The 57,671-nt window shown below is 49.8% G+C and carries 36 protein-coding genes (2 of these 36 cut by a window edge); 4 read left to right on the top strand and 32 right to left on the bottom strand.

All coding sequences use genetic code 11. The annotated features are described in order from the left end of the window. The 8 genes from Q0499_RS22710 to Q0499_RS22675 form a co-directional block, all read right to left on the bottom strand. Positions 1-743, bottom strand: the 5' portion of a protein-coding gene (locus Q0499_RS22710) for a protein phosphatase 2C domain-containing protein (protein WP_299205027.1). 7 nt of this gene lie to the left of the window's left edge; 743 of the gene's 750 nt are visible here — the first part of the coding sequence; its start codon is at positions 741-743; its stop codon lies off the left edge, out of view. A gap of 25 nt (positions 744-768) precedes the next feature. Further along, positions 769-1,425, bottom strand: coding sequence for a type VI secretion system-associated protein TagF (gene tagF, locus Q0499_RS22705; protein ID WP_299205024.1), 657 nt, complete (start codon positions 1,423-1,425; stop codon positions 769-771). 1 nt (position 1,426) lies between these two features. Then, positions 1,427-5,002, bottom strand: coding sequence for a type VI secretion system membrane subunit TssM (tssM, locus tag Q0499_RS22700; protein WP_299205021.1), 3,576 nt, complete (start codon positions 5,000-5,002; stop codon positions 1,427-1,429). 50 nt (positions 5,003-5,052) lie between these two features. Next, complete coding sequence (gene icmH, locus Q0499_RS22695) at positions 5,053-6,474, bottom strand: type IVB secretion system protein IcmH/DotU (RefSeq protein ID WP_299205019.1); 1,422 nt, start codon at positions 6,472-6,474, stop codon at positions 5,053-5,055. 13 nt (positions 6,475-6,487) lie between these two features. Continuing rightward, the gene (gene tssK / locus Q0499_RS22690) at positions 6,488-7,840 is read right to left on the bottom strand and encodes a type VI secretion system baseplate subunit TssK (RefSeq protein WP_299205016.1); all 1,353 of its coding nucleotides are present in this window, start codon (positions 7,838-7,840) and stop codon (positions 6,488-6,490) included. 61 nt (positions 7,841-7,901) lie between these two features. Then, on the bottom strand, positions 7,902-8,369 hold the full coding sequence (gene tssJ / locus Q0499_RS22685; protein WP_299204988.1) for a type VI secretion system lipoprotein TssJ: 468 nt from the start codon (positions 8,367-8,369) through the stop codon (positions 7,902-7,904). Positions 8,370-8,536: 167 nt separating this feature from the next. Beyond that, positions 8,537-9,052: an Hcp family type VI secretion system effector gene (locus tag Q0499_RS22680; protein WP_299204985.1), complete on the bottom strand. Its 516-nt coding sequence runs from the start codon at positions 9,050-9,052 to the stop codon at positions 8,537-8,539. 174 nt (positions 9,053-9,226) lie between these two features. Further along, a complete protein-coding gene (locus tag Q0499_RS22675) occupies positions 9,227-9,994 on the bottom strand; it encodes a hypothetical protein (RefSeq protein WP_299204982.1) in 768 nt (255 codons plus the stop codon). Between the two features lie 231 nt (positions 9,995-10,225). Between Q0499_RS22675 and Q0499_RS22670 the strand changes: the two genes are divergently transcribed. Beyond that, positions 10,226-11,125 carry a hypothetical protein gene (locus tag Q0499_RS22670; RefSeq protein WP_299204979.1) on the top strand — a complete coding sequence of 300 codons (900 nt, stop codon included), beginning with the start codon at positions 10,226-10,228 and terminating at the stop codon, positions 11,123-11,125. A 58-nt stretch (positions 11,126-11,183) separates the two neighbouring features. Here Q0499_RS22670 and Q0499_RS22665 read toward each other — a convergent pair whose 3' ends face one another. The 19 genes from Q0499_RS22665 to trpE all read right to left on the bottom strand — a co-directional run bounded on the left by Q0499_RS22665 (position 11,184) and on the right by trpE (position 49,056). Then, entirely contained in the window at positions 11,184-11,471 is a 288-nt protein-coding gene (locus Q0499_RS22665) for a type VI secretion system PAAR protein (RefSeq protein ID WP_299204976.1), read from the bottom strand. A 220-nt stretch (positions 11,472-11,691) separates the two neighbouring features. Beyond that, entirely contained in the window at positions 11,692-12,270 is a 579-nt protein-coding gene (locus Q0499_RS22660; RefSeq protein WP_299204973.1) for a hypothetical protein, read from the bottom strand. 80 nt (positions 12,271-12,350) lie between these two features. Next, a complete protein-coding gene (locus Q0499_RS22655; RefSeq protein ID WP_299204970.1) occupies positions 12,351-13,370 on the bottom strand; it encodes a hypothetical protein in 1,020 nt (339 codons plus the stop codon). 23 nt (positions 13,371-13,393) lie between these two features. Then, complete coding sequence (locus Q0499_RS22650) at positions 13,394-16,975, bottom strand: hypothetical protein (RefSeq protein ID WP_299204967.1); 3,582 nt, start codon at positions 16,973-16,975, stop codon at positions 13,394-13,396. Positions 16,976-17,001: 26 nt separating this feature from the next. Beyond that, a complete protein-coding gene (locus Q0499_RS22645; protein ID WP_299204964.1) occupies positions 17,002-17,850 on the bottom strand; it encodes a DUF4123 domain-containing protein in 849 nt (282 codons plus the stop codon). 8 nt (positions 17,851-17,858) lie between these two features. Further along, positions 17,859-19,985 carry a type VI secretion system tip protein VgrG gene (locus tag Q0499_RS22640; protein WP_299204961.1) on the bottom strand — a complete coding sequence of 709 codons (2,127 nt, stop codon included), beginning with the start codon at positions 19,983-19,985 and terminating at the stop codon, positions 17,859-17,861. Positions 19,986-20,072: 87 nt separating this feature from the next. Then, a complete protein-coding gene (locus tag Q0499_RS22635) occupies positions 20,073-21,719 on the bottom strand; it encodes a sigma 54-interacting transcriptional regulator (protein WP_299204958.1) in 1,647 nt (548 codons plus the stop codon). Further along, positions 21,712-24,489 (bottom strand): type VI secretion system ATPase TssH, encoded by a 2,778-nt coding sequence (gene tssH, locus Q0499_RS22630; RefSeq protein ID WP_299204955.1) that lies wholly within the window; start codon positions 24,487-24,489, stop codon positions 21,712-21,714. Before tssH ends, Q0499_RS22635 begins: the two co-directional genes overlap by 8 nt. A 45-nt stretch (positions 24,490-24,534) precedes the next feature. Then, positions 24,535-25,806 (bottom strand): type VI secretion system baseplate subunit TssG, encoded by a 1,272-nt coding sequence (gene tssG / locus Q0499_RS22625; protein WP_299204952.1) that lies wholly within the window; start codon positions 25,804-25,806, stop codon positions 24,535-24,537. Further along, a complete protein-coding gene (gene tssF, locus Q0499_RS22620) occupies positions 25,770-27,557 on the bottom strand; it encodes a type VI secretion system baseplate subunit TssF (protein WP_299204949.1) in 1,788 nt (595 codons plus the stop codon). Before tssF ends, tssG begins: the two co-directional genes overlap by 37 nt. 1 nt (position 27,558) lies before the next feature. Beyond that, complete coding sequence (tssE, locus tag Q0499_RS22615) at positions 27,559-27,978, bottom strand: type VI secretion system baseplate subunit TssE (RefSeq protein WP_299204946.1); 420 nt, start codon at positions 27,976-27,978, stop codon at positions 27,559-27,561. A gap of 57 nt (positions 27,979-28,035) precedes the next feature. Beyond that, the gene (gene tssC, locus Q0499_RS22610; RefSeq protein ID WP_299204943.1) at positions 28,036-29,520 is read right to left on the bottom strand and encodes a type VI secretion system contractile sheath large subunit; all 1,485 of its coding nucleotides are present in this window, start codon (positions 29,518-29,520) and stop codon (positions 28,036-28,038) included. Positions 29,521-29,570: 50 nt separating this feature from the next. Beyond that, the gene (gene tssB / locus Q0499_RS22605) at positions 29,571-30,056 is read right to left on the bottom strand and encodes a type VI secretion system contractile sheath small subunit (RefSeq protein WP_299204940.1); all 486 of its coding nucleotides are present in this window, start codon (positions 30,054-30,056) and stop codon (positions 29,571-29,573) included. Between the two features lie 22 nt (positions 30,057-30,078). Then, positions 30,079-31,743, bottom strand: coding sequence for a type VI secretion system protein TssA (tssA, locus tag Q0499_RS22600; protein WP_299204937.1), 1,665 nt, complete (start codon positions 31,741-31,743; stop codon positions 30,079-30,081). 7 nt (positions 31,744-31,750) lie between these two features. Beyond that, positions 31,751-32,473, bottom strand: coding sequence for a SapC family protein (locus tag Q0499_RS22595; RefSeq protein WP_299204934.1), 723 nt, complete (start codon positions 32,471-32,473; stop codon positions 31,751-31,753). A gap of 43 nt (positions 32,474-32,516) precedes the next feature. After that, positions 32,517-44,030: a filamentous hemagglutinin N-terminal domain-containing protein gene (locus Q0499_RS22590; RefSeq protein WP_299204931.1), complete on the bottom strand. Its 11,514-nt coding sequence runs from the start codon at positions 44,028-44,030 to the stop codon at positions 32,517-32,519. Positions 44,031-44,118: 88 nt separating this feature from the next. Beyond that, a complete protein-coding gene (locus tag Q0499_RS22585) occupies positions 44,119-45,915 on the bottom strand; it encodes a ShlB/FhaC/HecB family hemolysin secretion/activation protein (protein ID WP_299204928.1) in 1,797 nt (598 codons plus the stop codon). 72 nt (positions 45,916-45,987) lie between these two features. Beyond that, positions 45,988-47,379, bottom strand: coding sequence for a type VI secretion system-associated FHA domain protein TagH (gene tagH, locus Q0499_RS22580; protein ID WP_299204925.1), 1,392 nt, complete (start codon positions 47,377-47,379; stop codon positions 45,988-45,990). A 192-nt stretch (positions 47,380-47,571) separates the two neighbouring features. Then, positions 47,572-49,056, bottom strand: a complete 1,485-nt coding sequence (trpE, locus tag Q0499_RS22575) for an anthranilate synthase component I (RefSeq protein WP_299204922.1) — start codon at positions 49,054-49,056, stop codon at positions 47,572-47,574. A gap of 696 nt (positions 49,057-49,752) precedes the next feature. Between trpE and nhaR the strand changes: the two genes are divergently transcribed. Beyond that, positions 49,753-50,658: a transcriptional activator NhaR gene (gene nhaR / locus Q0499_RS22570; RefSeq protein WP_299204919.1), complete on the top strand. Its 906-nt coding sequence runs from the start codon at positions 49,753-49,755 to the stop codon at positions 50,656-50,658. 41 nt (positions 50,659-50,699) lie between these two features. On the opposite strand, the gene Q0499_RS22565 is transcribed toward nhaR, so the two are convergent. Both Q0499_RS22565 and rpe read right to left on the bottom strand, forming a co-directional pair. Further along, entirely contained in the window at positions 50,700-51,389 is a 690-nt protein-coding gene (locus Q0499_RS22565) for a phosphoglycolate phosphatase (RefSeq protein ID WP_299204916.1), read from the bottom strand. 67 nt (positions 51,390-51,456) lie between these two features. Next, entirely contained in the window at positions 51,457-52,128 is a 672-nt protein-coding gene (gene rpe / locus Q0499_RS22560; protein ID WP_299204913.1) for a ribulose-phosphate 3-epimerase, read from the bottom strand. A 115-nt stretch (positions 52,129-52,243) separates the two neighbouring features. Between rpe and Q0499_RS22555 the strand changes: the two genes are divergently transcribed. Further along, positions 52,244-53,329 (top strand): DUF3530 family protein, encoded by a 1,086-nt coding sequence (locus tag Q0499_RS22555; RefSeq protein WP_299204908.1) that lies wholly within the window; start codon positions 52,244-52,246, stop codon positions 53,327-53,329. A gap of 18 nt (positions 53,330-53,347) precedes the next feature. Here the strand turns inward: Q0499_RS22555 and djlA are convergent, their stop codons facing one another. The 3 genes from djlA to Q0499_RS22540 are packed head-to-tail and all read right to left on the bottom strand — an operon-like array spanning position 53,348 to position 55,927. Then, positions 53,348-54,193: a co-chaperone DjlA gene (gene djlA / locus Q0499_RS22550; protein WP_299204905.1), complete on the bottom strand. Its 846-nt coding sequence runs from the start codon at positions 54,191-54,193 to the stop codon at positions 53,348-53,350. Then, complete coding sequence (murU, locus tag Q0499_RS22545; RefSeq protein WP_299204902.1) at positions 54,180-54,875, bottom strand: N-acetylmuramate alpha-1-phosphate uridylyltransferase MurU; 696 nt, start codon at positions 54,873-54,875, stop codon at positions 54,180-54,182. The genes djlA and murU overlap by 14 nt, the downstream gene beginning before the upstream one ends. Further along, positions 54,875-55,927 carry a phosphotransferase gene (locus Q0499_RS22540; RefSeq protein ID WP_299204899.1) on the bottom strand — a complete coding sequence of 351 codons (1,053 nt, stop codon included), beginning with the start codon at positions 55,925-55,927 and terminating at the stop codon, positions 54,875-54,877. The genes murU and Q0499_RS22540 overlap by 1 nt, the downstream gene beginning before the upstream one ends. 133 nt (positions 55,928-56,060) lie before the next feature. Here Q0499_RS22540 and Q0499_RS22535 point away from each other — a divergent pair, with 133 nt between their 5' ends. Next, positions 56,061-57,671 carry the 5' portion of an LPS-assembly protein LptD gene (locus tag Q0499_RS22535; protein ID WP_299204896.1) on the top strand. It continues 1,041 nt past the right edge of the window, so only the first 1,611 of its 2,652 coding nucleotides appear in the window; the start codon lies at positions 56,061-56,063; its stop codon lies beyond the right edge, outside the window.

Genomic DNA, 57,671 nt, shown 5'->3' with positions numbered 1-57,671 from the left:
GCTGCCGGATTTTCAATCAGTATCAATGTAATGTTATCCCGGCCTCCGCGTTCCAGACAGCAATCCATCATCTCTTGCGCCAGTTGCTCCAGCGGGATATGACGTTGGGCCAGAAATGCGGCGATATCGGCATCAGAAAGTTCTTTATCCAGCCCGTCACTGCAGATCAGAAAGCGATCCCCACTCTGCAGGTTGCGGATATCCATATCGATATACAGAGCATCGGCGGCGCCCACTGCCCGGGTAATCACATTTCGCTCCGGGTGTATCAGCGCCTCTTCCGGAGTCAGCCTGCCTTGTGCAACCAGCCCCTGTGTGTAAGTGTGATCTACGCTCTCCTGCATCAGCACCCCATTGCGATAAAGATAGATGCGGCTATCACCACACCAGTAGAGCAGGTAATAGTCAGCCAACAACACCAATCCCGCTACTGTTGAGCCAATTATCTTGTGATCGTCTCCGGCCAGCTCCAGCAGTTTGTGATTGGTTTGCAGCAGAATATCTTCCAGCAGGTCAACGCTGTCCGACACCTGTGGTTGTTGTTCAAACATCTGTAACGCGTCAACAATGGACTGACTCGCAAAATCCCCGGCAGAGTGCCCCCCCATACCATCAGCAACCACCCAGTGAGCCTGTTCCGGCTGGCTGAGAAAGGCATCCTCATTATGCTTGCGTACATTACCGACTGAGGTCAGCGCGCTGCTGATATACCGACTGGACGCTAGCAGGGTTTCAACCGACATAAACCGCTCCATGGTTATAAATCATCTATTTTCCCGTTAAAAAGAAGCGAAACTGGGACGCATCCGGTAAGCCATCACTAAACCAAAGCTGAGGCTCAATGGTGTCTGATCCTTCACTCCACCAGATCGTTGGATGACTATATTCAGACTTTAAATCCAGATTACGCAAACCGGCCCGCTGCGGCTCAAGGTTGTGCATAACGGCCACCGGTTTTATGGCCCGAAACAGATCCACTGAGGGGTATGCGGGCAGCAGCTTCAGATTACTGGTCTGGTGACAAAACAGAGGAAAGTCAAAGTTATCCTCAAGCGAGTCAAACAGCAGTGTCTCAATCTGCATCAGCAACTCTTCCTGATCTTCGAGTTGTTTCAGGCAAACAAACGGGGTTGAAACCGGCACGGCTATCAGACAGGGAAACTTACGTCCGACACTGTCGATACTGGGGATAAAGACGCCCAGCCAGCCATGGCTATCTAAAATGCCCGGCGAGATATAAAACTGCCACACCGGAGCGATCATATAATGTTCGCTCCAGCTGTCATTCATATATCCTTTGCTGCTGGTCATGCCCTGCTGTAGCCAACGATCCAGATTGCCAATGCAGTGACGGCTAAGGCCCCGACTGACAAAGTCCCCTTTGCAGGGCACCTTACCGTAAAAGCCACTCTGCACCGGACTCATATCAGAGTGATTCCTGACAGCGGAATCCCGCTAGCAGGTCATCAGCAAAAGGGTTAATGACACTTTTAGCACGCAGTTCAAAGGTGGCACTCAACCCATCTTCAGCAAAATTCACTTCATACACGGCCCGGTTATCCGTAATATTCAGCTGAGATTTATTCAACAGACGAAACCAGGCCCAGGGACCATCTTCAGTGCTGGACTTAACCTCACCATCAAGTCCTTCAAAGCGCAGGCGCACAGTGTCACTATCGAGCGAAGGCCAGGTGACGGCACTGGAACGGCGAGGCCCGTGACGATAGATTACTTCCTGTGAACCGATACTGAGAAAGAATTTTGATGCGTCTGTATCCAGCCTGACCGGTCGCATCACGAAAGGCACCGACAGTTCGCCATTGCGGAAAAACGTTTCTTTAATATCATTCGCTTTCTGTAGCTGAAGCAGGGTCTCTTTCGTCAGACCGATCTTCTGACCGTCGACTTCACGCTCAACCCAGGTTCGCCCTTTGGTATCAATAAAGTCTCTCAGGTAGGTATTTACAAAACTATCCAGGGTGCCATCCGGGCCAAAGAAACGACTGAAATCCTCCAGTGTGACTTCTGAGCTGGCATTGGCTTTAACCGGATAGCGTCCCTCAAGGAAGTTCTTGCACTCATAAGTAACCTGAGACTGCCAAAGTTGATTCAACTCTGTTTTGGTGTTGTCCAGCACCACCGACCAGTTCTGAGCACCCAGGGCCCCCAGCCACCCTTGCATCATCTCAGGCATATCTGCCTGATAGCTGTTCACTTTTGCCAGTGGATCGGTTTTATTGCGGGAGATCCGTCCCTGAACCGCATCAATCGCGCCGGTGCTGGAGAACGATGAATTAGCGGCATCATCCATATAGCTACTCAGTTCAGCCAGATCCTGACTCAGCCGATCCAGCAGGGATGAGCTGCCTCGTTTCTCCATTAATTTGTAGTACGGCGTATAATAACGCTCAACCTGTTGCCCAAGATCGCCTCCCAGATTATCGAGCAAGCCAGCTTTTTTGGCATCACGCATCAGGCGACTGACCTTCTGCTGCTTCACAGCCACCCCCTGATTAACACTGGAAAGAGTACGTGCCAACTGATCAGACCCTTCACCCTGCTCTGCCGAAAACGGTTTTGTCAGCGTCGTTTCCTCATTCAGGGTCTCCACTAAATGACGTAACGGGCTATCCAGACCTGCGGCAACAGAGATCTGTCGGATGCTCGCTTCCGCGTTGGCAGGACGTTGCATCGTCATGTCATTGATCATGCCATCCCAGTGCTGAATAAAGTCGTCATAATACAAACCGAGCACTTTACGCTGCAGGGTATCGCTGTCCATAAAATGACGTGACTGATAGCGGTCCCCCATCACCCAGTTATTGTCGATATACTCCTTTGAAAGCGTGGTACTGTTGGGCAGGAAAAGTGTGTAGAAGCCTTGTTTGGTAAATACGCCAGACATGACAAATGTCGTCAGATCGCCGCCATGCTTACTCTTAAAAAGATCAAACGCATAAGGGCCAAACACCTGATCCAGTGCCAGATCATATTTATGTTCCTGACTCAACTCTCTGAGAATCGCCTGATAGACCTGTTTCTCTAAAGGATCGGTCGACAAAATTCGCCGTGCATAGGAGACAATCTCCTCATTCAGGGTAACCGGCAGAAAGCCGTTCTCCATCAGCACCTGCATATGCCCGCTCAGATCATTCACTGCCTGTTCGTCAAGGGCATAGGTTTCCTGCCAGTCAAGCACCGCCCAGGTCGTTAGCAGTTCAGCATCGTAGGGTTTTACGCCGCCATACATCAGGTAGGTTTTCAGCAGTTCATAGAGGCTGGAGGTCTGTTTGGGATCACTGGCAATAATCAGCTCTTCAATCCGTGCGGTCAGCACCGGCAGCAAGGCACTTTGCAAAAGATTCAGATACGCCGAACGTGCACCCTGGGTGAGGGTGTAACCCTGATACAGCCCGAAGGTATGGTCAACACCCGCGTCATCGTAAAGTCTGGTTGCATCACGCAGGGTGTTCAACTCCGGCAATACAGCCAGAAAATCAGCTTCAAACATCGGCACCTGCACTGACTGTTCAGAAAAGCCGGTATTCAGCTGAGTCAGTTGCTGAATTTTTTGTTCATTATTCAAAAATGACCAGCTCAGCAGGCCGGTGCCAACCAGAAATACCGCCAGCGCGCCAGTAACAACCAAACGTTGCATCCAGCGACGCCGTCTGATCAGTTGCTGGTCAACCCCAGCGATTCCGGCTTCGACAAAGATCACCCGCTGCAACAGGTTTTTGAGAAAGAAGCTTTTACCACGACCACTGGCGCCCACCAGTGTCGAATTACTGAAACCAAAACTCTTTGCCAGCGACCCCAGCAAACGGTCAATAGGTGTCCCCGCCTGAGTCCCACTGGTAAAGTAAACACCGCGCAACAGTGCTCCCTCGCTATAGCGATTAGTACTGAAGATTTCCCCCAGGAAGATAGAGATAATATCGCGCAGCCCGGCAAACTGACGGGGAAAGCCCATAATCAGGGTACGCTTATCAGGATCCTGTTCCTGATACATCCGCTCGATTAATTGCTGTTCGAGGCGCAATGTCAGTGCGTCAAATTTGTCAGCATAATCATCAATATTAAACTGAGGCCGACCGGACTCAGGCAGCTGAAATGTTTCACCCCAGACCTGTGCCCGGGCGTCACGGTCGTAATGGCCGAAGAACTCACTGAAACCAGAGATCAAATCACACTTGGTGAAGGTAAAATAGACCGGCGCTGAGATCCCGAGATGTTCATTTAACTCCTCGATACGTCGTCGGATAGTCTGCGCATACAACGCTCTTTCGTCGTCGGATTGCTGCATCAGATCCGCAACACTCATGGTCACCAATACGCCATTGACCGGCTGTTGCGGGCGATTCTTTTTCAGCAGATCCATAAACTGCTGCCACGCCGCCCGGTCAACCGATTCATGGCTATCCTGAGTGGTAAAACGACCGGCAGTATCAATCATCACCGCCTCGTCGGTAAACCACCAGTCGCAATGGCGAGTACCACCAATCCCCTGAATCGCCTCGCTGCCCATCCGGTCAGCCAGCGGAAAATTTAGCCCTGAGTTAATCAGTGCGGTGGTCTTACCCGAACCCGGTGGGCCGATAATGATATACCAGGGCAGCTCATAGAGATTGGCGGCTTTACCGGAGCCGCCCTTACTGTTGCGCAAAATCTGTAATGCTTCATCAAACCGGCCACTGATGATCGCCTGTTCATCCTCTCGGGCACTCTCCGCCAGATAGGCCTGATCCAGCTGTTCACTCCCCAGATCATCCAGCAGTTGTTCATTTTTTTTCTTTTGCCGCCAGAAAAACAATGCCGTTATACCTGCCCAACAGAGCACAACGATTACAATCGCCAGAAGTCGGGCAAACTCGCTGGCAAGAAAATAATTTTCAGCAATGGCAAATAATGGCCCGATAAACCAGATCAGCAATGCGAGACAGATAATCCCGATACTCTGAATAAACCATCGATTGGTGATAATCCTGATTAACTTTTTCACGTGTCTTCCTGTCAATCCCTGAACAAAACATGCTCGCCATTAAGGCATTACTATTTTCGCAGCAGAATCTCTACCCTGCGGTTCAGTGCCCGGTTCAGATTGGAGTTATTCTCCACCAGAGGGGCGCTGGAGGCCTTACCCTCAACCCGCATTACCACACCCTCTTCCAACTGACTCAGCAACACTTCGGCAACGGACTTGGCCCGGGCCTGTGACAGCGCCCAGTTCGAGGGATAACGGGTAGAGAAAATAGGCACATTATCGGAGTGTCCTTCGATAATAATTGGTTTACCCACACCTTTAAGCTGTGTACCGATTCGCTCAACCAAGGGGACAAACTCGTGGGACAGACCCGCCTGCCCTGAGGGGAACAGTCTTGCATGACGTAATCGCAGCCTGACCTGATTTTCCTCATCGATCAGCTCGACCGTGCCGGCTGCAAGCTCTTCCACTAACTCCGGTTCCAGCAGCGCAAAATAATCAATCGTCTCAGGTGCCAAATCAGGCTCTGTCACTGCAAACAGCGGCGCAGCCAGACGGTCAATATTCACCGGGGTCACTTCAATAACCGGGGTACGGCTGATACCGGAAAATTGTTCCATCAACTGATCAGACTTCTGGGTTATCTTCCAGATAAACCCAAGAAACGCGGCCATCAGCAGGAACAGACAAAATGCCCAGATCACCCAGAAAGGTAGATATCGGGCGATGCCGATACGTCGATCAGACACACCTTCCCAGTGAGGGGAGAGCCCTTCAGACTCATAGTTGCGGTGCCGGTTAATAAGAATATAGAGCTCGCTGCGCAGACGATCCAGCTCCCGTCGACCATTGGCCATGCGCCGGTATTTGCCTTCAAAGCCCAGAGACAAACACGCAAAATAAAACTCCAGCAGCTCAAGATTACTAGCCGGACGTTTCATCAACTCATTCAGATAACTAAAGAAGCGCTCACCACCCCAGGCTTCCTGATGACGGGTAATCAGCAAACTTTCACTACCCCAGCGACTGTTACTGCCCCAGGGAGTATTCAGTACAATCTCATCGATCAGCGCGCACAGGGGATAACTGATGTATTCACTGTTTTCCCGCCCTCCGGACACGCCCCAGCCTTGAGACTCATACAGTTGAATCTGATCCAGCGCATATCGACGAAACTCTTCCAGATCAGGACACTCAACCGTATTCTGAATTTTGCCCAGGAATGACAGCAGCGGAGTAACCAGTTGCAACAGTGGATTTTCACCCTGAGAGATTGCTCCCTGTACGATTGCCCCCGAACCCGGCTGCTCATAATTGGGCTCCGGCGCAGATGCCCCCGCAGACTGATGTAAAGAGTGACCGTACTGAGCGTTGTCAGCCCTGGGGGCTGGCTGCCGCGGAACTGGTTCCGCTGGTCGCCGGTCAGGGGTTCCTGTATTGCGGGGTTTACGCCCCCCCGGCATCGGGCGAATTACGGTTTGATCATCCATGATTTACAACTATCTATCTGCGTTTAATGGCCCAGAACTGGCATTCAAGCCCTGGGAACTCGCCCCCCACATGGAAAGCTATACCACCGGATTTATCCAACTCTTTCCAGATCTCATGACTGGTATCAAGCTGAAAATAGGTAAACCCTGCGTGGTAAGGTATTTCCCGTGGGGCTACCGGTAACGGAGCAATAGGAATACCCGGCAATGCGCTGGTAATAAGCTCTCGTATACGTTCAACCGGACCGATCTTAATCTGTTGCGGAAACTGAGTACGTAGTTTTTCCTGAGCAACCTGAGCACTGACAGCAAAAATAAAGTCAGCACTTTTTAGCAATACACGGTCGCGGATTCTGGCAGCCCGGATACCATACTGTTCAGGTGAAAGGGGAATGCCTTCAGCTATCTGCTCAAGTACCGTGCCGAAGCAACCTTTCAACTCTTCCAGCAGCGGAAGAAACGTACCGATCAGATTATCCTGCTGATATTCAGCAAACTCGGGTGGACGCTTTTCCGGCTTCATAAAGGTGGCCAGTTCGCCCACCAGCTGCAGTAACCGCTCATACAGTTCCAGCGGCGACATCTCTGGCACCTGACGGTACAACGACAACACAGGGTCAAAACGATTCAGTAACTGAAGCAACATAAAGTCAGTCACTTCGGCAACGCCCCCCTTACCGCCGGAACTGCTCACCCGGGCCGCAAGTTCACGGGCACGGGTAGTCAGCATCGCTTGCAGCTCAGTGAGAAAGTTCTGTAACAGGTCTGAAGCCCCGATATCAAGCAAAGGCGGGATAAATTGCTGACGAAGACGGATCTGCCCGCCTTTTACCTCTTCAATTTGCGCCACCGCTAAACGGGTATAACCATCGGGCACCCGGTTTTCAGAGTTCTGCCGGGCATCTTCAATAAACAGACGTAAGCGCAGCTCGCCGACCTGAATACTGGTCTGTTCATTTTCAACTGAAGCCATATCAGCCACTTCAACGGATTTAGGCAGATAGCGCACCAGGCTATTACGGTTGTCGTTACTACCCACCTCCGTAATGCCTGATTGTTGCAATGGAATTGCCAGATAAATGATCGCATCGGAGATTGAGTCATTAACCAGCACAGGCAACGGCGGTGCATCACCGGTATGCATATCAAAGCTGGTACCATCGGCAAAACAACCGGCACAGTCATCCAGCGAAACTTCGCCAATTTTCAAATTGGCTGAGTTTACTTTCAAGCGGGAAAATCCCCAGTTAAAACAGCCGATCGCACGAATGCGGTTATTAATTTCCTTCAACAGATACTGGTCATGCTGTTGAAAGTGCTGCGGCCGAAGGAACATGCCTTCATGCCAGATAACTTTATTCGTCACTCCGTGACTCCACTTCAAAAATCCAAAATCAGGCTTAAATTCAAATCACAATAAACGGTGTTTAATTGAGCAGATCAAGTGTCAGTTGATTGTCCTTGAGTCGAACCTGAACCGACTGATCCTTTTCAGCATGCACAGCAACCACCTTTTTCATCACACCGTTGTCAGTATTCTGAAACGCAGCCAACACGCCGACGAATTCTGTATTCTTATCCAGCAGTGTTTTTTTAATCGCCGATCCCCCGGGATTAACGATCATCTCATCACGCAATAAAAGGTCGCCGGACAACAAAGCACTGTCATTGTCGTAGAGAGCAAAAAAGTCGCTCTCTTTAAACAGGGCATCATCTTCTAACTGATAGATACGCACAACAGTCGGGGAGGGTCGTCCATCGAGATCCTGATTAACAGAGGAATCCGCAATAACAGAAACAACAAGCTCTGGGGGTGGAGGCGGGGGCTCATCATCAGACAGCATATCTGAAACGGTAGAGCAGCCATTTAGCAGTGTGGTGGCGATAAGCAGCATAAAAAATTGCCGCCAGGATCGCTCCAAAAATCCCTGGAACATAGTGAACTCCCTTTCTAAGAAGGTGAATTAAACCCTAAATCCCCTGTTTATTGCAATGTTCTGGAGCAATAGATATAAAAAAACCGACCCGCAGGTCGGTTATTAGCAGACAAAAACCTGAGATATCAGGCTTTTGGCAGACGCCAGTCATCAGAACCGGAGGTTCCGGCAACTTCATGAGTCCAGCTGATCTTACGATAAGTGAAGGCAACATCTTCCATGTGAGTGAAGTGTTCCATTGCAGGATCCTGACAGTTAGGCATGTGAGCCTTGATATCAACAATCATTGCATCTTCCAGCACATGAGTGAAGTAATGCTCTTGCTGACCCGTCATAGAGGTGCGGAACCATTTCAGTTCGATACGTGGCAGACGCTCACCACTGGTCAGTGCTTCAAACAGTTTCGGTGAAGACTTGTCATAAATTTTAGAAATAACCAGCGCATCATGTACACGCTGACCACTCGGCTGACCACTTTGTGGGTCGCGAGGGATCATGATCTGATGGGAAAAGCCCTGAACAGTGATTTCGTTTTCATGACCTTCCTGATAACGATTCCCCATAGACTCCATGCTGTTAGCGCCTTCGGTGATATTACCCTGAGTTTCGCCTTGAATGGACATATAACCTGGTGTTGGCATTTTTTCTCTCCTTAGATAGTGATGTTAGCCTGCCAGGTTTAAAGCACGGTTTGAGCCAAAAAATAAAATATATATATATTTCAATAACTTAATAATAATTTAAAATAAATATCAGATAGCACTCAATAGCCGCGCTGAGCAATAAATCGCGCAATCAATCACCACTGCGCAAAGTCACTCAACGCTCAACAGAGACTGCAATTTAATTTGCAGCGGATTTTCAATAGCATCGATCTGGTCAACATCAATGATCTCTTCAAAACCTGAGCTCCCTGAGAACTGAGCAACCATTCTCACCAGATCATTCTGCGGACGAAACGCAGCCACCCGGGATGTCAGCACAACAAAAGGAAGCGTGCCCGCAATTTTCGGCTGTCTCTCAATTGACACCTCATAACCTAACCCTTCCAGCAAACGAACCAGTCCCGGGCTATTCTCAAGCAACAGCCAGATCACCAGCGCATTCAACACAAACGGAGTAATAGAATCGTAATGAGGTTGCTCATCTTTAAGCTTTTCTGCGATCAGCCTGGGCAGATCATAACTGCAGTCATAACTAAGCACCCAGCGAACCGGCGAACTAAAACTCAGAACCGTCCCATCCAGATCATCACTATAGACCCAGGGTTCAGCAACTAACTCATTCTGAATAGCAGGCACAGGAGAGGACAGCTTTGCGTTGTAACCAAACGCATCACGCAAAACAGATTTGTAGTTCTCTAATATGATGGAATAGTTTTTCTCAGCACCAACAACTTTATCGCGGGTGGCACTCTGCATATATTCCCCCAATACCTTTCTGGGAGAAAACAACGGGGTGATGGTTTTCAGATACGCCTGAAGTTCTTTATTAAGAATGACAGAAACAGCCTTAGACCGCTCCCGCAGCTGAGTCATCTGCTCCAGCTGAATCTCTTTGATAGGCGTCATAGCTCCCTGCATCTCTCTTACTCCCTTAACGTGACAATCCTTTTGATTGTCGGAGTTTACTGCAGCCAGCACGTAAAAAAAAGCGCCATGCAACAACCTGCTATAAGTGAGAACAAAACAGCGCAACTATTGATTGCGCACCTGAATTTGCCCGATATTCTATGGAATATCAGGCACCTGTGGAGTGGCTTGATTTTTGCTTATTATAAAAAGGCCGTAGAGAGAAAAATAAGGATTCCAGCCATGGATAAGGTTTACCCGATTGCGATATTAATCGCCGCCATGACGACAACTGTCTCAGGCAACGCATCGGAGCGTGTGCCCCGTTTACCCTCATCCACCTACAATGTGGAGATCAGGCCCGATAACTACTATTACCACGAACAGCAACTGGGTGCCTGGTTTATCCAGTGCTATCAGCGTAAGCAACCTTCAGAACGTTACTGGCATTGCAATGCCTCTGACAGCGAAACCATCCGCCGATTCAGAACGACGCTGAAAGACCCGGCACTGGCATTTACTGATCAAGAATCTCAACCGGTTACTCAGGCGAATACCGCACCCGCCAAACAATCGACACTCGCACAGCAACCCATTGTTCAGGCGGAAACCGTCCCCGGCGCGAAAAATCCGATCGTTCAGAAAATACCGCATAAAAAGCACGAGTCTGCCCAACAACTGGCTTATATGCAGACAAACGAACATCAGAAAAAAGAGTTAGCGGGCAAAACCCACGAGACAAAGAAAAGTCAGACGCCAATAGCCCAGGAAACAATAGCCCAGACAAGAATAGTTCAGACAACAGCCCCCCAGACAGTAAAAAATCCGCCAATACAGAGCCAGGAGACACAACATCACTGGGTAATACAGAACACTGACTTTAACAACCCAGCATTGGAGCCGGAAACATATTATCTGCTCCAGCTGGCGGCCTTCCAGAACAAACAGGACGCCAGCCAATGGCAACAACGCTATCCGGATATAAAAACCCAGGTGATCAAAAGCCAGGGGAAATTCACTCAGTGGTTCAACGTCGTCACAGCGCAACCGGTTGAATACATCGAAGCCATCGCACTCTCTGAAACAATTAAAGATCAGACCGGCGAAACCCCCTGGATACGCGAGAAGAAAGAGCTTTTATAATCGACAGACCTGGCGGCTTGTTTATCCACTCCAGGATGCCAAGCCACCCAGTCACTTATCAGCCGATTGAGACACTACCAGACCCAGCCGCCACCGAACCACCACAACTGATCGCATCACCTACCCGGGCAGCAGGCCGTCCATTGATCATTACAGAAGAGGAACCTGCCGCGACCGCCCGTCCATGCGGCGGACACTTGCTACAGCCGTGCGGAGCAAGAGGATCACCTACACGAGCCGCCGGGATGCCATCAATCAGCACATCGCCACTACCTGAAATAATAGGCGATGGCGGAAAACATCCATGACCCGACCCAATATCACCTAAACGTGCCGCTTTTGGCATTTTAAACACTCCTTGATAATTGATATGCGATCACTATAGAAAAAACGCACGGCGCTCAGAAAAACGAATGCGCAGTTACGTCCTTTTCCTCAATCCTATCAGATCCTTCTGACCTTCCCGATATAACTTACTCTTGCAATTATATTCCGAGCTATGGGTTTACTGCTTATGTCGCTTCCACAATCTCTCTTTATTTTACGGGGTTAGCTTTTCAAATATTTTAAAATCCATGATTGTCTAGCCACTTCTTATCCTTCTTAATACTCTCAATAGCTTCCTGCAACTCATCGACCGTCCACCCCGCTGCAACACCGCCAAATGCACCATTATAAATCAAGATAACACTCACACCTTTTTCTCTTATTAAACTACTAAAGAAAGACGTTTCTTCACCCATATAATCAATAGTCACAGGGTAAGGCTTACGTTTTAACAAAAACAAACCCAATGTTTTTTTCTTTGCTTCAAAATAATCATTCAAACTCTTTATTTTTCGATTATAGGTATATACGTTTAATAAAGCCTGCCATTTCAGCCCCTCTAATTCATCTTCACCCACCTCTACCATAAACTGATCCAGAAGCTCGATACCATCTAAACTATTAGCAAAGAATACTATCTGCGTCTCTTCTTTAAGAGGGGCAGGCTTATCAAACTGATCATTGAGTGCTTCCCAGCCAATGCTATCTCCAAGATTAATAAACGCATATGCATAAGTACTGCTTGGTAGAAAAACCTGGTATAACAGAAAAATCAATAAAGAATATCTATACACATAAACCCTAACCATATTTTTCATTTCACATTCCATTGCTATAACTTATTAATTTTATCAAACGATAATTATGCGAATTCTAATTCCCGAATTGTATTTATCTATCAACGGTTATACCGCTTCCTCAGTTTGGTATCGTTTTCCCGCTTTAGTTTCTCGAAGGTTTGCATATCCATATCCCGCCAGTAATGGGGTGGACGCTTGGTTTTTTTATCATATTCTGCCGTGGTCGGGTCAAGGTGCCGAAACTCTTCATGGTCGGGGTCATCCGAGAGCGGTTGGGTAACATCCATAAAGTATTGCATAGAGTCCCAGTCTGCCGCGCACTCCTGCCAGAGTTCGGAAGGTTTATAGAAATCAGACAGGTCGATGCCCCAGTCATCTTTATAATGAGCTAACACCAGGTTGTATCGCAGCAGACCGCTGGGCAGCGGGGCGCTGTGCAGATAACATTCCATCTCACTGAACGGCGCTTCATGAAGCACCACGTTTTTCTTTTTCTGATGGTATTTAGTCACCAGGCCGCTTTCACGACAAAGATACCAGGCACGGTAATCCTTGGTGCTGTGGAATAGTTCAGGATTAAATTTCCTTAAAAAAGCAGATATTAACCAACTAAATAAACAGGGGGCAAGAATAATACCAGGGACTATTAAATACTCTGCACTAAAAGGTTCATCTCTTAGTGCTAATAAAAACAAAACGGTGAAGACACCTCCACCACCTAAGTATAAAGATAGAAAACGCCCCACCCCATACATTAAATTAAGTGCATATGAAAGCTTGTTATAACGTATTGGGCTGATACCTATATGTGCAAACTGAGCGACACTCAGTAACTGCTGCAGTATCTTCTGCTCCTCTTTTGTCAATGTCCCATTTGCAGCCTTTTCCTTAATACCGGGTTCGTCATCCCGCTCGCACTCTCTAAGCGTATCTGGAGTAACATTAAACGTATCCCGGGGCAGCACCTCCTCAGTCGGCACTATCCTTGCGAGATACTTACCCTTGCGATAACGATTCCGTAGCCCCGGCTCACGGTATAAAAGGCTTTTATCCGGCCGGTAGGCGGTGGCTTTATACTCTGCCACTGGCGGGTTGAGAAAGGTGTCCAGATCCATCATGGTCGTTCGCTGTCCTTTTATGATTAGCTACCGTAGCTGAGCTCATCGGCCCAGCCCGGCTGATTCTCTTGTTCAAAATTGGGGTTTACGGCCAGGTTATTTTTCCTTTCTGCTGCATCATCCAGGGGTTTCAGATTAGGAAAAGAGTATAGATCGCAATCGGCTATCAACATACGCCAGCGGGCTTTCACCGCCCAGTCATATCTAACATTCTCTCTGGACGATGACGTTCCTTCTGATGGTGGGGTTGACACAATAATCTCCAGCCCACCGTCAATCTTGTTATAGCCCTCCACCGACCTTTTTTGATAGACCTTACGGTTATCTTCCACAGTAACGGCGCTGATATCGATCATTGTAATATTGTTCTGACGCAGTCGCAGGTAACACTCGAGCCCGGCATCATCCGGCAGGTTACTCTGGATGCTGATGGTTTGCAGGCGATTGCCTTTGCTATCAAAGCTACCGTTATCTCGAATGGAGATACGGATGCCCGCAAACAGATTCAGCAGCCGGATATAGGCTTCCTCCTCATTTTGCAGCCAGGGAGCATCATCTTTTTCACTGCCAAAGGGGCCATGTTTGATCCACTCCTCTAAGGGGGTATCGGTGAGCCAGATACTCAGCCCCACTCCGCCCAGCATCAGCACCAGACCTACCCAACCCACCGGTCCCAGCCCGGTCAGCAGACCCGAGGCAGTCATCATCGCCGTGCCCAGCGCTGCTGCAACCAGGGCAGCGCCCTTATCATTATCGCCTTTATCAAACGCATTAATCGCATCCCAGATAAAGGCAGCAGTACATAAAACCCCCGACGCAGCAGTCGCGATCCAGACCCGGGTTATCTGTTGCGGGAGTCTCTCAGCCAGTCTCGTACTAAACGCTTGTGCCGATTTATTAAAAGCAGATCCTGCACTGTTATCAAAAACGACTTTTGCACCGGCTCTTGCCAGAATATTGGGGTTGCCGCCACCTCCTGCCCAGTATTCGTGGTAAAACTTACCCGCATTCATCAAAGCTACAGGCAGATCTATTAGTGCTGCAGAAATAAAATCAAAAGCAGCTCTTGATATACTTTTTTCTCGAACCCCTGTTACAGCTAACTTCAAATTCCACATTTCAAACAGCAATAAGGCAAACGGCAGCTGTACCTTTTGCTCCAGCTGTCCCAGTTTGATAAACCGGTCCACTCTTCGGCCTTCTCTGGCCAGATCGACATTCCGAACAACCTCAACCCCTCGCGCCTCACCGCTTGTTAACAGTGCTTCAGTTGCCTGTTGATGACGTCTCAGAATTCTTACAGCTTCGCTATTCGCGGGGGCGGTGATAAAACGCACCTCACTCAGCTGAAGCTCTGACAGAGAGCGGGCCGCGCGGGCACGGCTGGTACTGGCCTGAAGCTCACCGTTGGCTCCGCTGATATCGCCATAGAAACGTGCCTGATGACTTCCTGCGTGCCGGTACTGACGCTGGGCTTCGCTCAGGCCAAACCGCCTTCCTGTTGTCAGATCTTCGACACCCAGTACCACTTCGTTTACTGCGGCAGTTTTGCGGGCTTTAAAGGTGAGTTCATGAAGCAGTGGATCACTGCTTCGTAGCAGGTTAAACAGGTTACCATGCACTCGCATGGTTCGTTCCAGACTCTCGCCGGCTGCTGCACCCAACACCCGGGTCAGAGCTGTATTGGCAGTCTCTGTCAGTTTTGCGGTAACAAAACCAAAGACACTGGCTGCCCGTCTTGATTCAGTAAACAGATCAGGCCGGGCTTTTTTCAAGGCCAGCAGCGCCGTGACTTCAAATGTAGCCACCGAAGCCTCCTGAACCTCCAGACCTGCCTGCTGCTGCATATAGCCCAGCCGGAAACGGCCATCACCCATGTTTTCTTCCACTTCCTGTTGTGTCAAATACTGATCGACTGCCGGAGATGATTCACCCCGCAGCAACATCTCGCTTAACGGCTGGCCACTGTTGTGATTAAAGATATCCGCCACCAACTGGTTTGCCGGATCCTGAACCGGCGGACGAAACGGATCAGCGCCATTAAGTTTATCCAGAACACCCGGTTGACTGGTCAGTGGTGCGAGCAGATCAGTCACCAGTTTAAAACCGGCAATGTAATCCACGCCTTCCAGGCTGAAATAATCAGCCAGTAGTTGTTGATTATTGTGGTCTTTGATTTGTGCCATCAGATATTGCTGACTAGCTCGCCAGCTATTATCCAGGTTTTGTCGCTGTATTGTGCGGATCGTGCTATGAAAAGTCCCCCCCAGAAAACCTATATCTTCTCCATGAAAAAATTTAGATATCGGATTTTCTTTGCCGCCAATCGTTGGTGGCAGGCCCCGCAGGGCGAGCAATTCTGCACTACGGTAGTTAGGCTGCATCTGTTGACGCTGCAACAGGTGCTGCTGATATAATTGAACGCCTGCTACCGTTTGCGCCGCATGGCGCACCTGAAACAGGTTATCTGGCAACAATAAACCCGGTATATGACGCTGTTTAGCATCGATCCAGATATCCTCTACACTCGGTGCCTCCTGCCAAACCTCTTCAACCGGAGAGCATTGCTGATTCTGCTCATCCCGTAGGATTTTCTCCATTACCGCACCGCGTGCCTGCCCCGCATAAAGAAATGACTCTTTAGTGTCCTGGTCACCCCAACTGGCAGTACTAACTGCGGCAGCCCCTCCTTCTTCATACTTTTGTAGATCGTCATTGACACTCTGGAATAGCGTACTCAGATGGTTTGATTCCAGATCGGTACTATAACGTTCAGGGGTAGGGGTAAGTAGTTCCTCTGTAGAATCCCTTGGTCGTTGTGAGGGCTGCCGGGCAATATCCACCAGTCGCCCTGTTCGCAACTGCAGCGAAGGCTCAGCCCTTACACGACAACAGCGCTGGCGACGGGCGGCGGCATTATTTTGCAGATAATTAACCCGGGCAGCGGACCACTGCACTTCGCTAAAGGCCATTTCAACATCTGTGATTTTACCGCCCTGCTGGCGTATGGGTATCCACAACTCAGATAGTGGTTTACCCACCGGCTGACGCAGATTATCCGTGGTTTTAATCTGCTCCCCCTGACGATGATCGGTAAGACGAATATCCCGCATCTCCAGTTGATCAGCGTCATTGTGGCTAACCAATAGCTCTCGCCATAGCAGGCCCTTACGAAACAGGTAGAGATAACCAAACCTTGGCGGCAGAGCATATAATTTTTTATCCAGTAAACCAGTCCATTCGAGCATCGGAACGACAGGTTGCAAAGCATAATACTGCGCTTTTTCCTGACGTTTACACTGGTCAACTTCATCAAACAGGCTGACCCGGACAGGGGCTCCCTGTTCAGCTTCTATATCCAACCATACATTACGCTTGGGCTGCCCATCCCAGGGCCATTGCCAGAGTTCAAATGCCGGATGTTCTTGAAGATCAACCGACTCTACCGTTTTCTGATTGCTCAGCCACTCCTGCTCTTGCTGATTAGTCAGATCATAAAATGCAAAACGATGGCCTGCTGGGTGCTGCTTGCCATACACCTGAATAAACAGTTTTTTACTGTCGCATGCAGGGCCTATATTTGTGCCTGTGTTAGTTGTACTCATCCCTGTACCTTCGAATCCTGTAACAATTAAATCAGATGGCCTGTGGCAACAACAAATCGCTGCTGTTCTGTTGGCAATGCCCGTATCCGCTCAGCCGATTGCGGTATCGGGATATAAACAGCTTCACTGTCTGGACGGTGACATTGCTGCAGATATTGCAGAATCAATGATGTGTCACTTACACCGCAGTTCTGAATATCATCAATATAATGGCGCTGCAGCTGCCACCATTCGTCAGTTACGGGGCTTTCAGTATCAGTAAAAAGCGCTTTATGATGTTGTTTAATCAACTGATCGGTTTTAAGTCTGACCAGCGCTTGTTGCTGGCTCTCCGTTAGTTCCCACTCTTTCTGATCAGCACCACCCAGGTGCTGTTGCATATGCACATACCAGGTATCTGTTTGGCCTTTGAGTTCTGCGTGCCGCCAGATTACACCTGAGAGTTTACCCAGCCAGCGATCAGTGTCAGCTGCCGCGCTATCATTAAACAGGTAGTGGGCAATAACAGGGGATTGGAAATGTAGTAACCCCTGTCGCTGACCGTCAAAGCGGATGACTAATCGGTTCTGCAACTGCGCCAGCACTTGCGCAAAACTTAGTTCAGTTGACGCGATTAAAATAATACCCTGTGGCGCACTTTTTCCCTCTTCGCCAACCGCATAATATTCGAATAGCTGAGACGTTGTACCAAACTCAAAAAGCCAGGGGCTATAGCTCAATTGTTCGTTAAACAGAGTGCCGCTAAAAAGCGCCGCTTTTTCATCCAGATCCGCTACTTCAAATAGTGTTTGTAACTGTTCCGGATGAAAGTCGGCCAAAAGATACGCCGTCATGCCAGGCATATCATTTAATGTTTTTTCCAGAGTATTAATCATACCTGTTCCTAGTTCCGCCCACAGGGGCAATCACTCAACGGGCAACTGCCATCGGGTTGCTTCTGACACATCTGTGTAATTGGCTGATCAGTCACCCGGTCTTGTGCCACCTGATGCGTAAAGGCCGGTGTTGACTGCCAGGCCACCTGCTGTGGCAAGGGCTCGCTAATCTGACCGGGATCATCACTCTGTGCTTCAACAGGCGGTGTTGGCGGGGTCGGTGATGCTTTTGCCGCACTTCCGCCACCACCACCGGAGTTCAACTTGATACTGGCACCGGTTATGGTGACGCCTGAAGGATCCAGCTTGACCATACCACTGCCCGCTTTCAGGACGATCTCGGTGCCCGCGGTAATATAGATTTTCTGTCCGGCTTTCTGATGGATCTGCTGCCCGGCATAGAGGTGGCTTTTTTGCCCTACGGAGATATGCAGGTTCTGATCTACCGTCACGTGCTGGTTTTTATTGACCTGCTGGAACTGATCGCCCTGAGTCAGGTGATGTTCATCGCTGCGATACTCACTGTAAACCTTACCTTCGACAATTTTGTGCCTGTCATTACCCAGCCAGCTGCGATGGTCGTTTTTGGTCCGCTGATCGATATCTTTTTCAGCGTGATAGAAAACCTGCTCTTCACCCTTTTTATCTTCAAAACGGATCTCATTAAAACCATCACCGCCTTTGGTGGAGTTGGTTTTAATGGTGCAGCGGGTTTTGTGTTCCGGCAGCTTGTAAGGGGGGCGGTTGAGGCCGTGATACACCCGGCCAATCACCAGCGGTTTATCCGGGTCGCCTTCAAGGAAATCAACGATCACCTCTTCGCCAATACGGGGGATAAACATGCCGCCGAAACTGCCGCCGGCATGGATCTGACTGACCCGGATCCAGCAGGAGCTGGTTTCATTGCCCTGTCCTTCGCGATCCCAGTGGAACTGAACCTTGATGCGGCCATGCTCATCGGTGTAGATCTCTTCACCCTCGGGGCCGGTAACAGTCGCGGTCTGGGTGCCTTCGACGTGGGGGGATCTGACATCGGTTGTGGGGCGGAACGGTACGCTGAAAGGGACACACAGATAACTGTTGCTGTATTGGCTGCCTTCGGTCGATGCGCCCACTTCCAGCACCTGTGGCTGAGAACATTCATGCTCAACCCGCGCAATAAGATACTCACTATTGAGTGCATCCCGGTCGTGTCCGCTGAGTTCGAAACTATAACCCGGGGTCATCCGGTTGACGTCACTACTGCCCTTCGCCGATTGGCGATAACGGTTGAGGGACTCCAGCCGAATCAAGGCATTATTATTGCCTCGTCCTGAATCGATAAAGCGGCCCGGATGGTCGTAGATCTCCAGTGGCACGTCGAGTTCGCCGGATTTAGCCGATTCCAGTTTCAGGTTGGGCTTTTTAAAATCAAAATCCCGCAGGGTGACTTTACCGGGGACGATCGATTCGCTGTAGCTGAAGTTAAAGATGTGCTGTTCACGCACCGCTCCCTGACTGTCGTGGAAACAGTCCAGCAGCGGATCACCACTGATCGCCGGGTTAGAACCGGAGGTATCGCTGAACACCAGCACATGGCCTTCATCGCTGTGTTCGAAGTAGTAGTGAATCCCCTCTTCAGCCAGCAGCCGTTGAATAAAATCCAGCTCGGTTTCCCGGTACTGCACGCAGTAGTCATAATCCGGATAGCTTTTGAGCAGATCAAAACGGAACTCATCGGTGTTCAACCCGGCATCGGTGAGGATAGTCTGGATGATGACCTGGACATTCTGAAACTGGAAAATCCGGCTGTTCTGCCGATGCTGCAGCGCCCAGATTTTAGGCACCAGGCGGATATGATAGGTGCTCTGATTGACCCCCTGATCGCCAAGGGTGACTTCCGATACAATACCGTGGATATAGCGGGTGAGTTCATCGCTACCATCGGTCTGATCCAGCAGGGTAACAAACGCTGGCTGGCCGATCAGAGTAGCAAAATCGATATCTCCATCGTCGGAGACCACTTCGATGGCAAATTCAAACAGCGCCGAGATCTCCTCTGCGCCGTTAAGCCGTACCAGACTGAACTGTTCTGAATCGTCTGTATCCTGTAGCTGAAAGAAAAAGCGTTCTTCGTTCGCCTTTAAAAACACCATAACTCAATCCCTTGTATAAATAGATTCGCAGTATCAACACTACGAGGGCTTCCATATCTTTCCAATTTCACAGCAAACCATGTGCCATTAGCTAAGTTCACAGGTATTTTCTCGCAGATTATACCGACCCAGCTTTTCCACCAGTGAACGACGGGAAACACCCAATGCATCGGCTGTACGGGTCTGGTTGCCGTTATGACGTTGCAGGTGACGGGCGATTACCCGGGCTTCCAGCCGCCCCATGATATCTTTCAGGCTGGCGCCGGTATCCAGTTCCTGCTCTAACGGAGTAACCGGAACCTCATGGGCTTCATATCCAGTCAGATGTTGAGGTTCTATCACGCCATCCTTGTCTGCCAGTAACACCGCCCGCTCGACGATGTTACGTAGCTCGCGGATATTTCCCGGCAGTGGCAGACTCAGGATCAGGTCGAACACCTGAGGCTTTATGCCGCTGATAGGTTTGCCATACTGGCTTGAAAACTGACAGATGAAATGGTGCACCAATGCCGGAATATCATCCCGACGTTCTCTCAAAGGTGGCAGTTCGATTGGAAAAACATTGAGGCGGTAAAACAGATCCTCCCGGAAACGACCCTGCTCTATCAGTTTTGGCAGATCCTGGTGGGTTGCCGCCAGCACCCGGATATTCACAGGAATACTTTCCAGTGAACCCAGTGGTCTGACTTCCCGTTCCTGCAGCACCCGCAATATTTTGGCCTGAAGCTTAAGTGGCATATCGCCTATCTCGTCCAGGAACAGAGTGCCTCCCTCTGCGGCTTCAATCAGACCTTTTTTGTGGTTGGTCGCACCACTAAACGCGCCTTTGCGGTAACCAAAAAGTTCGCTTTCAAGCAGGTCTTCCGGCAAGGCAGCACAGTTTTGCGCGATAAACGGCCCGTCACGATGAGGCCCGTTACGATGAACACACGCTGCGATCAACTCTTTACCGGTCCCGGTTTCGCCCTGAATCAACGCGGTAGCCGTTGAGTCTGCAATCTTTTCAATCAGGCTGAACACTTTCTTCATCGCTGCCGACTGACCGATTATCTCATCGACCATCAGCTTACCGCTCATGCGGTTACGTAACTCTTCGTTTTCGATCTGCAGCACCTGATTGGTTTCATCCAGCTGCACTATCAGGTTTCGGTTTTCAGTCAGTAAGCGGGTATTTTCTGCCACCACAACGGCCTGAACAGCAAAGGCCCGGACAAAGGCTTCCAGTTTTGTCGGAAACGCTTCCACTTCACCCTTTTCGCTTACCCGGCGATTAAACAGCTGCATCACCCCCAGACTAACACCTTCATAGTCCGTCAGCGGAATGACCATCAGCGAACGGGTGCGGATGCCGCTGAGACGATCCCGATGGTACAGGTCGTCAAAATTAAAACCGCTGTAAGTGTAGACATCGCTGATATTAACAATCTGCCCTGAAAGGGCTGTATATGCAGTAATCGCTTCCATATTTGGCCGACGATCCGGCCTCAGATCGACTTTATGCAGTGGCACAACACTGTTCTGCAGATAGTCTCCCTGAATAACTTCCGGGTGCAGATAACGCTTGGTTCTATCAAGAATGTATATGCACCCGGCTTCAGCCGCAGTGAGTTTCCGGGCTGCCGTGAGAATTTTATCCAGCAGCAGATGCAGATCTTTCTCCCGGGTGATACTGAGATTGATCTGTACCAGCTCTTCTAACGCCAGCAGGGAATCTTCGATACTCTGTTCAATCATCTGCGGACACTACAGTATCGTCGGCTGCAGCAACTGTTGGCATTTGCGGGGCGATTTCAACCATTTGGAGATCATAGTCATTGCCAAATGTCAGACGGAAGCCCCCGGTATCATCGATATCAAGCAACAGGCTGGTGTAACGGGTTTCATCCGCCATCCGTTCTAACACTTCAGTAGCGATCTGCGGCAGCAGAGTGCCATTGAGAATATGATCGATGTTCCGGGCCCCGGTTTCCACTTCAGTACAGCGCAGCGCAATGGTCTCAACTACCTGATCACTGTAGTGCAGTGCCAGCTTCTGACTGCTGGCTAAACGTTGCACCAGCTTATTCAGCTTGATACGGACAATATCGCCCATCACTTCGGCGGCGATCGGGTAGAACGGAACAATCTGCATCCGTGCCAGTAATGCCGGTTTGAAATGCGCGCTGAGCACCGGACGAATCGCTTCGATTAAGGCCTCTTTAGAGGGGCGTTCACCATCGGCACACATATCCGTAATGATATCGGTCGCCAGGTTTGAGGTGAGGAAAACGATGGTATTGCGGAAATTCACCAGTTGACCTTCACCATCAGACAACATCCCTTTATCGAACACCTGATAGAACAGGTTCAGGACTTCCAGGTCAGCTTTTTCCACTTCATCCAGCAATACGACCGAGTAGGGTTTTTGCCGAACCGCTTCGGTTAGTAATCCGCCTTCGCCATAACCGACATAGCCGGGTGGTGATCCGATCAGGCGAGAAACGGAATGTTTCTCCTGGAATTCAGACATGTTAATTGAGGTGAGGAAGCGCTCACCGCCAAACAGCTGGTCGGCAACCCCGATAGCGGCTTCAGTTTTACCGACACCGCTGGGGCCGACAAACAGGAAAACCCCCATCGGCGTTTCCGGATTATTGACGCCTGCTTTTGCTGCGCGGACACCCTGATCAATCGCATCAATGGCGTGGTTCTGTCCTTTTATCCTACGCTGTAACTGGTTGTTGAAGCTCAGAACACTCTGCGCTTCATCACGCACCATTTTACCCAGCGGGATTCCCGTCCAGTCGGCAATAACGCGCCCGACTACGTCCGGCGACACTTCATAATGAATCAGTGGATTGTCCTGTTGCAGGGCATTCAGTGCCGCGACTCTGTCACTGATATCCTGACGCAGTGACTGTTCAGCACCTTCTTGTTCAGAGCCGTCCAGTTCAGAGCCTTCCAGTTCGACACTTTTCTCTTCAGAGCCGTCCTCTTCTCCATCACCCGTCTGTTCCCTATGCTGAGCAAGTGACTGACGTAACTGCACGATACTGTTGACCAGTTCCTGTTCTGATTGCCACTGAATCATCAGTATTTCCAGTTCAGCCTGATGATTACTAATCTGCTGCTCTAACGCAGTTAACTGCCCCTCATCTGCCAAAACATCACTGGATATATCACGCGATAGCGCCTGCAACTCACGTTCCAGCGTTTGTATCATGCGCTCGAGATCATCAATCGCATCAGGCTTGGCGGTAATACTAATCTTCACCCGCGCAGCAGCGGTATCGAGAACATCCACCGCTTTGTCCGGTAGCTGGCGGCCGGAGATATAACGGGACGACAGCCTGGCAGCGGCCTCAACCGCATCATCTCTGACATAGACACCGTGGGCAGATTCATAAGTCTGACGCAGACCCCGAATAATAATGACCGCCTGCTCAACCGTAGGCTCATCCAGCTTCACCAGCTGGAAACGCCGTGCCAGTGCCGGGTCTTTCTCGAAATACTTTTTATATTCGGACCAGGTTGTCGCGGCAACGGTGCGTAGTTCCCCTCTGGCCAGCGCAGGCTTCAGAAGGTTTGCCGCATCGCCACTGCCGGCGGCACCGCCAGCACCAATCAGGGTATGCGCTTCATCGATAAACAGAATGATCGGTTTAGGCGATGATTTAATCGCATTAATCACACCATTGAGACGATTTTCAAACTCACCTTTAACGCTGGCGCCAGCTTGTAACAAACCAAGATCCAGGCCATAAAGTTCAACGCCCATCAGTACATCAGGGACATCGCCCTGAGCAATTTTCAGCGCTAAGCCTTCAACCACTGCGCTTTTACCTACACCGGCATCACCGACACAGATCGGGTTGTTCTTGCGCCGCCGTCCCAAAATGTCGATCATCTGGCGAATTTCAACATCGCGGCAGAAAACCGGGTCGATGTCGCCAGACCGGGCTTTAGCGGTAATATTGGTACAGTATTTTTCCAGAATGCTCAGATCAGCGTCAGCAACCGCACTGGCAACAGCACCTTTCGAGGCATGACGAACCTCACAAGAGCCTTCCGTCACTGCCTGATAGTGTGTTTTAAGATCATCGTAGGGAACTGCATTGAGATCATCAACATAGCTGGCCATTCCATGACGCCGCTGATTGGCCAGTATCGCCATAACCAGATGTCCGCTACGAACTTCAGGGGCAGCCAGTTCCAGAGAGGCAATCAACCAGGCATCTTCCAGCAGCCCCACTAATGTCTGAGAAAAGACGGGCTTACCCTGATTACCTTTTTTATCCAGTTCGATGCTGTGCTGAATGCGTTTGACAAAATTAACCACATTGATGTCGTAGTGCACCAGAATCCGCGCCAGATCATTTTCCTCTTCAAGCAGCTTCATCAGATAGTGGTCAACACTAACCTCATACCCGGCCTGCGAAACACAGAGCCCTGCGGCAGCCTCAAGCGCTCGGGTGCAGTTGCTGTTAAGCCGCTCAACCAATGATTTAAGCTGAATCTTTTCCATCTTTAACGTCCCTGTTGCAGTTCAGTACTCTAACGTCTGAACCAGTTAACCAATACCATGCAGTATTACATTGCGATCATCGGAATGCGGATTCCCAAGCCAGCCAGACCAGCCAAGATAGCAACTACCCTCGCTTCCCAGTCGTGATTCAGGCACCTGATCGCCCTGTAAAACCAGTTCAATATCAAAGCAGAGTTGTTCTGGCATTAGCATCAGAATCATCTCTTTCAGGGCTGCATAATGCTTCCCACTGGGCAGAAAGTGCGCAAAATGTGAATGCACCATCGGCCCTAACTGCACTATAAACTTACTATTAAAATCTTTTACCCGGCTACCCAGGGTAATGTCTTCGCCCAACAGACTCGGCCCCAGGCCTAAGCGATTCTTTTGTTCATCCGGAACCAACGCCCAGCGTTCAACATGTTCAATAATCTGCACCGGTACATTATTGAAATAACCGCTGACAACTTGACGCAGGACGCTGGCAGAATTCCCCTGCATCGCGATCAAACCGGAAAACCCAAGCAACCGTGGCCAGTTGATTGCGGACTCTTCCCGGGATGCCTTTTCAGGTGCGCCCATCAGAGCAAACAGCCACTCTGAAAAATCATCCCCGGCGCCCGGCTGATATTGCAAAGCGGGCCTGTATTTATGCCAGATACGGTATAAAAACGCCGTCAGCCGATGATTAAACAGATCAAGAAAGTCCCGCTGGCGGGATGTTGGCAGTTCAAAAACCTGTATGACTAACTGCCCGTTTCTGAAACTCATCTGTTCTGTCGGGCTCAACAGCTCGTGTAAGCTCTCGCCACTGCGCAACTGTTCCAGCTCATCATTACTCAGAGACCGGACACTGAGAACTCCCGCGCGAATTTGCTGCTTATATTCAGCAGCCCGAAGCACCATATTGGAGATATCCAACCGATGATCCCGCAGCGCTCTGATCTGCTGTTCAGACGTCAGGAAGTATTCAATTAGCTCCTGATTCTCAATCTGCATCTGTTCGGCAATGATCGATTCAGTGACATGTGCAGGCATCGGCGATGCCGGCCCATACAAGCCAATAAAATTATTCTGCAGCTCCAACTGACCTTGTCGGTTAATGCCTGCATGCTGAATATCACTCGCCGGAAATGCCAGACTTGGATGGCCTTTAAAGCGTATCGCTTCTTTCGCTACCGGCCCCTGATACCCAACGCGTGCTCCCTCATGTAATGATTCCAGCAGATTCACCGCTTTGAAAAACTCAAAGCTATGGGCGGTCCGCTGCAATTCATTACTTAGAGTAAGAAATGCTGACCGCTCTGAATCTGCCATCGATAGATCTCTCCGTTATCCAGCCCTTCGACTTCCAGCTCATGGTGAGCATTGATATTTGCGTACTGGCTAAAAAAACCGTTCAGCACAGAGGCAAACAAAAACATGGTGCTCTCACCCTGAATACCTTTCGCCCCAAACTTACTCTCTCTCAGCTGCAGCTTAGTCTGCAGGGTTCTCACGGGCACACCTTTTATGATCCGGTCGCGGGTCTCAGTGGAAATACTCTGAATACCTTCAAGCATCTGCTGACTGGCACGCTCGGCCTGACGATCAAAAAAAGCGCGAAAATCATAACAGGCCAGCAGCGTTCGCAATGAATCCAACCTTGATAATGACCGATAGTGCAGCGCCATCTGGGAGATCAGTTGCCAATGCAAACCGTCCCGCAATGGTGGCTGCAGCGCATTTGTCACCCGGGTAATATTGCGAAATGAAGCGAACTCGACCGAGTCTGCCGTTGGATAAATAATATCTCCGGCGCGTAAAACCTCAGGCAACTTCCGGTTGGTACAGGTCAATTCCAGCGAGATCGTCTCCGTCGGGGGAACCGTATCCCGACTATCAACATGCACAAAGCTGATAAAACTGTCGAGACCACTCTGTAAGGTCGACAAACGACGTTTCAATGAAAAAAATACCTGCTTATCGTTGCTGTCACTGCGGATCTCATGGTCAAAGCTTTCAAAGGCCGGATAATGATAGCGCTTACTCTGGCCGCGCAAGCTTCCACTAACATGGTCGATAGAGAAGAGCTCTATATGCTCCTGCTTCTCATGACTGGGACGAACCATATATTCTTGCCGACGATGATCAACCCGTATCGGGTCTGCATCCGCACTGAACAGATTGATAATCGGAGTGCAGTACAGCCGAATATGCCCCTTCTGAAGTCGCAGCTGCGAATCGAACTTACGATTAAACGTAAACTTAAGGCTGAACGACTCAATCATCGGCACCTGCAGATGCTCGCCCAGGTTATTGATATCAACAAAGAGAAACTTTTCCGGAAGACTGAAATATTCCTGCAGCAAGCGATAACCATTAAATGAACGATTCGTATAGGGTAACAATGCTTCATCATCCGCAAACCCCACCGGAGTAATCGCCTTCGTTCCCAGTTGAATCCGCGTTTGCTGACCGGAGCGCAACTGCACACAGAGTTCCAGCTTATCCAGATAACGAAACAGCCAGAGATAAAGCCCCTGACTAATATGCATCTCACGGTCCCCATGCAGGAACAGGCGCAACTTATCCAGCCCCAGGTTTTCTGAAGCGGCGCCGGGTTCAAGCTGAAAATCCAGCGTCAGAGAGGCCCCATCACTCTGGTTCGTAGAACTCAGTTGGTGAAGCTCGATCGGGTAGATATCCACATCGTAGCAACTACGAAATCGACAGCTGGTGTTTTCCACCTCAACCGACTGTACCGCTTCGCCCCGAGGAATCCGCTTACCTTCAATCAGCGCATTTTCAATTGGCTTAAACTCCAGCACACTCATTGATGGCAGTGGGCGAAGATAGTGAGGCCAGAGTAATCCCAGCAGAGCATGGGTGACTTCCGGCAGCTCATCATCCAGTTTCTGCCGCAACCGCCCGGTCAGAAATGACACACCTTCGAAAAGACGCTCAACATCCGGGTCATTCCCCTCTTCTGAGAGAAACTTGGATAATCCAGGGTTCTGGCGAGAGAACTCCGCACCCATGTCCCGTAGATATGAAAGTTCATCCTGGTAGTACTTATTAAACGCCATGTTAACCGACTACCTTACACAGGCCGTCATTCGCCATCATCGTTTGAAATCTCACCCGCACGGGACTTTCTGGTATCGCCATATGCGCATTAATTTCGAAGCGTAAGTCGAGTGGATTATCATCATTTTGCAGATAACGAACTCTGACCCGATCAAGACGAGGCTCATATTTTTCCAGCGCCAGCTTGATCGCTTTACGCATCTCGGTCACGGCTTTCATATAACCGCTACTCATATCCAGATCATTGAAGTCAGGTAGTCCATAGTCATCAAGAGCCGTCACACTGCCCTGGCGTACATTGAACATATTCTGCATGTGCATCTGTACCGACTCACGCAACTTATCTTCATTAACATCCAGTGACAGCTTGGCCCCCTCATCCCCCAGCGCTACGCGCTGCAGAAGGGTGTAGTGCAACATACCTGTATTCCTTACCGCCCTCTCACGAGAGCGGTTTTCTCAAGTACCGTTAATCGATCAGGACTTATCCAGCTTGCCCACCAGGGACAAGGTGAAATCAGCACCCATATACTTGAAATGTGGACGGACATGTAACGCCACTTTATAGAAACCCGGTTCACCTTCGACGTCAGAAACTTCGATAGAGGCTTCTCGCAAGGGACGTTTACTGCGCACATCAGCACTTGCTCCATCCTGATTGGCAACAAACTGACGGATCCAGACATTCAGTTCCTCTTCCAGATCGTTGCGCTCTTTCCAGCTACCGATATTTTCACGCTGCAGAACTTTAATGTAATGCGCCAGGCGGTTTACGATAAACATATAAGGCAGCTGCGTGCTCAGCTTATAGTTCATTTCAGCCTGTTTACCCTCTTTGCTCACGCCAAAGAATTTAGGCTTCTGGACTGAGTTAGCAGAGAAGAATGCTGCGTTATCGCTGCCTTTACGGAAGGTCAACGGAATAAAGCCCGCTTCCGCAAGTTCAAACTCCCGACGGTCTGATACCAGCACCTCTGTCGGAATCTTAGTTTCAATCTGCCCCATCGCTTCGTAGTGATGTAACGGCAGGTCATCTACCGCACCACCGCTTTGAGGTCCGATAATATTTGGACACCAGCGATATTTAGAGAAGCTCTCGGTTAAGCGGGTGGCAAATGAAAACGATGTATTGCCCCAGAGATAGTTTTTATGATCGCCAGAGATACTTTCATTATATTTAAACGCTTTTACCGGATTATCACGCTCATCATAGGGTAGACGCAGCAGGAAGCGAGGCATGGTCAGGCCAATACTACGGGCATCTTCGGTTTCACGGAAAGAGCGCCATTTAGCGTATTGAGGCCCTTCGAAAATGGATGCGATATCGTTCAGGTTTGGCAGTTTCTGGATATCATCCACGCCAAAAAACTCTGGCGCAGCCGCCGCAATGAAAGGCGCATGAGACATAGTGGCAACACTGGCAACGTTCTGCAGTAAGCTGATATCGGGCGCACTGTGATCGAACTCATAGTTGGCAATCATCGCACTAACCGGTTGACCGCCGTGCTGACCAAACTCTGCTGTATACACCTTCTTATACAGACCTGTTTCGGTAATATCTGACGCATCTTCAAAATCCATTATCAGATCATCTTTAGAAACATTTAACAGCTGAATCTGGTTGTTTTCGCGGAACTCTGTGCGATCTACAACGAACTTAAGACCACGCCAGGCGGACTCAAGCTTCTGAAAAGAGTCATTATGGATTATTTGATCCACCTGCAAGCTCAGTTTCTCATCGATAGATGCAATCATCTCATCGACCAGTTGCTTACGAATCCGTTCGCTTTTTTCTCCGGTCTTCAGAATCTCTGCAATAAAGGCCTGGACACCTTTTGATGCGACATCATAGGCTTCGTCGCCGGTTTTCATATTGGTCTGTTGCATGATCTGATCAAGCAACGAGCCGTCACTGGTTAACTCTACAGCGGCCTGAGCGGCTATCTGTTCCTGTTCTGACATAGTTCAATCCCTTACTTCGTGTTCACCGTTATGCTTCAGTGACGCAGTTACTATTCTTCGATACCCAGCTCAGCCATCAGCTTCTTACGGGAATCATCATCACCCAACAATTCTTCTATCTGCTTGCGGAACGCCGGTACGTTACCAAGCGGCCCTTTAAGAAATGAGAGTGCTTCACGTAGTTCAAGAAGTTTCGCCAACTCAGGGACCTGCTTAACAACAGACTCTGGCTCAAAATCACGCAGACTGTTAAATGACAAATTTGCTGAAATTTCTGCATCTTCCTCACCGGAGAGTTTGTCAGGTACCGTCATCTGCACACTCAAACGCTGATTAGCCATCACATCAGAGAAGTTTTCTTTGTTCACATCAATCAGGTCCCGATCCTGCAGATCATCCTCTTCTTCCCGAAGCGTATAATCACCCAGCATCACAATCTTGTTTGGCAGTTCAATGTCTTGCTTGCCATCGCCCGTCGCCGCTTTATAGACGATATTGATACGTTCCTTCGGTGCCACTGATCCATCTTTAGCCATGAGTTTTCATCCCTCTTAAAATTTATAGAGCCAGCGCGCTCAATGGATCCATCAGGCACAGGGCCATTCTCAGCTGATCCACTTCGTCCTGCTGTTCCTTGGTATATTTCTGCTTTACTTGTTTCTGACTGTGGCCGCTTAGCAGTAGTTTTATTACATTCAGATAGAGCTCAGGTTCCCACCTCTCCAGGCCTTTCGCCTGCAGCATTTGATGCAGCATTTTCAGCTGTGACATAGCCACGTCCAGATGGCCCGCATCAAAACAGAACTGAGCTTGTTGTAGCTGCCAAAAACAACGCTGTCGCTCACCATTCGCATGAGCAGCACCATCACTTAATAGCTTTAATCCTTCGTCGAAACGCCCTTTCAGTGCAGCCTGTTGGGCTTCTCCATAGGCAGAAATCCATTGCGGAGCATCTACCCGCGGAGAATCAGAACTATCGCTTGCGCCGGTTATACTCAGCTCACTTTCAATCCATGACTGAGTCAACGGATCAACGAATCCTTCACCATTTGCAAACTTACTCTTACTGAATTCAGGAAAACGTGCCAGCAAATGACTGACATTGTGGACAACCGTTTCGGCAGCATCCGGTGCTGACAGTTCCTGTAATGCCCGGCACACCATGCGATGCAGCCCTAGCCAGAAAATAGCGCCACCGGCATAACTTTTTTCACACTCCTGAATCAATACCTGCCAGTTACCAGCTTGTTCCAGAGCCTGCAGTTCCTGAATCCGGCTATCTGAAGGAATTTTCGGCAGAACACCGCTGGCAGGAAGTTTTTCCAGAATCATCCAGGTACTGGAACGCAGGAGATGGTATGGGTATGGGTCAGTAATGCGTTGCTCGCGCAACAACTGGCAGATCTTATCGACAGTTCGGTTATTGGTGGTCAACGCTTTTTCGATATCTGCAGTTGAGGCCACCGATTGAGCCTGTGCTTTAATCGGCGCGACCGGTTGCGCTTGCACATTGCTTTGAGTGGCCGGTTGCTTCTGGGCGCGCTCAGCTGTCGCCATAGCCGATGTTGATACTGAGGGATTTGCACTATCAAGCGGCTTTTCAACTGAATCAACGGGTTCGGCTGACGGCGCTTTTCTCTGTTCAGCCAAAATATAGTCTGCGTCCTGACAGAAACGATTAAGCTGATTTTTGAACTCAAACAGGAAAGGAGCATCATCACCAAGACGCTCATTAATCGCTAGTTCCAGGCGCTTATACTGTTCACCACACAGAATAACATCACTGGCAGTAGCGGCCGTTACTTGAAACTCAGATAAGGGGCGTTCCAGCTTTTTTACCAGCCATTCAAACGCTGCTGCGCGTAACTTGTTTGGTTTTTTTGCCCGGGTTGGAAAAATATTGTCCCAGTAATCGGCCTCAAGCATCGATGCCAACAATGCCACTCCATTTACCAGCCCGGCAAAACCATTTCTAAAATACAGAGCAACGCTGAGGCGGCTGGCAACCCTGAGATCTTTAGAGTGTTCACGCAGAATTGTTTCGCCAAGCACCTGAACACGGGTCCAGTCGATCGGCTGAATATCAATCCCTTCACCCTTTTTGATCTCGTCATCCAGCTCGCTATAAATATCCTCATGCTGAATATCTCTGCCAGTTCGCTCAGGCGCACTGATCGGCGAAGTTGCGAGCTTTTCTGCCCAGTCTTGCTCCATGATTCCCATAACCGACTCAGCTATTCACCAAGTTGGAGTTAAACAGAGCGGAAAAACGAGCCAGGGAAGCCAGGTGCAGATAGATGAGTTCCAGCGCCCCCGACTGATGAAGCTCTTGCACATCAGCTTGATCCAGCTGCTTCAGACGTTCCCGATTAACAACAAAAAAGCCATCCAGCTTGCGCCCTTTCTTTGCCCCCTCAGGAATAAACGTCGCTTCTGTCGACTCAAGCAGATCCAGCTCAACTAGTTTTTCAGTGAAAAGTTTGTTACGCCTGAAATCCAGTTCAAACTGTTGCAGAAACTGGCTGGTCTTTTGTAAATACTCAGTCTGACTTTTATCTTGATTGAACAGTGCGTCTCCACGCCCTTCCCGATTACAGCCAGTATAGGTTTCATCAATACAAACCGTCAGGCTTTTGCTCTGTTCTGAGACAGAAGCAACCGTGAAGGGATAGCGACGGACATAGGCAGGCAGATAAGGGACCAGCCACTTACCACTCTCATCTACGAATAGATTTTGCCCGGCTTCTGTACCGACCACAGAAACAGGGGTATACCCGGTATCCGATTTTATGAAAACAATGGGGTAATGAGATAGCAACTGACTAAATTCAGAAACACCAACAGGAATTACGTTGGCTGATTCGGCAAAACGGTAATCATTTGCCTCAATATTCAGATCAGTGTGTGCGGTAGAGCTGACTGCAGTGAGTCGCTTATAAAACATCGGAAGCATTTCAAAGTCCTTTTTAAATAGTTGCCTATCCCTGGGCATATCGTTAACCGGCAGCGATCATATCACGCTGTGGCACGGTTAATGTAAACACAGTATCGTATTTTTGCCAGAGATCAAAGAGTTGTTTAAATTTTTCTCCCTGACGAATATATCCGACAGATGTACGTCCCTCTTTGATATACGCAAATATGTCATCTTTCTGGTCTTCTGGAAGCATTATTCCATCGCTATTAACGTCAAAGATAATAACAAATTCGTTAAACAGCGCCTCATCTGCACCGAATAGATAGTTGAGAAAATCAACCATACTGGAGGATAAAACGGTATCAGTCAGAGCCGAGCGAAACAGAACAGAGGAACCGCTGGTATTCAGCCGAACAGCCAACAAACTTGCCTGGGTGGTAATGAAAGCGTTATCACCCACTAAGTTCAGGGTAGAAGTAGAATAATCACCATTGATTCCCGTAAAGTCAAAATCAATCGGATTAGTCGATGTACCAATGTTCTGCCCTGCCTTAACCTCAAGGTGAAGGTTATTCTCAACTTCCAGAGTCAGGCCGGTATCCGTAGTGATACTCCCCAGCTCAGAGATCAGCGCCAAATCATTTGCCCCACCCTTCGCGATATGCAGACTATCATCCTCGATCACAGAAACCTTCTTGGCCCTATCCTGATCCAGGCCGGATACAGCAAGCGAACCAAAACGGGTTACCTCAGTGGTACCCCAGCTACCCAAGTCAATCTCATCATTAGCCCTGAATGTCGCTAATCCTGCGACAGAAACATGACCATTATCATAAATATTATCGTCCGACGTAACCGTCAGATCTTCTGACGTGTTGATACTATTAAGAACAACATTGTTGCTGTCTCTTAGTGATGCATTTCTAGCTGTGATCTCAACAGTAGAGAAATCATTAAGCTTGCTCATCAACATGACATCACTCGCGGTATCAACTAACAGATTACCCAAGATAGATATTCCATTGCTGCCTGATATATCTCCATTCGAAACCAATGACACATCACCATCGACACTGACATTCTGCAGACTAAAGCCAGAAAACGAATGAATATCGAGCTGAGTCAGAGCCGTATTTAAGCCGATATCACCGGTTAAAAACCGGTCAGTTGAGACCGTTAAGGCATATCCACCATCCACTGATCCAACTGAAATATCGGAGCCTGATAAGGTAATATCAGTATTCATATGTACCGCACCTGTAAACGACTGAGCGGCCGCAGTTGTTACATTACCAAACAACTCAGTGTTACCCGCAACCGTTAGGTTTTGTGCATTAACCTCTGACCCGAATACTACATCGGCACCCAACGTTGCGTTTTGTAAATCGACAGCACCGTTGAATGTTGCAATCCCCCTAACTGAGAGGTTCTGTATAACGACTGTGCTGTTGAAATCGGCTATGCCATCAATAGCCACACTATGATTTCCGCTCATAGCACCAGCACTCATGACCGAACCTTTCATATCAACATCATTAACAAGGCGAACTGCACCGTTATAGGTCTGTTCTGCAACAGTAGTGACGTCGGCTCCGAGATCAGTTGTGCCCGTGATGTCGAGGCTTTCTGCGGTAACGGTATCACCGATAACGCTGTTGCCTCCCACACTGATCGCTTTAGCATCGACCGTAGATGCAAGGTCAGCATCACCACTAACGGTCAGATCATTCACGGCTACTTCACCGTTCAGGTCAGCAGCGCCAGTTATGCTCAGGTTATGCGCACCGGTTACCGCATTAGTGGTGACGCTGGTGCCGGTCAGCAATACATCATTCGTCAGAGTGACCGCACCGCTATAGGTTTGTGTACCGAGAGTGGTGATATCGGCAGCAACAATACTGGTGCCGATGATGTTCAGGCTATCCGCCCTCAGCAGATCATTGATAATGCTGTTACCCGTAATACTGACCGCGTTAGCATCGACCGTAGATGCAAAGTCTGCATTACCACTCACGGAGAGATCATTCACGGCGATTGCACCATTCAGATCGGCATCCCCTTTAATCGACAGATTCTGAGCACCGGTAACGGCATTGGTTGTTACGGTAGTCCCCGTCAGGATGACATCCTTCTTCAGGGTGATAGCACCGTTATAGGACTGTGCGCCGAGAGTGGTGACATCGGCACCCAGGTCTGACGTGCCAGTGATATCCAGACTCGCTGCCGTCACCAGATCGGCAGTGGTGGTGTTCCCCGCTATACGTACCGCACGAGCCTGAACCGTCGATCCGAAGTTTGCGTCACCGCCCACAGAGAGATCATTTACAGACACAGCACCGTTCAGATTCCCACTGCCCGTAACAATCAGGTTATGCGAGCCAGTCACAGATTGAGCGGTTACATCACCGCTCAGAGAGACATCATTGCTCAGACTCAGACCGCTCATATAGGTCTGTATACCAGCGTAGATATCGACCCCCAGGTCGGTTGCCTGCATAAAGACAACGTCGTTCAACCGCTCATCGCCCCCCACATCGCCAGACAGATTGACCACCGCATCCAGCACCAAACGGTGATTGCCATTAACGGTGCTGTCAAAGTTAACCGTCGTCGCTGACAGCCCTATATCATTCGTCAGGGTCACCGCACCGCCATAGGTCTGTTCTGCGACCGTAGTGACGTCGGCTCCGAGATCAGTTGAGCCAGCAACAGTAAGACTTTCTGCGGTAACGGTATCGCCGATAACGCTGTTGCCACCCACTCTGATCGCTTTAGCATCGACCGTAGATGCAAAGTCAGCATCACCACTCACAGACAGATCATTAACTGATACCGCTCCGTTAAGATCTGCATCGCCAGTTACGCTCAGGTTATGCGCACCGGTTACCGCATTAGCAGTGACACTGGTACCGGTGAGCAGCACATCATTTGTCAGGCTGACCGCACCGCTAAAGGTTTGTGTTCCAAGGGTAGTAATATCGGCAGCCACAACACTGGTGCCGTTGATGTTCAGGCTATCCGCCCTCAGCAGATCATTGATAATGCTGTTACCATCAATACTGATCGCGTTAGCATCGACCATCGATGCAAAGTCTGCATCACCGCTCACAGACAGATCATTCACGGCGATTGCTCCGTTCAGATCGGCATCCCCTTCAATCGACAGATTCTGAGCACCGGTAACGGCATTGGTTGTTACGGCAGTCCCCGTCAGGATGACATCCTTCTTCAGGGTGATAGCACCGTTGTAGGCCTGTGAACCAGAAGTGGCAACATCGGCACCCAGGTCTGACGTGCCGGTGATATCGAGACTGACTGCCGTGACCAGATCGGCAGATGTCGTGTTCCCCGCTATGCGTACTGCACGAGCCTGAACCGTCGATCCAAAGTTTGCGTCACCGCCCACAGAGAGATCATTTACCGACACAGCACCGTTCAGAGTTCCACTACCCGTAACGATCAGGTTATGCGAGCCAGTCACTGATTGAGCGGTTACATCACCGCTCAGAGAGACATCATTGCTCAGACTCAGACCGCTCATGTAGCTCTGTATGCCGGCATAGATATCAACCCCCAGATCAGTTGCCTGAGTAAAGACAACTTCACTCAACTGCTCATTGCCACCCACATCGCCTGACAGATTCACCACCGCATCCAGCAACAGACGATGATTGCCATCAACGGTGCTACCAAAGTTAACGTCCGTGGCTGACAGCGCTACATCATTTGTCAAGGTCACTGCGCCACTATAAGTCTGTGCCGCAACAGTGGTGACGTCGGCTCCGAGATCTGTTGTGCCTGTGATGTCCAGGCTTTCTGCGGTAACGGTATCACCGATAACGCTGTTGCCACCCACTCTGATCGCGTTAGCATTAACCGTAGAAGCAAAGTCGGCATTACCACTGACGGACAGATCATTCACTGATACCGCTCCGTTCAGGTCAGCAGCGCCGGTTACGCTCAGGTTATGCGCACCGGTTACCGCATTAGCGGTGACGCTGGTGCCGGTCAGCATTACATCATGCGTCAGAGTGACCGCACCGCTATAGGTTTGTGTACCTAGAGTGGTGACATCGGCTGCAATATCACTGGTGCCGGTGATATTCAGACTATCCGCCGTCAGCAGATCATTGATAATACTGTCACCCGCAATACTGACCGCGTTAGCATCGACCATTGCCGCAAATTCTGCATTACCATTCACGGACAGATCATTCACGGCGATTGCACCGTTCAGATCAGCATTGCCCAAAATCGATAGGTTATGAGCTCCGATAACGGTATTCGTTGTTACGGCACCCGTCAGGATGACATCCTTCTTCAGGGTGATAGCACCGTTATAGGTCTGTGCGCCAGAAGTGGTAACATCTGCACCCAGGTCTGACGTGCCAGTAATATCCAGACTGGCTGCCGTGACCAGATCGGCAGTGGTGGTGTTCCCCACTATACGTACCGCACGAGCCTGAACCGTCGATCCAAAGTTTGCATCACCACTCACAGAGAGGTCATTTACAGACACTGCGCCGTTCAGAGTCCCACTACCCGTAACAATCAGGTTATGTGGACCGGTCACAGATTGAGCGGTTATATCACCGGTCAGGATCACATCATTGCTCAGACTCAGACCACTCATATAGCGCTGTATGCCAGCGTAGACATCGCCCCCAAGATCGGCAGCCTGCGTAAAGACAACCTCACTCAGCTGCACATTGCCACCCACATCGCCTGACAGATTAGCAACCGCATCCAGCACCAAACGGTGATTGCCATCAACGGTGCTTTCAAAGTTAATTTCTGTCGCAGACAGCGCGACATCATTCGTCAGCGTTACCCCGCCACTATAGGTCTGTGCCGCTACCGTAGTGACGTCGGCTCCCAGGTCAGTTGTGCCAGCAACCATAAGGCTTTCGGCGGTAACGGTATCACCGATAACGCTGTTGCCACCCACACTGATCGCTTTAGCATCGACCGTAGATGCAAAGTCTGCATCACCACTGATGGACAGATCATTAACTGATACCGCTCCGTTAAGGTTCGCAGCGCCGGTTACGCTCAGGTTATGCCCACCGGTTACCGCATTAGCGGTGATGCTGGTGCAGGTCAGTGTCACATCGTTCGTCAGGGTAACCGCACCGCTGTAGGTTTGTGTGCCGAGAGTAATTACGTCGGCTGCAATATCACTGCTACCGTTGATATTCAGGCTATCCGCCGTCAGCAGATCATTGATAATGCCATTACCTACAATTCTGACCGCATTAGCGTCGACCGTCGATGCAAAGTCGGTATTACCACTCACCGACAGATCATTCACGGCGATTGCACCGTTCAGATCGGCATCACCGTTTACGCTCAGGTTATACGCACCGGTTACCGCATTAGCGGTGATGCTGGTGCCGGACAGTATCACATCATTCGTTAGGGTAATCGCGCCGCTATAGGTTTGTGTGCCAAGAGTAGTTATATCGGCTGCAACAATACTGGTGCCGGTGATATTCAGGCTATCCGCCGTCAGCAGATCATTGATAATGCTGTTACCCGCAATTCTGACCGCTTTAGCATCGACCGTAGATGCAAAGTCTGCATCACCATTCACAGACAGATCATTTACGGCTATTACTCCGTTCAGATCGGCATCACCGGTTATGCTCAGGTTATGAGCCCCGGTTACCGCATTAGCCGTGACGCTGGTGCCGGTTAGCATCGCATCATGTGTCAGATTTACGCTACCGGTATAGGTCTGCGCTCCGAGAGTGGTGATATCGGCTGCGATATTACTGGTGCCGTTCACGGCCAGGCTTTCGGCGTTTATTCCCCCTCTGATGACCGTGTTGCCACCCAGGGTAATAACGTTGGCATCTACGGTTGCTCCAAACGCTGCATCACCTCTCACGGATAGATCATTGACCGACATAACGCCGCTAAAGTCAGCATCACCATTGATTACAAGATTATGCGCACCGATCACTGATTGTGCAGTTATATCTCCGTTGAGAGTGGCATCCTGACTCAGGGTAAGATCGCTCAAGTAAGTCTGTACCCCGGCATAGAGATTCCCCGCCAGCCCGGTCGCTTTTGTAAAAACAACTTCGTTTAGCTGTTCCCTTCCACCCACATCTGCCGACATATTAACAACTGCATCCAGCACCAGACGGTGGTTACCGTCCACTGTGCTGTTAAAGTTGATCGCTGTCGCTGACAAGGCGGCATCATTGGTCAGCGTAACAGCTCCGCCATAGGTCTGCGAAGCCAGCGTATTGATATCCGCACCGAGCTGAGTTTCTCCTGTAATGCTCAGGCTATCTGCCGTCACCGTATCCATGATCGAAGAGTTACCTCCAATACTAATGTCTCCGGCATCGACCGTTGAGGCAAAGGCAGCATCGCCACTGATTGTAAGATCATTAACCGACACTGACCCACGTTGATCGGTATTCCCTGTTATCACCAGGTCATGGGCACCGTTTATACTGTTTGCATTGATCGCTGTACCCGTGAGGTTAACAGCCTTATTCAGCATCAAGGCTCCGCTGTAGGTCTGGGTACCTATGGTGGAAACATCTGCTGCCAGATCACTTGTCCCGCCAACTATCAGACTATCGGCCGTAACTGTATCCACAAAGATGGTATTACCACCTATAGTGACGGCCCCGGCATCAACCGTTGACCCAAACCGGCCATCCCCCGTCACCGAAAGATCGTTGATAGTCACAGTCTCACTCAGATCGGCAGTGCCATTGACGGTTAAATTATGCAAACCACTGACTGACTGCGCTAAGACCTCTCCGGTGAGCAGAACATCGTGGCTCAGATTCAAATCACTCAGGTAGGTTTGTCTATCAGCATAAATATTCCCAGCCAGGTCAGCGGCCTTCATAAAGACAATTTCACTGAGCTGCTGATTTGCGCCTATGCTGCCTCCCTGATTGACATCGGCATTGAGATATAGGCGATGATTACCATCAACGGTACTTCTAAAATTCACAGTCGTTGCGGTAAGCCTACTATCACCTGTCAGTGAGACAGCACCACCATATACCTGCCCCGCTGTGGTCGAAATATCAGTGCCAAGATCAGTTGCCCCGATAACATGTAAACTTCCCACTGAAATGGTGTCATTCAGATTAGCATTACCCGAAACAATCAGATTGAAAGGGCCAGTTATTGACTGAGCGTTAAGATCACCGGTGAGGGTGACATTGTCGGTTAACGTCAAGCTATTCATAAAGACCTGAGATCCGGCATCAATATCAACGCCGAGAGTTGAACCCTGGACAAACAGAACCTTATTCAAAGACTCTGTGGCACCGATATCTTGGGCCAGATTAACAACCAACGCATCCAGAACTAATGCGTGAGCACCATCAATCGAGTCACTGAAATTCAGGACTGTACCGGTGAGTGCAGCATCATTCGTCAGGGTTACAGGACCGATATAGGTCTGATCAACAGCGGTTGTGACATCAGCTCCCAGACTAACAGGCCCGGTTAGATAGATATTACGGGTATCAACAGCACCATCAATGACTGCGGTGCCATCTACTCTAAAGTTATACGTGCCACTGACACCATTAGTGGTTACCGTTGAGCCGGTCAACACCACATCATGGCCCAGCGACATAGCACCACCGTAGTTCTGGATGCCACTGGTATGCACATCGGCTAAGAGGCTGCTGCTACCCTGCACATCCAGACTATTGAGAGCAACTGAACGATTCAGATTGGCATTACCCGCAACAGTCAGATTGAACGGACCGGTTACTGACTGTGCCGCCACATCTCCGGTCAGAGTGACATTATCCGTTAGCGTCAGACTGTCCATAAAGGTCTGAATGTCTGCAATGATATCAACGGCCAGAGTTGTTGCCTGATCAAAGACGATCTCATTCAGGGACTGCGTTGTGCCAATATCCCGGACCAGATTAACCGTAGCAGCATCCAGTTCCAGTCGATGACCACCATCGAGGCTATTGCTGAAGTTTAACGCTGTACCCGTCAGCACCGCGTCCTTTGTCAGAGTAACGGCCCCTGTATAAGTTTGATCAGCGACAGTGGTGACATCTGCACTCAGATCCGTTGTCCCGCTGATTGCCAGACTATCAGCAGTAATCACATCCCCAATAACCGCGTCACCACCAATGCTGACAGCACTGGCATCAATAGTAGAGGCAAAGCTTGCATTATTACTGATCGACAGATTATTGACCGACACCGCTCCTTTCAAATCGGCAGTGCCTGTCACCGTCAGGTTTTGGGCTCCTGTGACGTCATTGGTAGTGATCGTTGTGCCAGCCAATACGACATCCTGTGTCAGGCTCACAGCACCTGTATAGGTTTGATCAGCGTCGGTGGAAACATTTGCGCTTAGGTCGGTGGTGCCGGTGATTGCCAGGCTGTCAGCAGTTACCGATTCGCGAATAACCGCATTACCACCGATGCTGACAACACCGGCATCAACCGTGGAATTAAAGACTGCATTATGATTGATTGATAGATCATTGACCGATACCGCTCCGTTCAGATCGGCATTGCCTGTCACTGTCAGATTATACGGCCCCGTTATTCCTTGCGCCGTCACATCACCGTTTAGGGTGACACTGTCAGTTAACGTCAGACTATCCATAAAGGTCTGAATGTCGGCGGTGATATCAACGGCCAGAGTTGCTGTGTGATCAAAGACGATCTCACTCAGGGACTGCGTTGCACCGATATCCCATGCCAGATTAACCGTAGCAGCATCCAGTTCCAGTCGATGACCACCATCAATGCTATTGCTGAAGTTTAACGCTGTACCCGTCAGTACCGTATCCTTTTTCAGAGTAACGGCACCTGTATAGGTTTGATCAGCGACAGTGGTGACATTTGCGCCCAGCTCCGTTGTCCCGCTGATTACCAGGCTATCAACAGTCACTGCATCGCTAATAACTGCATCACCACCAATGCTGACAGCACTGGCATCAATAGTAGAGGCGAAGCTTGCATTATTACTGATCGAGAGATCATTGACCGATACCGCTCCTTTCAGATCGGCACTGCCTGTCACTGTCAGGTCCTGGTTTCCAGTGATCTCGTTGGCAGTGATCGTTGTGCCTGCAAGTATCACATCCTGTACCAGGCTCACAGCGCCGGTATAGGTCTGATCGCCGGAGGTGGTAACATTGGCACCCAGATCGGTGGTGCCGGTGATTGCCAGACTATCGGCATTCACAGTATCGTTAATCTTGGCATTGCCACCAATAACAACGCTCCCAGCATCAACCGTGGAACCAAAGGTGGCATCGGAAAAGACGTTCAGGTCGTTGATTGCAACGGCGCCCTCGCTATTCAATGTGCCTGTAACAAGCAGATTCTGCGAGCCACTGATCGATTTGGTCGTTACATCGCCGGTCAGGGTGACGTTGTTACCCAGTGTCAGGCTGTCCATAAAGGTCTGGATGCCAGCGGTGATGTTCACGCCCAGCGTCGCCGCGTTATCAAACACCACTTCGGTCAGGGCGGTCGTGCCACCGACAGTGCCCAGCAGTTGAACCCCGTCGGCATTCAGCTCGAGTCGCTGGGCACCGTCCACGGTATTGTTGAGGTTGATCGTACTTCCTGCACCTGTGGCGGTTAGTACCGCATCCCCGGTCAGCGTCACGGCGCTGGTATAGGTCTGATCGCCTACGGTGGTAACATTGGCACCCAGATCGGTGGTGCCGGTGATTGCCAGACTGTCGGTATTCACTACCGCGTTAATGACCGCATTGCCTCTAACTAGGACACTGCTGGCATCAACCGTCGAGGCGAAGCTAGCATTATTACTGATCGACAGGTCATTGACCGATACCGCTCCTTGCAGATCGGCACTGCCTGTCACTGTCAGGTTTTGGGTTCCAGTAACTTCGTTGGACGTGATCGTTGTACCTGCCAGTATCACATCCTGTGTCAGAGTCACGGCGCCGGTATAGATCTGTTCGCCTGCGGTGGTGACATCTGCTCCAAGCATAATCTGGGCTGGAACATCAAGATTATCTGGGGTTGCATCTTCCGATCCGGCAATAAAACTCAGATCACCACTACCAATATTGCTGATGCTGGCATTGATATGAATATCATCGCCGGCTTCTAAAGTAAGACTATTAGATGCATTAAGATTTACAACTGAATCTACAGAAATATCATCATGGGCCTGTAACTTAAGATCGGCCGTTGATAACAGTTGGATGATTGTGTCGTTATCGATAACACTTTCAGTTCCGCCAAACTCAAAGTCTTCACTAATAACTCCTGCGGCTATCGAATCTCTCCCATCATCAGCGACAATGGTCAGGTTGTCAGGATCCAGTAGTAACTGACCATTATTGCCAGTTTCAGCACTCAGATCAGCATTACCGGTAAAACTCAAAGAGCGCTTACCCGAGACTTCCGCAAAACCACCATTACCCGATGGGCCTTTACCACGGGCACTGATACTACCCATATAACGGGTACTGTTATCAGCCCAGACAATAACCCGACCACCATCGCCATTACCGGTAGCATCCGCTTTGATTGCAACGCCGGATCCTACGAAGGTATCGGATGCGTTAGTAATCTCCGGGTTCTTACCCTGAAAATCGCCGCCGATGCGAACATTGCCTCCTCCCGATTTACCGGAAGCATCGATAAGCGCATTATCTGTCAGGGCAACGCGATCCCCCAGGACATCGACGTCTCCGCCATTGCCATCAGCAGAGGTAGCAACCAGGCTCCCGCTGTTAATAGTATCGCCACCGGTACCCAGAAGACGGATAACACCCCCTTCATTACTGACTTTGCCAGCACGAATGACTCCGCTATTATTAACAACACGGGTGAACACATCCCGAGCAGCTTTTGCCGTTAAAAATACTTCTCCGCCATTCGCTTGAATCAGACCACTATTGACGACGGCATCACCTGAGCCTGAAGCAATCTCTTCATCAATGCGTAATTGCAGCAAACCATCACCATCAAAATCGATGGTTACAGCACTGCCTGAGGCGAGTTCAACATGACCTTTCTCTGCGACAATCACGCCCTGGTTGTCAACCTGACCGGCAACCAAAGCAACTGAACCCCCGGTAGCCGCCTGAATTAACCCTTTATTAACAATAACCCCCGTACTGCCGTTGGCATCCAGAATAAGCTGCCCGGTCTGAAACGCAGCATCATCAACGTCAAGGGTTGTGGCAACGAAGGAGTTAACATCCACTTGAGAGTTCGGGCCAAAGACCATCCCGTTACGGTTTTGTAAAACCATCAGTTTCAGGTTTGCATTCCCTTCAATTCGTCCCTGAATATCGGAAGCTTTTACATCCTGTATTTTATACAGAACAGATGAACCAGATAGCTGTGCGTTATGCTGCAGCAGTTCATTACCGACGAGATCCAGCCGTGAAACAGTAGCAACCATCACCTTACTGTTCTGGGTAACGATATTGGTGCTAGAGTCCGGCCTTGCGATACTCCCGGAGCCGGAAGAAACGTTGAAATTCTCGACGGCTGCATGTGCTCCGTTGAACAACATAAAGGAGCCAGCCCCTGTCGCACCAATCGCTTTAATGACTTGTACAAGCGGTTTCAGTTTCCATTCCATGGAGCATATCCCTTTAACGTTTCAACCAGCTTCGCGGTATGCAAAGCTCGTAATTACTCTTTCAAATATAATTCGAACTCAATCAGAATCAGAAAAGATAGTTCAACTCACCATAAACCTGAGGATCGCGATCATTTGATGCTTTCCTATCGCCTAAGGGTGTAGCAACTGTCAGCGTGGCCGTAAATGACTCAGCAGGCATCAGGCGTACACCTACACCAAGACCGCTCAGGTCTAGCTGGGACTCCTCACCAAGAAGTGCATTATTCTTATAACCATGAGCATAATCGGCAAACAGCATTAGCTGTAATACCTCTCCCCAGGTTCGATTATTAAAGGCAGGCTTATCAGAAAACCCAGGCGCATTGCTGATTAACTCTAAACCTGTATAAAAACCGGAATCAGCCAGATACTCGCCGCTTGGGTAAGCCCTCACACTATCAAACCCGCCCATTCCAAACTGCTTAACGGAGAACAGGGAGTCAGGAGAATACTGCGCATTAAACTTTAAAATAAGGGCATTATTATCAGACAACCGCTGATAGCGGGATAGATTAAACTCAAACAGATTAAACTCTGCAGGCGCGGGCCCTTCAGAAGAGGTGCGGCTGGCATTAAGGTCATTATTCTCCATGGCCCCCAGAACGCCGGCAAAACCATGTTGTACAGAAACTTCTCCGCGAGTAAATCCACCACCAAAAATGTTATCTGAGAAATCATAACCATAGGCGGCAACCAGAGCCGTAAGCTTATCAGCGCTACTCTGCTCGGATGCCTGAGTGTTTTCAACCTGATCATGAACCAGCTCAGCCTTGACATAACTATTCCGGGTGCGGCTACGGCCAAGCTGTTTTTTCAACCCTGCTTTCCATTGCTTAGATTTACCAGCGAATGCAAACGCAGCCAGATCACGACCTACTTCGTAATCACTCTGATGATAATGTAGTGAAGCGATATAGTCAGAATCGACGGGGCTAAACTCATAAGTCGCCCCGCTGTACTTCGCATTATCAACTGAAAAGTCCCCCTCAACCTCCGGCTTATTCTGTATGATAAAATTCAGTGTCAACCTATCCGCCAAACCCAGGGGGTTATTCACAGAGAGATCCAGCCCCAGGCGCTCTTCGCCGGAGTATTGTGAACCTTTATTATCCAGATAGACTGCGCCGGACACCCGATCTTCACTGTTAATATTGATTAACATTTTAGTGGAGCCCACACTCTCCCCTGGTTCAAGCACGCCGGAAATATCGAGGCCAGGATAATCCAGCACAGTCAGCAGTGAAGATTCAATGTCTGATTTATTAAGCGGTTTACCTATTTGATCAGCAAAAACACGGCTTATCGTTTCAGCGTCATAAGAGGAATCACCGGACACTTCTATCTCACCCAATTCACCCATAAGCAGATGCAGCTCTACTGTATTATTCACCACATCCTGAGCGGGTACATAAGCAGTTGCCAACACCAATCCCTTAGCGCGGTAATAGTTGGTAATTTTATCCGCTAACTGCTGCAGTCGCCCCAATGTAAAGCGTGCATTATTCTCCACCATCGCAGACATCAGCATCTCAATGACCACTTCATCGTCGACCAACTGTTTAGTATTCTGTGATGGGACAAGCTGGTATAAATTAAGCAGATATACATCAAAAAGGGGACCTGCGCTTAAATCAACCGGACGGTCTTTTCGAGGGGGAATGGTCAGATCAACTTCTTTAGGGAGCCCCGGCTGTTGTGATAATGTTCTGGGGGTCGTGCCGCCGGTCGTTGCTCCATCAGGCATAGGTTTAGTTGCGGCGGATACACTAAACGCCAGCAGACAACAGATTCCTCCTGCTACAAGACTTTGTATTGGAGTATTCAACCAAATGGTTTTATTCATTGTTCGCACTCATCCCTGTAAGCGTTTAACTTTCCGTAATATTTCTGAACTGATTACTACATGTTTTACAAGCTAAGGCATCGACAACACTTTATGTATTTGCCTTACCTGCTCTTCATATACGCGTGAGAACTCATCACCATACAAACCATGGAAACTATCCTGGGCTTCATGTTGTAGCTGTTGATATGCCGTCGTATAGAGGTCCCAATAGCGACTCTTCTTCGATAACGTAAAGCGAACGTTTAACTGAGACTCTAATGCTGCAGGTTCAAATCGTTTAAGCAGCGCTGTTAACGCGGCCTGCATACCAGACATCACGGCGACCTGATGTGCTTTCACATCAACCACACCCTCAAGAACCGCTTCCTGAGGGCCAAGATAACCCTCTGAATGGGTTAGCATAATCAACATCGCGTCTTCGATACTGTGACAAAATTTCAAAGGATTATTCCTGACAGCTCCAATGCGCGTCACATCCATACCGAATTCACGCTTAATATCACTTCGGGTCTGAAGGATCTCCATTGTTCCTTTGGTGAGGATCTTCAGCATCTCTCCTGCGGCGTGCATAATTTCAACTTTATTCCTGCCAATAAGGTCTTCAGACTTGAGCCCAAGCCCATCCAGAAACGCCCGAATTGCGCGACTGTCGATATGGAGCTCTGAATTATTAAGCTCTGAATTATTAAGCTCTGAACTATTAAGCTCTGAACTATTTAATGCAGGGCTTTGCGCTTGCGACTGCTCTACACTCATTGATTCAGGCGCAACCTGGTTTTTAGCTGTTACAGATTCATCGACGTCCGATGTATAAGGCATTGCTGGCTTAAGCAGACCTTCCGATGCTGAATCATCATACGCAGCAGATAGAGACTCGCCTGATACATCAGCAGTGCAGTCATTGGAAGTGCCCACATGTAGAGAAAGATCTGAAAAATCAAAAGGGTTATGATCTTCAGAATCAACACTGCTTTGATATTTTGGAGCGCGGTAAAAGTCAGCGGTATTTCCCAGAGGGATATTGGGTAAAGGCGCGACGCGGGATACGGGATGGTGTTCTGCTAAATCAGCTTCAGTTTCGCTAAAAAAATCATCGATGGAAAACGAGTCCTGACTGGTCTGCTGATGTCGCACAGGCTCATCATCTTCAACAGAGACTAATAGTTGATTTTCGCCAATAATCAGACAATCACCGTCCTGCAGTTTATGACGCTGACCACGAGTTATAAACTGGCCAGCATTTAACTGAGTACCGGGAGAACTGATGTCTTCGAGATAGTAGCTGCCTGAAATCTGGTAGCAGCGGACATGATAGCGTGAGCAGTATCGATCAGGGTCTTCCAGCACAATCTCATTATCATCGGCCCTGCCAATGGTGAAATCCTCTCCGGAAAAAACCTTCTCGACTTTCCTTGCGGGAGCGATACCCCTGAAAGCAATCAGAGTAATTCTAATCTTCACCGCCAACCATCCATAGTAAGTACGTCCTAATTGAAAACTGTCCCTGTTCTCGCGAGAGTGCGTATTTGGCCACAATCCGCAGTGAAGGTCAACTGACCCCGATCAGCTATAAGCATCGATGTAATAGAACATCTGTTAATAAAATATATACAAAAAAGCCCCCTTGCGGAGGCTTGATCACATGAGTACTTTTCAGAGATTATCCAACCCCTGTTCGACCATCGCCACCGCGCGGAATATAGCCCGGCCTTTATTCATGGTTTCATCCCATTCGGAACTGGGCACAGAGTCGGCAACGATACCGGCACCGGCCTGGATATGCAGCTGGCCGTTTTCAATCACGGCGGTGCGGATGGCGATCGCAGTGTCCATATTGCCATTCCAGGATAGATATCCAACAGCACCGCCATAGATGCCCCGTTTAACCGGTTCCAGCTCGTCAACAATCTCCATCGCCCGAACTTTTGGTGCGCCACTCAGGGTACCCGCAGGCAGCGTTGCACGCAGCACATCCATCACTGAGACCTCTGGCTTCAGCTGACCGATAACATTAGAAACGATGTGCATCACATGCGAGTAACGTTCAACCACCATCTGCGCGGTCAGCTCAACCTTGCCTATTTCTGCGACCCGGCCGACATCGTTTCGCCCCAGGTCAATGAGCATCAGATGTTCTGCAAGCTCTTTCGGATCAGCCAGCAGCTCTTTTTCCAGCGCCAGGTCTTCAGCCTCCGTTTCTCCCCGCGGGCGGGTTCCGGCAATTGGCCGAACCGTTACCACGTTGTCTTCCACCCGAGCGAGGATTTCCGGTGAGGAACCCACGACATGGTGATCACCCAGATGCAAAACGTACATATAGGGTGACGGATTCAAGCAACGCAGGGCACGATAAAGATCAAGAGGGCTGCTGGTAAAAGGAATCGTCATCCGCTGCGATATAACAGTTTGCATCACATCGCCTGAAAGTATGTATTCCTTAATCCGATCAACAGCGTCTTTGAATTGCTGTTCTCCAAAGCTGGATTTGAACTCTGATTCAGACACCTGACGGCGCTCTGTCGGCTGAGTCTCCTGATAGGGTACGGAAAAACGCAGCCGGGTAACCAGTTCATCCAACCGCAGTTGCGCCTGATTCAGGGCATCCTCTTCGGCGGGATCAGCATGACTGATCAGAATCAGCTTACCACTAAGATTGTCAAACACGACAACCTCATCTGACACCATCAACAGAATATCGGGTGTGCCAATCACATCGTCTGGCACACTATCGGCCAGCCTCTTTTCAACATAGCGGACACAGTCATAGCCAAAATAGCCTACCAGACCACCATTAAATCGAGGCAGGCCCGACAACTCCGCCGCCCGATAGCGGGCCTGAAACTGTTCAACAAACGCCAGCGGATCAGCCACTTCTGACTGCTCGACTATTTCACCGTCGGTCTCAATCCGGACACTGTGACCAAAAACTTTAAGCACCGTCCGGCAAGGCAGGCCGATGATTGAGTAACGCCCCCACTTTTCGCCGCCTTCCACGGACTCTAACAGATAGCTGTAGGGTTGATTAGCCAGTTTCATGTAGGTGGAAAGAGGGGTATCCAGATCCGCCAACACTTCGCGAACCACAGGGATACGGTTGTAATTATGAGCTGAAAGCTCAGCAAATTGTTCAGGTGTCATGGTCTGTTCTCGTAACAACTCTGTAATGTCTTTAACAGAGTTTTTGAAATCGATTCCGGGTGAGTTTTTAAGCAGCCGGGCGTAATAACTGATAAGCGGGGGTCAGTTACGCCATCGCCAACGTTCCCCCACACAGAAGGAGCAAAGGTTTATATTCATTGGGGCTACCAAATCTGACACAGTGATTCCAGACAATCGTTAATTCAGAGATCCAACCTTATAGCAGCCCTCTCTCCGAATCAACCAGGTCAGTTATTCACAGACCGATTTTTTATGGATCATCGCTTTTTACCGGGAAAGGCATCTTTGATCTCGAAAAAATAAGCGTTATTCCGGTAACCAGCAGGCCCAACCGACCTAAAAACAGGTTAATAAGGTTAGCCATGAGACCAGCAATGATGACGTTATGGCTGAGCAGTGGTTTCGCGCGAACAACGAAAAAAAACCCGGCCTTGGGCGCCGGGTGAATGTTTGGATGAGAGTCCATTTACTTAAGACTGGAGGAGAGTCTTACAACTTACTTACATAACAACCTATCAACAACTCGGTTGCCATAACCCTGTAGGGGAGAACCTGGGGGGTCATGACAAACCCGATAAGTCACAGTATAGTCAGCAAAACTACAAATAAAATACGAATTTACTATGATAATAGTAAGATTTTTTCGAACTATATTATTCTCCATCAGGTATCTCTATGAATTTCAAACACCTGCGTTACTTTCTGGTGGTTGCTCAGGAAGGCAGCATCAACCGAGCCAGCGAGAAACTACACCTGACCCCACAAACCATCAGTGGCCAGCTGAAACTGCTTGAGCATGAACTGGGCACTCCCCTATTCAGAAAACGCGGCCGTAGTCTCAAGCTCACCAAAGCAGGCCAGCACGCGCTCAACTATGCAGAGGATATTTTTCTCTTAGGCGATGAATTGAAACAGAGCATCCATAATCCCGTGAGCCACAAACAGCAACGCTTCAATATCGGCATTGCTGATGTGCTACCGAAGCTGATCACCTATCATCTGCTGGAACCCGCACTCAAACTAAACGATGCCAGTCGACTAATCTGCGAAGAGGGACCACTGCCGAGTCTGCTGGCAGATCTGGCAACTCAGAAGCTGGACCTGGTATTGGCAGACCGCCCACTGGATGCCAGCTTTCATATCCGCGGTTATAACCACCTCTTAGGGGAATGCGGACTTAGTTTTTTTGCCACGAAAGAGGTTGCCGCGAGCTATCGGGCTGATTTTCCCGCGTCACTAGAGGGGGCTCCCATGCTAATGCCCTCTGCAGAAACTGAACGGGGGATGGGCCTGAAGCGCTGGTTTGAGCGCTATAAAATCAGGCCGGATATTAAAGTAGAGTGTGCCGATACCGCACTGATTGAAGCCTTTGGCCTGTCCGGCGCCGGCATTTTCTGCGCGCCGACCGTTATTGAGAAACAGATGACCCGGCAATACGGTGTCGAGGTGATCGGGCGGATGGACGATATCCGGGAACGTTTTTATGCCATATCACTGGAACGTCGGGTAAGTCACGCCGGGGTATTAGCGGTGTGTAATGCGGCCAGAATGGCACTATTTGATGAGATAGATTCGATCTGACCATGTCATCAGACAACAAAAAACTTAACCGGGAGAATTCATCAGTTGATCAGCTCAATCAGGTTATCAATGATAATATCAGGATTGTAGGATGAAACCAGTTCACCGTGATTGTATCCGTAGCTGACGGCGGCCACTTTGCAACCCGCCGCCTGCGCCGCTTTAATATCACTACGCGAATCGCCTACCATCAGAGTTTGTAGTGGTGTGACCTTCAGCTTATCCATCGCATACTGCAGGGGCATTGGATGCGGCTTTTTCTCGGACAGACTATCGCCCCCCAGCACCACAGAGAAATAGCGCCGCAAACTAAATTCGTCCAACAGGGTTTCAGTAAAGCTCATCGGCTTATTGGTCACCAGCCCCATACTCACCTGGCTATCATACAAGAAGCTTATAAGTTCCTGCACGCCCGGATAGAGCGTGCTCTGCTCGGCGCAGCACTGTCCGTAATGTTTCAGAAACAGCTCAAAGGCCTGATTAAACAGCGCTAATTCAGGTTCATCACCACAGGGAGTGTCACTCTGCGTCAGTGCTCTCCTGACCAACATCTGTGCACCGTTACCCACCCAGTTTCGCACCCGTTCCGGCCCGGCTATCGGCCGGTCCAGCGAAGCCAGCATACGGTCAATGGCAAGTGTCAGGTCAGGGGCACTGTCCAGTAAAGTACCATCCAGATCGAACAGCACCAGTCGGGGCAATGCGTCGTCATACAATGCGGTTATCTGCATCCGAATTTCCAGACTCTGTTGTGGGTTTCAACGCCTTTTAACACTTCTCAACACTTTTGAGCGCGGTTCAGCCAACCTTTGCCAGCGCTGCCCGCATGGTATCGATAGTGACCTTATAGTCATCGGTATTAAAGATGGCAGAACCGGCCACAAAGGTATCCGCACCGGCTGCGGCGATCTCAGCAATATTTGCAACACCCACGCCCCCGTCGACCTCAAGACGGATATCATAGCCACTGTTGTCGATAATGGCGCGGGCCTGTTTTAGCTTATCCAGGGTTGCCGGAATAAATTTCTGACCACCAAAACCCGGGTTAACCGACATCAGGAGGATCATATCCACCTTATCCAGCACATAATCAAGATAGCTCAGCGGCGTTGCCGGATTAAATACCAACCCCGATTGACAACCCCCATCACGGATCATCTGCAGTGAACGGTCGATATGCTCAGAGCCTTCCGGATGAAAGGTAATGATGCTGGCACCGGCGTCGATAAAATCACCAATCAGGCGATCAACCGGCTTGACCATCAGATGCACATCGATCGGAGCTTCGATACCGTGGTTACGCAGCGCCTTACACACCATAGGGCCAATCGTCAGGTTGGGCACGTAGTGATTATCCATGACATCGAAATGAACGTAATCCGCGCCTGCTGCAAGGACATTTTCAACCTCTTCACCCAGGCGGGCGAAGTCTGCAGACAGAATTGATGGAGCAATCTTATAGTCAGCCATTAACATAACTCGAAAAGTAATAGGAAGAGGATTCTGGCTATTGTACTTTGCAGGCTTTGAAACTCAACCGACTTTCGTTCTTGCTAATATTGTCTCGCTCTTGAATAATCGCAGCATGAAACTCATCAAACCGCTGATTTTTACACTATTTATAAGCTCTGCTATGGGCTCTGCTATAAGCTTTGCTGCAGACCTGCCTACGGCAGAGAAAAATGGTGCCGAAAGTTCAGACTCGTCTGCCAGTAATAATTCTGAAGCTAACTCTGCTGATCGGATGGTGCCTGATTTCTCCCAGCAACAGCAGGAAGACCTGGCTCTGGCACTAGCTCACAACATAGAAACTGAGGTGATCTGGCTGGATCTCAATGGCCAAAAACAGCTGGCGCTGCTGCAGCAAGCTGCTACAGCAACACCTGCAGGTACGGTGATGATCTTCTCTGACCAGTCCACCAGCGCTGACTGGCCCGCTATTGTGCACCCGTTGCGAACTCAACTCACCAAGTTTGGCTGGAATACCCTGAGCATTACCCTGCCTGACCTGCCGCCGCCGCCGATCCCGAAACGAACGCTGCCCACTCTACAAGACAGAAAGCAGATTCAGACGCCCACTGATGCCGCAAATTCACAAACGACTGAAACAGCCCAGTCAACTGATCAAAAAAACGTTAAAACAGAGGTCAGTAACCCTGATAGCGCTTCTGCTGCAGAAAAAATGAAAGAATACCAAAAAAGTATTTCTGAGCTGGGACAAGACGCAGCTAAACAATTAGCGGATGCTAAAGGAGATCTTAAAATCATACTGGGGGTGGGCGAAAGCGCTACCTGGGCGATGCACTACTTTATGCAGGATGAAACACAAGCCAATCGTTTTCTGGTGCTTCTGGACCCTACACCGGTGATGAATGAAAACGCCCCTAATCTTCTGCAGATGATCACAGAGATTAAGGCTCCGGTCATAGATCTCTGGTTTAGCAATAATAGTTACAAACAGGAGCGTGCAACGTTACGTAAACGTGCCGCAAGCAGAAGCGGTAATAAGGAATACCGGCAGTTTCGCCTGAATCAGCAGAGCAACGATCCTCGCAGGGAACCTCTGTGGCTGACCCGCCAACTGAGAGGCATTTTGAAAACCTACATCCTCACAGCCGAGCAACCGGAAGCCCCTGCCGCGCAGGCAATAGAGCTGACTCCCGGTCAGTAAATTTAAGCCGAGGACATATCAGCTATTTTTTCGCGCTGTCCTGATGCGGTCGTAAGCGGCCTGAATCTCCTGAGTTTTTTCTTTCGCCAGCTGCATCATATCCTCTGGCAGCCCTTTGGCGACCAACTTATCCGGATGGTGCTGACTCATTAAACGACGATACGCCTTTTTAAGCTCGGCATCGGACACAGACTCAGCCACGCCCAGCACCCCATAGGACTCTTTCAATAGCTGCTGCTCAGAGACATAACCGCCCTGATGGGACTGATAACTGTGTTGTTGATATGAGAACTGTGACTGCATCCGCGCCATCAGCGCTGCCATCTCCGCCTGAGACATCTGCAGCAAACCACACACTTCACGAATAATAATGGTTTCTGCTTCACTGACTTGACCATCCGCCATCGCAGCCTGCAACTGAATTTCAACAAACATCAGTTTCAGAGGGATACGGAAACGGATCAAAGCGCTCAGCGGACGCATCACCTCGGCGATATCATAATCACTCTCTTTACCCTGAGAAAACAGTTCCATCGCTTCACGGCGACGCTCATCGCTCAGGCCCATTCGGTCCATCACTTCCCGGGCGTACCGAATTTCCTCTTCGCTGACACGTCCATCGGCTTTTGCCAGCTTGCCCATCACGGTAAAGGTTGCCCGAAAAAAAGCATCCTGAGGATTCAACGCGTTACCCAGCGCATTCTTCAAAGCAGCTGACACCGCCACACCGATGCCTGCACCGAACAATAGGCCAAAAAGACCACCGCTCATCAGGCCGATCAGACCACCCACGATTAACGCCGTTCGGTTTCTCCTGATCAGCTGCCCCAGACTGAAACCTGCGTTCTCACTACTCAATGCCATCGACCCAACCTTTTGCTATATCTTCACTGACGTCCTGAAGCCGTTCAGGCGTCCCTATATCCCGCCAATACCCTAAAAAATGCTCTCCACTGATCTGCCCGGTCTGCATCGCTTTACGCAGCAGCGGTGCCAAAGGGAACTTCCCCGCCGAACATCCATCAAATAGTTGAGGCGAAATCAGGCTAAGACCACTAAAGGTCAATTTTGCATCACCCTGCTCCTTCACCCGCCCTAGCTGTAGTTGAAAATCACCGTCTGGATTATGCTCTGGATTAGTCACCATCACCAGGTGAGCCAGACTCTGCGGCTCAAGCGTCCGGTTGACCAACTGCACCAGCGGATAGTTAGTAAACAGATCCCCATTGACCAGCAGAAATGGCTCACCGTCTTTACTTAGCAGTGGCAACGCTTTGAAAATTCCGCCGCCGGTTTCCAGCGGCTCTGTTTCAGCAGACCAGTGCACCACAGCACCAAAACGCTGACCATCACCAATACAGCGTTCCAACTGTTCGCCCAGCCAGGCATGGTTAATCACTATCTCAGTGACACCCGCGGCCACCAGTCGTTCAATATGGTATTCAATCAATGGCTTACCCGCCACCGGCAAGAGTGGTTTGGGCATTGTCAGCGTCAACGGACGCATCCGGGTGCCAAGCCCTGCCGCCAGTATCATCGCCCGCATCAGCTAAACCACTTATCCAGGTGGGTGTTATCAAAGTGCTCACTGGCATACATTGCGGGCACAACCACGTCCTGCAGCCAGGCGGAAAAAGTCAGCAGACTATCATAGCGACCGGCCACCCGGATAATGTAGTTGAGCGTACGCGGGATATCGGCAAGATAACCCGACTTTTCATCCCTCAGACTCAGACGGGCAAAAATACCCGCTGCTTTGAGGTGGCGCTGAGCACCCATCAGATCAAACCAGCGGTAGAAGGTTGCACGGTCATACTGATCCAGTAAACCATCCGCAACCAGCTGTTCACCAAACTGATCGACCCACTGATAAACTCGCATATCCGGCCATTCGATATAGCAATCCCGCAGCAGTGACACCAGGTCGTAGGTTATCGGACCGATAACCGCATCCTGAAAGTCAATAACACCGGGGGTATTATCGCCATCCACCAGCAAGTTACGTGAATGATAATCACGGTGAACACAGACTTTGGGCTGTTCCAGTGCTGCATCAATCAGATATTCCGACACCTCATTAAACAGATGTCTGACCCCGGGCTTCAGCTCTATTTTCAACAGATCAGCCACCAGCCAGTCACGGAACAGATCCATCTCTCGCTGTAACAATGCCCGGTCATATTCCGGCAACGGATGACCACTGATATCCTGACATTGCTGCAACCGGGTCAGCGCGGCAAACGCCCGACCATAAAGTTCATCAGCCGTGTCATCAGTTAACTGTCCCAGATAAAGATCATCCCCAAGATCAGACAACAGCATATAGCCCTGCTGAAAATCCACAGCGTGAACGATCGGCGCATGTATTTCCAGCGGTTCCCACGCTTTGGCGATACAAACAAACGGATGACTATTCTCTTTTTCGGGAGGAGCATCCATCAGAATCCAGCTCATCCCGTGACTTTTGAGACGAAAATAACGCCGGAAACTCGCATCTCCTGAGACCGGAATGCATTGCCAGTCCGAAGCCAGATCTATGTTCAGCTCGGCAAATATCAGCTCTACCCACTGTTTTAGTCCGGCCAGCCTTTGTCCCATATCTATCAATCCCCTAGCGTTGTTATAGCTGAATGTTTTATCATGCCATGCTCTATAGGGTATGTTACTCGAATCAAGGTTTAGCGATAAGGGAAATAGACGCTTTTTCTGCGCTTCCTAATGGACAATCTGAATGCCGTTCTTAAGACGTTCTTCTTACACACTTACATTGGCGGTTGTCGCTGCAATGCCCGCAGCCCTGTTTGCCGCCGAAATGGATTCCGATATCCACGATGCGCTCTGGACCTGCACCATGGAAAATGGTCAGAGCTGGCAATGCGATCAACAGGCTCTGACCAATCCGCTCGACCAGGATATCCAGGCGGACCCGGTTACGCCAGCAGGCCCTCTACCGGTATCTGATACATCTCCTAAGGTGCAATCAGCACCTTCGGCAAACACTGAAGAGGCCAGACCAAAGCAGCAGATCAGCGGTGCCTGGGTGTGTGAAGCAAACGGATCCGGTGGCTGGTCATGTCTGGATAATCAGCCCATAGCAGCATCTGCATTGACACAAAGACCACAGGTGAATTCCCCTACGGCGGTGAATGCTAGCAGTTTTACCACTGTTCAACCGGTCATCGAAGACCCCGCTAAAAAGGCAGACCTAAACGATATCCGTTATGCAGCTCAGGATTGGTACCCGATAACAGGGGCGCAAAAGGCATGCTATGGCGTTTATATAGAGCCTGACACTCAGTTGCCCCCGGAAGGTGATGACAGCCTCACGGTTGATGCAGATAGTTCTGAAACTCAATTGGGTGGTCTGACCCGATTAGAGGGAAATGTCGAGCTACGACAGAGTGGTCATTTCCTCCGCAGTGATTCTGCTGAGGTCGATCAGGTGTCCAACCAGATCACCATGAGCGGCAATATTCAGTACCGGGAACCCGGATTACTGCTTCGGGGATCTCAGGCGCAGACCCATGCGATCACCGGCGAAACCGTCATCAGCGATGCCGATTACGTGGTCCATGAGCAATCCCTGCGCGGTGAAGCCAAACGGATTATCCGCTTGAAGGATAACCGGATACGGATGGAGCATAGTAGTTACACAACCTGCCCACCGAACGACGAAAGCTGGAAAATTGCTTCAAGCTCACTGGTTCTGGACCCGAACAGAGGCTTTGGCACAGCACGTAACGCCACCCTGAGAGTCGGCGATACGCCGGTATTCTATTTTCCCTATCTGGAGTTCCCGATTGACGACCTGCGTCACTCTGGCTTTTTATTCCCCTCTCTGGGGTACTCCAATGGGGATGGGGTCGAATTAGCAGCACCCTACTATTTCAACCTTGCACCCAACTACGATGATACGCTGACTCCGAAAATATTCACTGAGCGGGGGTTATTACTGGAGAATGAGTTTCGTCACCTGAACAGCTATGGTCAGCAAGCGTTAAGCACCGGGCTCCTCGTTGAGGATACTCAGGCTGACCGTGACCGCTGGCTGGTGGGAGCAGATCACTCCGGCAGCAAAGGCGCCTGGAGTAGCCTGATTGATTACACGGCGGTCAGTGATAAAAAGTATTTCGATGATCTCGGCTCAAGCCTGGAAGTCGACCGTTCCAGCCACCTCGACCAGTTGGCAGAAGCAACCTATAGTCGCAACCACTGGTCAGCCACGCTGCGGGCCCATAACTACCAGACGATAAATGACAGCAAATCACCCTATCAGCGGATGCCCCAGTTACAGGTAAGCGGCAATTATGGTTATGATCTGGGACAGGAAGTGGTTTTCAGC

Origin of the sequence: uncultured Amphritea sp., assembly GCF_937127095.1 — a bacterium.
Lineage (GTDB): Bacteria > Pseudomonadota > Gammaproteobacteria > Pseudomonadales > Balneatricaceae > Amphritea.
This window is presented reverse-complemented; position numbering and strand designations above follow the sequence as displayed.

Coding starts and splice junctions, on each gene's coding strand:
- Q0499_RS22650 (WP_299204967.1), bottom strand. CDS start 16,975: ATGAGTACAACTAACACAGGCACAAATATAGGCCCTGCATGCGACAGT.
- nhaR (WP_299204919.1), top strand. CDS start 49,753: ATGAATTTCAAACACCTGCGTTACTTTCTGGTGGTTGCTCAGGAAGGC.
- murU (WP_299204902.1), bottom strand. CDS start 54,875: ATGCGGGCGATGATACTGGCGGCAGGGCTTGGCACCCGGATGCGTCCG.
- Q0499_RS22590 (WP_299204931.1), bottom strand. CDS start 44,030: ATGGAATGGAAACTGAAACCGCTTGTACAAGTCATTAAAGCGATTGGT.
- tssJ (WP_299204988.1), bottom strand. CDS start 8,369: ATGCTGCTTATCGCCACCACACTGCTAAATGGCTGCTCTACCGTTTCA.
- Q0499_RS22595 (WP_299204934.1), bottom strand. CDS start 32,473: ATGCTTCCGATGTTTTATAAGCGACTCACTGCAGTCAGCTCTACCGCA.
- Q0499_RS22540 (WP_299204899.1), bottom strand. CDS start 55,927: ATGGGACAAAGGCTGGCCGGACTAAAACAGTGGGTAGAGCTGATATTT.
- Q0499_RS22645 (WP_299204964.1), bottom strand. CDS start 17,850: ATGATTAATACTCTGGAAAAAACATTAAATGATATGCCTGGCATGACG.
- tssE (WP_299204946.1), bottom strand. CDS start 27,978: ATGTTGCACTACACCCTTCTGCAGCGCGTAGCGCTGGGGGATGAGGGG.
- trpE (WP_299204922.1), bottom strand. CDS start 49,056: ATGACACCTGAACAATTTGCTGAGCTTTCAGCTCATAATTACAACCGT.
- Q0499_RS22640 (WP_299204961.1), bottom strand. CDS start 19,985: ATGGTGTTTTTAAAGGCGAACGAAGAACGCTTTTTCTTTCAGCTACAG.
- Q0499_RS22585 (WP_299204928.1), bottom strand. CDS start 45,915: ATGAATAAAACCATTTGGTTGAATACTCCAATACAAAGTCTTGTAGCA.
- Q0499_RS22670 (WP_299204979.1), top strand. CDS start 10,226: ATGGATAAGGTTTACCCGATTGCGATATTAATCGCCGCCATGACGACA.
- Q0499_RS22565 (WP_299204916.1), bottom strand. CDS start 51,389: ATGCAGATAACCGCATTGTATGACGACGCATTGCCCCGACTGGTGCTG.
- tssH (WP_299204955.1), bottom strand. CDS start 24,489: ATGGAAAAGATTCAGCTTAAATCATTGGTTGAGCGGCTTAACAGCAAC.
- djlA (WP_299204905.1), bottom strand. CDS start 54,193: ATGGCATTGAGTAGTGAGAACGCAGGTTTCAGTCTGGGGCAGCTGATC.
- tssA (WP_299204937.1), bottom strand. CDS start 31,743: ATGGGAATCATGGAGCAAGACTGGGCAGAAAAGCTCGCAACTTCGCCG.
- tssB (WP_299204940.1), bottom strand. CDS start 30,056: ATGGCTAAAGATGGATCAGTGGCACCGAAGGAACGTATCAATATCGTC.
- tssG (WP_299204952.1), bottom strand. CDS start 25,806: ATGGCAGATTCAGAGCGGTCAGCATTTCTTACTCTAAGTAATGAATTG.
- Q0499_RS22635 (WP_299204958.1), bottom strand. CDS start 21,719: ATGATTGAACAGAGTATCGAAGATTCCCTGCTGGCGTTAGAAGAGCTG.
- rpe (WP_299204913.1), bottom strand. CDS start 52,128: ATGGCTGACTATAAGATTGCTCCATCAATTCTGTCTGCAGACTTCGCC.
- icmH (WP_299205019.1), bottom strand. CDS start 6,474: ATGGATGATCAAACCGTAATTCGCCCGATGCCGGGGGGGCGTAAACCC.
- Q0499_RS22655 (WP_299204970.1), bottom strand. CDS start 13,370: ATGATGGATCTGGACACCTTTCTCAACCCGCCAGTGGCAGAGTATAAA.
- Q0499_RS22680 (WP_299204985.1), bottom strand. CDS start 9,052: ATGCCAACACCAGGTTATATGTCCATTCAAGGCGAAACTCAGGGTAAT.
- tagF (WP_299205024.1), bottom strand. CDS start 1,425: ATGAGTCCGGTGCAGAGTGGCTTTTACGGTAAGGTGCCCTGCAAAGGG.
- Q0499_RS22665 (WP_299204976.1), bottom strand. CDS start 11,471: ATGCCAAAAGCGGCACGTTTAGGTGATATTGGGTCGGGTCATGGATGT.
- Q0499_RS22660 (WP_299204973.1), bottom strand. CDS start 12,270: ATGAAAAATATGGTTAGGGTTTATGTGTATAGATATTCTTTATTGATT.
- tssF (WP_299204949.1), bottom strand. CDS start 27,557: ATGGCGTTTAATAAGTACTACCAGGATGAACTTTCATATCTACGGGAC.
- tssC (WP_299204943.1), bottom strand. CDS start 29,520: ATGTCAGAACAGGAACAGATAGCCGCTCAGGCCGCTGTAGAGTTAACC.
- Q0499_RS22675 (WP_299204982.1), bottom strand. CDS start 9,994: ATGCAGGGAGCTATGACGCCTATCAAAGAGATTCAGCTGGAGCAGATG.
- Q0499_RS22555 (WP_299204908.1), top strand. CDS start 52,244: ATGAAACTCATCAAACCGCTGATTTTTACACTATTTATAAGCTCTGCT.